The organism is Acinetobacter gyllenbergii CIP 110306 = MTCC 11365 (genome assembly GCF_000413855.1).
GTDB classification, from domain to species: domain Bacteria; phylum Pseudomonadota; class Gammaproteobacteria; order Pseudomonadales; family Moraxellaceae; genus Acinetobacter; species Acinetobacter gyllenbergii.
This window is the reverse complement of record NZ_ATGG01000025.1, coordinates 57,672-115,342: the sequence shown is the minus strand read 5'-3', so window position 1 is coordinate 115,342 and position 57,671 is coordinate 57,672. Positions and strand designations below refer to the sequence as shown.

Here is a 57,671-nt window from a genome sequence, read left to right as displayed (position 1 = left end):
AAACATGCAACGTCAGGCTGTTCCTACCTTACGTGCTGACAAGCCGCTTGTTGGTACGGGTATGGAAGCAAACGTAGCACGTGACTCAGGTGTATGTGTGATCGCTGACCGTGGTGGTGCGATTGAATATGTAGATGCATCTCGTATCGTGATTCGTGTCAACGAAGATGAAATGATTGCGGGTGAAGCAGGTGTAGATATCTATAACCTGATCAAATATACACGTTCAAACCAAAATACATGTATTAACCAAAATGTCATCGTGAACTTGGGCGACAAAGTTGCTCGTGGTGATATCTTGGCTGATGGTCCATCGACTGACATGGGTGAACTTGCGCTAGGTCAAAACATGCGCGTCGCGTTCATGACATGGAACGGTTATAACTACGAAGACTCGATCTTACTTTCTGAGCGTGTTCTTCAAGAAGACCGTTTAACGTCGATTCACATTCAAGAATTGTCATGTGTAGCGCGTGATACCAAGTTAGGTGCAGAAGAAATTACTGCCGATATTCCTAACGTAGGTGAAGCTGCACTGTCTAAATTGGATGAGTCAGGTATTGTTTATATCGGTGCTGAAGTGACTGCAGGTGACATCCTTGTTGGTAAGGTAACGCCTAAAGGTGAAACTCAGTTAACGCCTGAAGAAAAATTACTTCGCGCAATCTTTGGTGAAAAAGCGGCTGACGTAAAAGACTCGTCTTTACGTGTTCCGTCTGGTACTAAAGGTACGGTGATTGACGTTCAAGTCTTCACTCGTGATGGTTTGGAAAAAGATGAACGTGCTCAAGCAATTGAGAAAGCTCAGCTGGATGCATACCGTAAAGACTTGAAAGAAGAATACAAAATCTTCGAAGAAGCAGCACGTGAACGTATTGTTCGTTTGTTGAAAGGTCAAGAGTCTAACGGTGGTGGTTCAACCAAACGTGGTGATAAGCTTTCTGAAGACGTATTGTCCGGTTTAGAGCTGGTTGATTTACTAGAAATCCAACCGACTGATGAAGCAATCGCAGAGCGTTTAACTCAAATTCAAGTATTCTTGAAAGAGAAGAGCTACGAGATTGACGAGAAGTTTGCTGAGAAGAAACGCAAACTTTCTACAGGTGATGAATTAACAACGGGCGTATTGAAAGTTGTTAAGGTTTACCTTGCTGTTAAACGTCGTATCCAGCCTGGTGATAAGATGGCGGGTCGTCACGGTAACAAGGGTGTTGTATCTAACATCTTACCAGTTGAAGACATGCCGCATGATGCCAATGGTGTACCAGTCGACATCGTATTGAACCCATTGGGTGTACCGTCACGTATGAACGTGGGTCAGATTCTTGAGACTCACTTGGGTATGGCGGCCAAAGGTCTGGGTGACAAACTCGAAAAAATGTTGAAAGAACAGCGTACAGTGTTAGAACTACGTGACTTCTTAGACAAGATTTATAACAAGGTTGGTGGTGAGCAGGAAGAGCTTGATAGCTTGACTGACGCAGAAATCTTGGCACTTTCAGGCAACTTACGTGCTGGTGTTCCATTGGCAACACCTGTATTTGATGGCGCTGAAGAAAGCCAGATCAAAGACTTGCTTGAACTTGCTGACATCTCACGTACGGGTCAAACAGTATTGTTTGACGGACGTACAGGTGAACAGTTTGACCGTCCTGTAACTGTAGGTTACATGTACATGCTCAAATTGAACCACTTGGTTGATGACAAGATGCATGCGCGTTCAACGGGTTCTTACTCACTTGTGACTCAACAGCCGCTTGGTGGTAAAGCACAATTCGGTGGTCAGCGTTTCGGTGAGATGGAAGTATGGGCACTTGAAGCATACGGTGCAGCATATACTCTCCAAGAAATGCTTACTGTGAAGTCGGATGACGTCGAAGGCCGTACACGCATCTATAAGAACATTGTAGATGGTAACCATTATATGGATCCGGGTATGCCTGAATCGTTCAACGTATTGACCAAAGAGATCCGTTCTTTAGGTATCAACATTGAACTGAAAAATGGTGACTAAAAAATCTCCTCCAACCCCTCTTTGAGAAAGAGGGGGGAGGTCCCCCTTGAAAGGGGGATTCGAGATTCCCAAATTTCAGTAAAAACAATATTTGTGACCCAGTCGGGTGAGCTTAGCTCCTCGACACACGGAGAAAAAAATTGAAAGACTTGCTCGATATCATGCGTAAGAAAACGGATTCAGAAGGTCATGCACCTATTGAATTTGACCGTATCCGTATTGGTCTTGCGTCACCAGAGATGATTAAGTCATGGTCTCACGGTGAAGTTAAAAAGCCTGAAACCATTAACTACCGTACTTTTAAACCTGAACGTGACGGTTTGTTCTGTGCCAAAATCTTTGGTCCAGTAAAAGATTACGAATGCTTGTGTGGTAAATACAAGCGTATGAAATACAAAGGCGTCATTTGTGAAAAATGTGGCGTTGAAGTAACAACTGCGAAAGTTCGTCGTGAACGTATGGGTCACATCGAGCTTGCGTCTCCAGTTGCACACATCTGGTTCTTGAAATCATTACCGAGCCGTATCGGTTTACTTCTTGATATGACATTACGTGATATCGAGCGCGTATTGTATTTCGAATCTTATGTTGTTACTGATCCTGGTATGACTCCGTTTGAAAAGTATCAGCTTTTAACAGACGAAGAATACTACAATGCACTTGAAGAACACGGTGATGAATTCACTGCGAAAATGGGTGCAGAAGCTGTTCAGGATTTATTAAAAGATATCGATCTTGAAGCCGAGATTGCACGTTTACGTGAAGAAATTCCACAAACAACCTCTGAGACGAAACTTAAAAAAGCGTCTAAGCGTTTGAAATTGATGGAAGCTTTCAAAGATTCGAACAACAAGCCTGAATGGATGGTGATGAATGTACTGCCAGTACTTCCACCAGACTTACGTCCGCTTGTACCACTTGAAGGTGGTCGTTTCGCGACTTCAGACTTGAACGATTTATATCGTCGTGTGATCAACCGTAACAACCGTTTGAAGCGTCTTCTTGACCTTGCTGCGCCAGACATCATCGTACGTAACGAAAAACGTATGTTACAAGAGTCTGTTGATGCGTTGCTTGATAACGGTCGTCGTGGTCGTGCGATTACAGGTTCGAACAAACGTCCATTGAAATCTTTGGCAGATATGATCAAAGGTAAACAAGGTCGTTTCCGTCAAAACTTGCTCGGTAAGCGTGTTGACTATTCTGGTCGTTCGGTTATTACCGTTGGTCCTACTTTACGTCTTCACCAATGTGGTCTTCCGAAGAAAATGGCACTTGAATTGTTCAAGCCATTCATTTTCGCGAAACTACAAGCCTCTGGCCAAGCAACAACCATTAAAGCTGCGAAGAAAATGGTTGAGCGCGAGACGCCGGAAGTTTGGGACGTTCTTGCTTCTGTGATTCGTCAACATCCAGTGATGTTGAACCGTGCGCCAACACTTCACCGTCTAGGTCTTCAAGCATTTGAACCTATTCTGATCGAAGGTAAGGCGATCCGTCTTCACCCACTCGTCTGTGCTGCGTTTAACGCCGACTTCGATGGTGACCAAATGGCGGTACACGTTCCATTGACATTGGAAGCACAGCTTGAAGCGCGTGCGTTGATGATGTCGACCAACAACATCTTGTCACCTGCAAACGGTGAGCCAATCATCGTTCCTTCTCAGGACGTGGTCTTGGGTCTTTACTACATCACGCGTGATGCGGTAAATGCCAAAGGTGAAGGCATGGTGTTTGCAGATACTCACGAAGTTAACCGTGCTTTAGCAACGGGTAAAGTTGCAATTCATGCACGCGTGAAAGTACGTGTACACCAAACAGTGATTGATGAAAATGGTCAACGCGAAAAGCAAACCATTATTGTTGATACAACACCAGGTCGCTGCTTGTTGTGGGAAGTTGTTCCACAAGGTTTAAGCTTTGAATCGATCAACCTTGAGATGACCAAGAAAAACATTTCGAAGTTAATCAACTCTTGCTACCGTAAACTTGGTTTGAAAGATACGGTTATCTTCGCTGACCAATTGATGTATTTGGGCTTCCGTCAAGCGACGCGTTCAGGTGTATCTGTTGGTATGGAAGACATGTTGATTCCACCAACCAAGCATACGATTATCGATAAAGCTGAAACCGAAGTTCGTGAAATCGAACAACAGTTTGAGCAAGGTTTCGTAACTGCGGGCGAACGTTATAACAAAGTTGTCGATATTTGGGCGCGTACCAACGACCAAGTTGCGAAAGCGATGATGGACAACTTGTCTTATACCCTTGTGAAAAACAAACAAGGTGAAGACGAGAAGCAGAAATCATTCAACTCGATTTACATGATGTCTGACTCGGGTGCCCGTGGTAGTGCGGCGCAGATTCGTCAGCTTGCGGGTATGCGTGGTTTGATGGCGAAGCCGGATGGCTCGATCATTGAGACCCCAATTAAAGCGAACTTCCGTGAAGGTTTGACGGTACTTCAGTACTTCATCTCGACACACGGTGCGCGTAAAGGTTTGGCCGATACCGCATTGAAAACTGCGAACTCGGGTTACTTAACACGTCGTCTTGTAGACGTAGCACAAGATTTAGTGATTACTGAGTCTGACTGTGGTACAGCTGGCGGCTTGGTGATGACTCCATTCATTCAAGGTGGTGACGTAATCGAACCATTACGCGATCGCGTATTGGGTCGTGTAACTGCTGAAGACGTACGTCGTGCATCTGATGATGAAGTGGTTCTTCCACGTGGTACCTTAATTGACGAGAAAATTGCTGCTCAGCTTGAAGAAGCGGGTGTCGATGAAGTTAAAGTCCGTTCAGTTATCGCATGTGAATCTGCATTCGGCGTTTGTGCGAAATGTTACGGTCGTGACCTTGCACGTGGTCACTTGGTGAACCCAGGTGAATCTGTTGGTGTAATGGCTGCACAGTCAATTGGTGAACCGGGTACACAGTTAACAATGCGTACCTTCCACGTCGGTGGTGCTGCGAGCCGAACGTCTGCTGCAAACAGTGTTCAAGTCCGTAACAAAGGTACTGTACGTTTCCACAACGTGAAAACTGTACAACATGCTAAAGGTCACTTGGTTTCTGTTTCACGTTCAGGTGAAATTGGTATTGCGGATGACTTAGGTCGTGAGCGTGAGCGTTATAAACTTCCTTATGGTGCAAGCATCTTGTTGAAAGATGGTGAAGCTGTAGAAGCTGGCGGTATCGTAGCGACTTGGGATCCACATACACATCCATTGGTTACAGAAGTTGCTGGTAAAGCGCGTTTCAGTCAGATCGCTGATGGCGTAACTGCAACATCAAAAACTGATGATGCAACAGGTATGACCACTGTTGAAATCTTGCCTGTAACAGCGCGTCCTGCTTCTGGTAAAGATTTACGTCCTGCAATCGTGTTGGATACAACCGATGGCGGCGAACAGTTCTACTTCTTGCCACAAAACACAATTGTGACTGTCCGTGATGGCGAAACGATTGGTGTGGGTGACGTCATTGGTCGTGTACCACAAGAAACTTCACGTACTCGTGATATTACCGGTGGTCTTCCGCGTGTAGCTGACTTGTTCGAAGCACGTAAGCCGAAAGAACATGCGATTCTTGCAGAAGTATCAGGTGTTGTTAGCTTTGGTAAAGAGACCAAAGGTAAGAACCGTTTAGTAATCAGTCCAGATGACGGTTCTGAGATTTACGAAGAATTGATTCCAAAATGGCGTCAAATCAACGTGTTCGAAGGTGAGCATGTGAACCGTGGCGAGACGATTTCTGATGGTCCACAAAACCCACATGACATCTTGCGTTTGAAAGGTGAAGTTGCGTTAACTAACTATATCGTGAACGAAGTTCAAGACGTTTACCGTCTCCAAGGTGTAAAAATCAACGATAAGCACATTGAAGTTGTTGTACGTCAAATGTTGCGTAAAGTTGATATCACCGATGGCGGTGACACAAGCTTCATCAAAGGTGAGCAAGTGGATTACATCCGCGTTGTTCAAGAGAACCAAGCTGTCTTGGCTCAGAACAAGTTCCCTGCGAAGTTTGAACGTCAATTGATGGGTATTACCAAAGCATCGCTTTCTACTGACTCGTTCATCTCTGCGGCATCGTTCCAGGAAACCACACGTGTGTTAACTGAAGCGGCTGTAACAGGTAAAGAAGATGATTTACGTGGCTTGAAAGAAAACGTTGTTGTGGGTCGCTTGATCCCAGCCGGTACAGGTCTTGCTTACCACTTGGAGCGTCGTCGCCAAGAAGCAGAAGCTGCTGAATTTGAACTTCATAACGATTTCAGTGAAGTTGACCAAGCATTTAGTCAAGCGTTGAACTCAGACCAGTTCTAAGTTCTAGCGAATAGAAAAGGCACCTTCGGGTGCCTTTTTTTGTGGAAAAATGAAGCAGTTGTTACAAAAACACATTAGAGCTTCAGTATTTGATTACTTAATCAAAGTAAACAGTTCATTAAACAATACTATCCTATGCACATCTGAGGAGAGGAAGAGTTCTAATGAAAAAAATGATGATGGTTGCAGGTGTTGCTTTAATGTCTAGCACGCTATTTGTTGGTTGCCAAAATGCGAGTCCTGAAAGTAAGCGTATTGGTGCTGCTGCGATTGGTGGTGGTGCAGGTGGTGCTGTCGGTAAGCATGTCGGCGGTAATTTAGGCGCAGGTCTAGGTGCTGCACTTGGTGCTGGTGTTGCTGCGAATGCCAAAGGCTCGAATAGTAAAAATACCAGAAACAGTGCCATCGGTGCTGGTTTAGGTGCCGTGATTGGTGGTGCCGTATTGGGTGGAGACTCAGGTGCTGCAGTGGGTGGTGCGCTGGGTGGTAGTGCTGGTTCTGCTTATGGCGAGAAAAAAGGCAAGTACTAAGCTGTTTATGAGTTTGATTCAAAACTAAAGTCAGGGACGCTATCTGATGATTAGTATCTGTATCATCTCATTATATAAATGGGCTTTTCTCAGTAAAAAATACCGCTGAGAAAAGCTTTATTGCTAAACTTATAAATGACGATTTTTATTCAGCTAAAGTTGGTTCTGGTATCGCCGTAGTCGCAGGGAGTAGCTTAGGATTTTTTGGATAACGTTTACATCCACCCGATAATCCCCATTTACTTACGATATTCCGCTCTATTAAAAACTTTTGTACACAATAATTGGTATAGAAGCTGTAAGTGCCGCCTTTCCTATACGTATCCCATGAGGATTCATAGACGATAAGATGAGACCCATTCGATAATTTGGATTGATTAGAGGGTGGTCCCCATGAGGTAATCAGCTCATCAGATGATGCACCTACCCATGATTGCATGCGATCTCGCATTGTTTCATTACGTTGATTTGTTATAAGGTTTCCAACTGGAGAACCGGCACAGCCCGACAGAAATGAGATAAATACAAAAAGAAAAACTATCTTTTTCATAAATTATCCTTGGTTTATCGTGACTAAAAATATTAACAGACTGCTTATGAGAAAAATAAACAAAGAAATCATGAAGATTTATCTAAATGGGAAATTCTAGAATTCCTTATTATTTTTTTTATGTTGTTACCCCAAAAAAATACCCTTTACAAAATATCAATCGATTAGGACATTGTGATAACACAATGTGATCAAATTCCGCATAAAAGAAGACTATGCTTTTGTTAGAACATAAGAGTAGTGAGTATAGTCATGAAAAAAACAATCGGTTTAGTTTCCACTTTGCTGTTATCGGCGGTGATGTTTACGGGCTGTCAAAATATGAGTGCATCTGATCAACGTATCGGTGCCGCAGCACTGGGTGGTGCTGTGGGCGGTGGCGTTGGTAACCATGTCGGTGGTGGCCTCGGTGCTGGTGTTGGTGCAGCAGCAGGTGCTGGTGTCGGTGCGAATGCTAAAGGTGGAAATAGTAGTTCAACCACAAGCAGCGCAGTGGGTGCAGGTATTGGCTCAGTTGTCGGGAAAGCCATCTTTGGTGGTGACTCAGGCGCTGCAATCGGTGGTGCAATTGGCGGCGGTGCTGGTGCAGCCATTCAAGAGAAGAAACGATAATTTCTTCAGATCTGATTCAAGAATGCCTGTAATTGATTGCAGGCATTTTTATTGAAATAAGTTTTTAAGAACTGGCTTTAGGTTTTTTGCGACGGATATACAGTACCTTTTCAACTTCGGCGATGCGCGTTCCTGCATCATCCACAATATTCAAGCTGTAATGCCTTAAAACTGGTTCATGATTTTCTGCTAGTTTTTTAATTTCAGTGATTTCATCCGCATTCAGCCTGATCTCGGCATAAACGGTGTTACGACCAGGGGAAAGAAAGTTAATCGTGGCACTTTTGTCCCAAACAATATATTTATGCCCCAAATGATGGATCAAAATCAGCATATAAAAGGGATCAACCATTGAATATAGGCTACCGCCAAAATGCGTTCCCACCAAATTACGATTACGTCGAGTCAGGGGCATTTTGACACGAATGTAATAATCATCCAGATCGATGGTTTCAATTGCGATTCCTGCACCACGATAAGGGGAATAGTGATTCAGCATAAATTTGGAAATCGCAGGAATGGTGCGAATTTTTTTGAAAAAGTCTTTCATGGTCAATTTTTTTTCTTGCAACTCTATTCATACTTCATAAGTATCATTTTTATTGCATCGCTGGCAATGGCTGTTTTATGAACAGCCGATAGAAAACAAAATGGGAAAAAATTATGCAAGCACAAATCAAAACAGTCACAACATCGGATCAGCAAACACTGTGTGTCAAAACATGGGGAGATGAGCAAAAAACGCCTTTGGTTTTAGTCCATGGCTATCCAGATAATCAGGAAGTCTGGGAGCCGATCATTGAAAAACTGGTCAATGATTATTACGTGGTGACTTATGATGTGCGCGGAGCAGGACTTTCTTCGATTCCTAAGCGTATTAAGGATTACCGCTTGCCGCGTTTATCATTAGACTTGCAAGAAGTGGTGGATCAAGTTTTACCTAACCGTAATTTCCATATGGCAGCCCATGATTGGGGGTCTTTGCAGTCGTGGGAATCTGCAACTGAGCCTAAGTTAAAAGGCCGTTTATTGTCTTATACCACTATTTCAGGACCATGCTTAGACCATGCATCTTTGTATTTACGTGAAAAATTTAAATCGGCTCCAAGCAATGTATTGAAGATGCTGACCAAATCTTGGTATATCGGTGCATTTCATTTACCGCTTGTTGCACCAACGGTATGGACGTTCTTTAGTCCTGAAAAATGGGGCAAGATTTTAAGTGGTTTAGAGAAGAAGAAAGATTTGCCATTGAATGCCAATATTGTGGCAGATGGTAAATATGGGATTAACCTGTATCGTGCCAATTTTATTCCGTCATTGACTCAACCACGTCAACGTTATGCACAATGCCCTGTACAGGCAATTGTGTTAAAACGCGATGCTTTTGTCAGTCCAGAGTACATTACTGAATCGATGCCAAAATGGGTAGAAAAATTTGAATATGTTGAACTCGATGCCAACCATTGGGCGGTATTGAGTCAGCCAGAAAAAATTGCTGAACTGATCCGTCAGTTCGTACAACGTCAGGCTGCTTAAGGCTTTAGTGGATTTATTAAGCTAAAAATCACTTGAGATGCGGCACAATTCGGCGATATTTTCAGCTAGGTTTTAATGAATCTGCTAGAATGTCGCCTTTTTATTGCTCCTGAATTTATTCATGAATGCTGTCGTAATTGCGATTGCCGTGATGTTTATCCTATCACTGGCACGTGTTTCTGTTGTTCTCACTTTGGTGATTTCCGCCATTATTGGGGGCTTGGTCGCTGGTTTAAGTCTTTCTCAAACAGTAGAGGCATTTAATGCTGGCTTGGGGGATGGTGCTGAAGTGGCACTGGCCTATGCGGTATTAGGTGCTTTTGCATTAGCCTTGTCTAAGTCTGGTTTACCTGATTTGCTTGCACATAAACTGATTGGTTTGTTGGGGATGGAAGCCGGTAAAAATCAGCAAAAAAAGGTGAAATATCTGTTATTAACCATTTTACTGATTGCTGCCATTTTCTCTCAAAACCTGATTCCCGTGCATATTGCCTTTATTCCTGTTCTGGTTCCACCTTTATTGAAAGTCATGAACCATTTAAAGCTAGATCGACGTGCGGCAGCCTGTGTCATGACCCTCGGCTTGGTGGGAACCTATATTTTCCTGCCAGTTGGCTTTGGTGCGATCTTCCTTGAACAGATTTTGATGGGTAATATCAACAAAATTGGTGCAGCCTATGGTTTGCATGTGGAACGTGGCATGATGCCACTGGGCATGGCGATTCCTGTCTTGGGGATGGTGATTGGTACGTTGGTGGCCGTATTTATTAGCTATCGTAAGCCACGTATTTATGTAGATCGTTCGATTACGCCAGTCAAAACGATTGATCTGGACAAGCCACTGAAAGTCACTTCACAAGCAGAATATGACTTGAAAAGCGATGCTGAAGAACTGAAACAAGAAGCAGAGAATGTTCCGTATATCTCGAAGAAAACCATGTTTATGGCAGTACTTGCGATTGCATTAACCTTGGTAGCGCAGTTGTACTCGGGTTCAATGATTCTCGGTGGTTTGGTCGGTTTTGCGGTGTTATCTGCATCAGGGATCTTTAAATGGCAAGATGCCGATGATGTATTTGTACAAGGGATGCGCATGATGGCTCTGGTGGGCTTTATCATGATCTCTGCCGCAGGTTTTGCCTCAGTGATGACGCATACCGGTGATATTACCCATCTGGTCAATGGCGTGGTGCATATCATTGGCGATAACCATGCGCTTGCTGCATTTCTAATGTTATTTATCGGCTTATTTGTCACGATTGGGATTGGTTCATCATTCTCAAGTGTGCCTGTACTGGCGGTAATTTACGTCCCTTTATGCGTACAATTTGGTTTCTCTCCTTTAGCTACGATTGCACTCATCGGAACTGCGGCGGCGCTAGGGGATGCTGGTTCACCGGCTTCGGATTCTACCTTGGGACCTACGGCTGGTTTGGGGGTGGATGGTCAACATGATCACATTTGGGATACCGTTGTGCCGACCTTTATACATTTTAATATCCCGCTACTTATTTTTGGCTGGATTGCAGCGATGATTTTATAATAAAAATGGCTCATTAAGAGCCATTTTTTTTTGCTTATTTTTTTGGAGTTAAAATATAAAAAATATCATTAAATGACATTTTTTGTCTCTTTTTTAATCTAATTTTATAATATGGTTTTAATATTAAGTTTTATGTGATGATATTTTTAAATTCAGCTTAATTTAATTTTTTTAAAAACTTTAAGTGAATTTTAAATACATGTAATCCGATAAAAATACTAGGTTTTATAGTAATTTAAGTAGACTAAAATAGTCTGAATTTATAAATATTACATATTTTAACAATTATATATTATTAATATTCAAGGTATTACAAAATAGATTTAAAAGGTCGGAATTAATAAGTATTGCATAATGTAAAAACCCGTGTTTATTATGTTGAACAAGAACATAAATTGTTAAAGAGGTTGATTTAATGTTAAAGAAAGTATTGGTTGTTGCATTATTGGGGTTGTCTTCAACTGCATTTGCAGGGGGCTTTCAAGTTAAAGTGGGTGCGAGTGTCATTAATCCAACTGCAGATACAACGTTGGCTCCAGGAGCAACGGTCAAAGGCGATGATGAGTTTGCATTTACACCTTCTGTTGAATATTTCTTTGGTGAAACACCATTCTCAGCTGAAATTTTATTGGCGACACCAGTGAAACATGATGTGCTATTAAATGGTGAGTCAGTTGCGAGTGTTCGTCATTTGCCACCGACCATTACCGCGAAATATAACTTTAAAAATTCAACACGTTTTACCCCTTATATCGGTATCGGTGGTACTGCCTTCATTCCTTGGCATGAAAAAGGTGTAGCGAAAGATGTGAAAGAAGACTTTGGTTTTGCAGGTCAGTTGGGCTTTAACTTCCAGCCTGCGGATGCTAAAAACTGGGGTGTTTATGTTGATGTCCGTTATGCAGACATTAGCCCAGAAGTGACATTGGTGGATGGGACTAAATTCGATTTAGATCTCAATCCAGTGGTCTATACTTTAGGTTATAGCTACAAGTTCTAAGCCGAAGCTCTACTGAAAAAGCCTCACCCTGTGGGGCTTTTTTATTTTTGCAATTCCCATATAAAACAGATACAGCGGCTACACAGAGAGTTTTGTATGCTGAGACATCATCACGAATAAAAGTGAGCCATTGATAATGAAAAAATTAGTCGCCTTGATCCTCATAGCTGTGCCCGTGCTGTTTCTATCTCAAGTGCATGCAGCGAGTTACTCTTGTAAGGCAGCAAAATTAAAAGCGGAGCAACAGATTTGTAATGATCGTGGCTTAAATGATGCCGATGTTAAACTCGCGACCACCTATCAAATTATTTTGCGTGCTCTGCCGATGGGTGGCCGTGATGCAGAAAAGGACCAGCAGTTCCAGTGGTTGAAACAGCGTAATTCTTGTGGCGCCAATACCCCATGTCTTCGTCGTGCTTATGCACAGAGACAGCAACAGCTTGATCAACTTCTACAAACACGCGTCTTGAGTCAAGGACCGTTCTAATTGTGATTTTTGTGCGATTTTTAACTGAAAAATAAATCCCAAGGATTGAAAAATTCAAGATATGCACCATTCATAAATCATTCCAAAGAGATAAGCACAGATAAGGAGTGATTTATGAGTGAACAAGTGACCCAGAATTATAGTTTCCAAGCAGAAGTTGCTCAGTTATTACATTTAGTGACGCACTCGCTATATTCAAATCCTGAAATTTTCTTACGTGAATTGATTTCAAATGCATCGGACGCTTGCGATAAGCTACGTTTTGAAGGGATTAATCACCCTGAATATTATGAAAATGATCCAGATTTACGGGTTCGCGTCAGTTTAGATAAAGACCATAAAACCTTAACTATTTCAGACAACGGGATTGGTCTAAGCCAACAAGAAGCGATTGATAACTTAGGGACCATTGCAAAATCAGGTACCAAAGACTTTATGTCTAAACTGACAGGTGACCAAAAATCAGATGCCCAGTTGATTGGTCAGTTTGGTGTGGGTTTCTATTCAGGTTTTATTGTTGCTGACAAAATTACGGTGGAATCACGCCGTGCAGGTTTGGACGCAGCAGAGGGTGTACGCTGGATTAGTGGTGGAACAGGCGAGTTCGAAGTGCAAAGCATTGATAAAGCCACCCGTGGTACAGATATCATTTTGCATTTACGTGATGATGCACTGGATTATTTAGAGTCGTGGAAAGTTAAACAAATCATCAATAAGTATTCTGACCACATCAGCTTGCCAATCGAAATGCAAAAAGAAGTATGGCAAGAGGAGGAGGTCGCTGAAGGTGAAGAACCTAAAGGCGGTCAAATGGTCAAGACCGATGAGTGGGAAGCGATTAACTCTGCGAGTGCATTATGGACACGCAGCAAGAACGAAATCACCGATGAGCAATACATCGAATTCTATAAAAATCTGAGTCATGACTTTGCTGAGCCTTTGGCTTGGGCGCATAACCGCGTAGAAGGCAGCACAGAATATACGCAGTTACTGTATATCCCAAGTCAGGCCAAACAGGATCTGTTTACCCGTGAAGCGAAGGCGGGCATTAAGCTGTATGTAAAACGTGTATTTATCTTGGATGAAGCAGATAACCTAATTCCAAACTATTTACGTTTTGTTCAAGGCGTAGTAGACAGTGCTGATTTGCCGTTGAATGTTAGTCGTGAGTTACTCCAAGAAAGCCGTGATGTAAAAACTATTCGTGAAGGTAATGCACGCCGTGTATTGACTTTAATTGATGGCTTGGCCAAATCGGACGATGAGAAGGACCAAGAAAAATTCAAAACCTTCTATACTGAATTTGGTTCAGTCCTTAAAGAAGGATTAGGTGAAGACACAGGTAACCGTGAACGTATTCTCAAATTATTACGCTATGCGACTTCAAATAATGATGAGATCAGTACTTCTTTTGCGGACTATAAAGCACGCATGAAAGAAGGCCAGAAAGCCATTTATTATGTGACTGCAGATAGTTTAAGTGCTGCGAAAAACTCGCCACAACTTGAAGTATTCAAGAAAAAAGGCATTGAAGTCCTGCTCATGGCAGACCGTGTGGATGAGTGGGCCATGAACTTTGTATTTGAGTTCGATGGAACGCCGCTGCAGAATGTGTCTAAAGGTGCAGTTGACCTAGGTGATCTGCAAGATGCGGAAGAGAAAAAAGCTTTAGAACAGGCCGCAGAACAGTTTAAACCAGTGGTTGATCGTTTAAGCACATCGTTAAAAGATAAAACCAAAGAAGTGCGTGTGACGACACGCTTGGTGGATTCTCCTGCATGTTTAGTGACTAGTGAAGGGGAGCTTTCGCCACAACTGATTCGTATGTTGAAACAGGCAGGTCAGGCAGTACCTGAAATTAAGCCCACTTTGGAAATTAACCCAGAGCATCCTTTGGTGAAAAAATTAGAGAACTCAGCGCAGTTCGATGATTTGGCCAATGTGATCTTTGATCAAGCAGTGATTGCAGAAGGTGGCTTACCTGAAGATCCTGCGGCCTATGTAAAACGAATTAATAGTTTGTTATTGAAATAAGTGCTTTGATCAAAAACCTCTGCTTCGGCAGAGGTTTTTTTATGGATAACTTAAAACTTATCCACAGTTGTGTGGTTATTTTCATCAGAAGTGAGCTTCAAAGCTCATTTGATAGCTGAAATGATTGTCCTGTTTATCTGCTGGAATATTTAAATAATTCAGATCGTTTTGCATATATAACCAATTACGCCAAATCGGACGTTTCCAGGAGAAATAGGGCCCCCATTGATTCACCCGAAGTTCTTTATTTTCATAATCACCCTCACTGATGATGCCATAGCTGAGATTGTCTTTGGAGAGTAAATGCAATTTCTGGAAGGTACGATTACGCCAAGTGTAGTCTTCATCTTGGGTCTTAGACAGGTTGAATTGGGTCGAGAACAGCGCTTGTTGTTGAAACTTCTGGGTTAAATTGAAATTGGTTTCTGCATAATTCTTACTGGTGGAACCATAACGAAAGATTTGTGCCGTATCGAGATCCAGTCCTGAATGTAGGTTCCATTGCTTCTTGGCAAGGAACTGCACATAGATGTCGGTATTGGAGTTAGAACCTAAGTCCAGATCATTGTTAAAGGGTAACCAACTTGAGATGGTGCTCCAACTGGCGCTAACAGGGTTGGGCATGCTGAGGTGTTTATGTGAGTGTTGCTTCGTGATTTTGCCTAGTTTTTGGCTTGTTTGTGTGAGTTGGGCACGTTGCCACAGGGAATCATCACCAAAAACAGCCATTAACTCCTGACTCAGTTCTATATCACTGCGTGGATCAATAGATGTTTCTAATGGAAGATTACAAGCCCTTATTTTTGCCCCCTGTCGTTGTAGAGGATGCGGATTGGAGAATTGCACTGGCGTACGTACCAAATGCCTGTTTAAAGGCAAGAACATAGGGAAAAAAGGACTGAGTAGCTCACCTAGACAGAGATGACCTACAATCAATAAATACACAAGTGCAGCGTATCGTTGATCCATGTTAAAGCGAAGAAAAATAAAAGAAAATTAGTTTAACAGTTTTAGCTTAAGCATTTATTTACTGGACTTCATTTTTAAAATAAAAATGCCCAATCTAGATTTTGATTGGGCATTTTGTGCATCCATTTAGCACTAGAATAAGGTTTCTAACCGAACAAAAGTACTGATGAAATGATCACGGTTTTCGCGATGATCATTAAGATAGCTAAGATCACCTTGTACATAGAACCATTCACGCCACAGAGGTTGCCGCCACGACACGAAAGGCCCCCAGTTATTTAAGCGCAGTTGGTTATTGTTATAGTAGCCACCCGTATAAATACCATAGTTGAAGTTGTTATGGGCAAAGAACTGATGTTGGCGGAAAAGACGGTTATCCCACCATAGATCATCATCCTGCTTATCGGCATAGGTCAGGCTGAATTGGTTCGATAAAAAAGGTTGATTTGGACGTGCATGAATCAATTCTAAATTGGTTCTTAAATAATTTTCACTTTTGCTGCCATAGCGATAGATTTGTTCTGCATTAAAGCGGAAGTCATTACGCAAGTCCCAATGTTTTTCTGCTCTTAAGCGGGCATAAATATCACTGCCTGAACGAATACCTAAGTCAGCATCAGTCTCGAAAGGGAGTTTTTTAGAAAAGTCTGACCAACGTAAGGCCAAAGAGCCGTTACTGTCGCGGGTTTGTTTGGAGTCGAATTTTTTATCGGGGTCTTGATTGGGTTGATTATTGGTATTGGCGACGTTGTTCTTAAACTCATCATCAAGGGAGTCGTCACCAAACACCACACTGACTTTTCTTTCTAACGTGGGTAGTTTAATTTTACCGCGAATACGAGGTTTAACCTCGAAGTTATCATATTCATTCCAGGAATTATCCAGCATGACCCGAATGGTGGCAGAGGCTGGTTTGTCTGGATCAACATCACCAAACCAGTCATCAATTTTGATTGAAGTTCGGTCAGCCCACTCACGAATACTGCGCTGCTTTTTATCAGCCCAAGTTTTGTTTTCAGTTTCGGTGGTGGGTGGCACATTAGATTGGTCAGATTGCCCAGGAAAGATCGTGGGTGCAGCATCGACCCAACGTGGAATATAGTCTAAGGCATTTTCAGTGTTATTTGCTGCTGTTGAGTTTGGTACATTTTTTGTTTGCTGATTTTGGGCATTGGTTTCTGCATTTGCAACACTTAAAGAGCCAATTGACAACGTTAGCAAAGCAAAAAAGATACGCGATGGCACCATTTGCTGTAAATTATTCATAATAAAGACTTATATATTGTTCTTATATTAACTTTTGATGATTAGGGGAATAAAATCAAGCATCAGAAACAAAAAGCAGCAATTTAACTGTGTAAAAAAAATAGAGTGATCATAAGGGTTTAGCGTTATCTGTTATGCAGCAGATTGATCGGGAGCAAATCACTCGTCCTTGAGTTAAAGTGTCCAGAAAATTTACTTTTTCGGGTTGTTATATGGACTCAGGCGCGGCGCTGTTTTCTAAAGCCTGATATAGATCGTGCACAGAAATTGGTTGTGGTAAACGGCTGATCACTTGTCGAATTAGTTGCCAAGTATATCCATCGGTGCGATCGAGTAATAGATAGGGATAGGCTTGATCTTCACTGGATAGCTTGACCCGTTCTAGGCCATGAATGACACGGATTTTCTGACGTTCTCTGAGTAAAATGACAGGCGTAAAAAAGGTCGCAGAGGTTTCATCAAAGGCAATAAATTTTTGCGTGTTGATAAATGATGCTGGGATGTAGGGATAGACGCGTTGATCCCGTTGCCAGACTAAGGTGCCATTCATAATACATTCATTAAACAAGTGCTCATGTAGGTGATAGTGTTGTTTAAAGTTATTCCAGCTGGTTTGATGAATGGAACTGGTTCGGGTGTGACGTTGATCGGTATAGGCTTGTAAAATGGTGGTCGCATATTCAACGCTATGTGTTCCAACCAGCACCACATAATGGGAAAATTGACCTTGGGCATAGAGTTGCTCAGCAATAAAAATCTGTGCTGATCCCCACAGGGGTTGTGCTTCGTTCTCGGCTTTGAGATAGAGCCAATCAATTTTAATATTTTGATCAATCTCGTCGTGTAGATCGACTCGATATAGGGATGGAAAGGTTCGTGCATCGATCCGTTCCAAGCGACAGAGCAGACCATCTAAACTAAAATCATTCAAAGCCAAGGGTTTGGCCTTGTTGAGATTTGCAGCAGGACTCAGGTTTTGTCTAAAACCAGGTTTTACACGCGGAGTGGCCTGAGATGCAGTTGTTACTGTCGCGGGCTGAATTTTTTCTTGAATAATGGCATCTAGCTGCGACTGAAAGTTAGCAGTCTGTTGCTGTATGATTGATCGACTGTCTAAGCTCGAATTTTTCTCAGTATCTTCTGCCTGAATAGGCTCTAAAACTGGAATCAGGTTGTGTAGCACATCATCAGTTTTCACATAATCCTGAGCATGCTTTTGTAACCAGCGCAATGCATCTTGTGATGAACTGAACCAAGGGCTTTTCAGGAAGGAGAGCGCAGGGCGAATCACCCAGACCTGCCAATGCTGGCCCTGACGTAATGCAGCCCAGCCCATATCGGCTGAAGCAAACAAGGCATTTTCGACACGGCCCATAAAATTATAGGTGCCGCGGTAGGTCATGGCATAACCATAGTCGGCTAAGTCTGCGGCAGAAAACTCTTCATTCAAAATAAATTCTTTAAATGGCGTCAATTGATCTTGAAAGGTCGGATCGTCGCAAGATGCGCAAATATCTTTGATACGTTGTTTTGATTTGGCAATTTCAAAAAGTGATGTTTTGTCATCATTCAGCCCGTCAACAAGCGTTTTAAGCTCATCAACCAAGAGTGCTTTCTCTAATACGTCCATCAATTGTTTCCTTAGAGATAGGCGAGAGCCTGTTTTAAATCATGAATCCGAAAAAGTGGCAGCAGTTCTCACACGTTGTAATCAGTTATAGTCGATAAAGTATGCTGTTTTATCCATGTGACAGTTACTGTTTTGCGCTGCATACACTGCATTTATACGAGGTATTTTGATCACAAAAGATTGTCACTTTATGACGATTATAGAAGAAAAAGAGGCAAAATCTATAGTGGTCAAGTTAGTAAAAAATCTCATTTAAGTATTCTAAATCGAGATATATATCTCGGTTTGTCTTTGAAAATAAAAACATTTTAAAAGAATGAATCGGATTAATAGATCATTAGATAAAAAATCATCTATAAATTTTTGAATGAATTGTGATCACTTTCACATATCTGCTGGTGAAAAGCTCAGCAAATAAAAAACCAATACGATTGAAGTCATCATTAACAGCGATAAACGGTATTTTTTTAAAGATAAAAGACTGAAACCAAAGGGGAATATACAAATTTAAAGATTTAAAAAAACCGCTTCCATATACAGATGAAAGCAGTCTTAGGATTAACCTGGCTTAAGGTTTAATTTCGCATTGATCATCATTACATTGAGCGGCCTCGGTTTGCTCAATTTCGGCATTTGATGAGCTTTGTGCTTGCTGTAAGGCTTGCAAGAAAACTTCACGTGGTTGCGCACCTGAAAGCGCCAGCTTTTGCTCAAAGACAAAGAACGGAACACCCGTTACTTTCAGTTGTTCATGTGCGATCTGCTCATCATGGCGTACAAAATCAGCCAATTCGTCCGAGTCCAGTACATATTCAACTTCGGCATTGTCTAAGCCAATACGAGAGGCAATTTCTTCAACCACTTCACGTTCACCAATGGCAAGACCTTCGGTCATATAAGCATGGAAGAAAGCTTCTTCTGCTTCATTGCCCAAACCTTTGCTCTGGGCAAGATGAATAATACGATGTGCATTAAAACTATTGCCTGAGTTGGCTTTTTGCCATTGGAAATCGATGCCTTCCGTTGCCGCCATGGCTGCTACATTGCGCTCCATGTCTTCCATCTCGGCATAGCTACGACCATATTTCTTTGCGAGTCGTTCGGTGTTTGAAGTCTCATGTTTGGCTGGCGCATCTGGGTCTAGTTCGAAACTATGCCAGTGAATTTCCAGTTCAATACCTGCTTCTTCAGCCACATGTTCAAGACGTTTTTTACCGATATAACAAAACGGACAGACCACATCTGACCAAATATCTACACGCATGGTGGATCTCTTCAATTCTCGTTAAACAGATAATAGGGGCGAACACGATCAATTTAAAGCGATGAAAATGTAATGCTCCGTTACGAGAAGTGAAATAAAAAGGGCTATAACTGCATGTGTTTTATCGATTAAACTGAGTTCAGAACATAAAAAAATATAATGAAATTTGGAGGCTCTATGCGCCGTTTTTTAATCTTTGTGACAGTTGTGGTGCTTTGTATTGGTTCTTTTTTCTTTTATCAGCATACTTTGAAACAGCGTGCCATCAATAATCAGCAGATGTTTGAGGTGGTCATGTCTGAAAAAATGCGTGAACTCTATGATCAAGCACAAGACTGGTCGACTCCAGTGCAACTGGATATCCATGATGATCGTTTGGCTGGTGATTATAAGTTGATGTCCGAGTTTTTATTGAGCTATTGGATGCAAAATGTAGAAGCGCGTAATCGTTATTTACGTGAACTCAAAGCTGCCAATTGGGATACTTTTTTAGATGTTGTGCGTTTGGATCAGGACCGCAAGCAGAACTATAAGGATACTGAGCAGATGTTTGTAGAGGTGCGTAAAGCATCAGCCGAATATGAGCAAGCACGGCAACACATTCAGGCCAATGCTATGCAGCAGGCAAAAAGTTTGGCGATTCATAATGAAATGAGAAGCTCGCTACAAGCAAAATTAGAACATAATCTAAAAGCGGATAAGGCTCATGATATTTTTCCGATTGAGCAGCAAATCATTGAAAAGGCACAAGCCATGTTCGATATGCTGAAGAAATATCAGTGGCAAAGAAAAGACAAAATGATTTTGTTCCGCGAAACGGCTCAAGTGAAGAAATTCAACGCCCTTTATCAAGATGTATTAAAGCTGAATACCAAAATGGAGAAGATTAAACAAAATAATGCTGAGGCTTTAGAAGAGGAACTGTAATCAAGAGCGATCCTTCAACATGCATGAAATACAAGAACAGGTAGATATCGAAGCATATGAATTTATGGCAGCTGTTTCATAAAGTAAAACCATTTGTGCTCCCCTACAAGTGGCTGGTTGCAGTGACTTTGGTGCTGACCTTGATTGGTGCCTTAACCGCACAAGTCAATGCGCTGACCTTGCAATATGCAGTCGATCAAATCAATGCCGTGGTTGAATCAGGGCAGGGCTTAAATGCCGGCTGGCATATTCTGCTCACCATCAGCGTGATTTTATTGAGTAAAGAAGTACTGAATATTTTTCTTCAGTTTGGACAAAAGTTTTTTGGCGAAAAATTGCGGATTTTGATTTCACAGGATGTGGCGCAGTCGATCATTGTGAAGTTTCTACAATACCGTCTGGCCTTCTTTACCCAAGATGATAACCAAGCAGGAAAGTTACAGACTCGGATTGATCGAGGCATTGGTTCGATTACCCGACTGGTGCAAATCTTCTTTATTGATATTTTCCCTTTGTTTAGCAGCGCCATCATTGCCCTGTGTCTGATGTTCTATGCCAATTTCTGGATTGGCTTGGTGGCGCTGAGTATTGTACCGATTTATTTCTGGATTACCTTTAAACAAGCACAAAAACTCAGTGGCACACGACGTAATTTACGTGATGGTCGAGAGCGTAAAAGTCAGGGCACCTTAAGTATTATTCAGTCGATCACGGTGATTAAGTCATTTAACCGTGAGCAAATAGAGGCAGAAAAACAACTGACCTTACAAAAACAACTGACCGATGACCAGATGCGAACCCGCCAACTCAGTTTTCTGTTTGATGGCTTAAAAACCTTTATTGAACAGATCGGCGTCGTATTTATTATCATTTTAACAGCTTATTTTGTTCTGGTCGGTGATATGAGCATTGGCATGATCATGTTTCATATTCTGTTATTTAATAATGTCTCAGCACCGATTCGCTCCTTACATCGTATCTATGATGAAGTGAATGATGCGATGATTTATGCAGAAAGCTTTTTCAAAATTTTAGAGGCTGATGATGAAATAGAAACCTCAGGCCAACTGAAACCACAACCTCTGACCGGTAAGTTTGAATTAAAACAGGTGAACTTTTTCTATCCCAATGGTTTTCATGCGCTGAAAGATATCAATCTCACCATACAACCTAATAAAATCACGGCGTTGGTGGGCTTGTCAGGTGCGGGTAAATCGACTTTGATCAGTCTGCTGGACAAATTCTATTTACCACAGACCGGTGAGATTCTGCTGAATGGGTCTTCGTTAACGGAAATTGATACCCAATATCTACGTGATCATATTGGTTTAGTTCTGCAAAAGAATCATATTTTTCAGGGTACGATTGAGGAAAATATCCGTTATGGCAAGATGGATGCGACACAGGATGAAATCATCCTGGCTGCAAAGAAAGCCTCGATTCATGAGCAGATTCTCAAATTACCATTGGCCTATCAATCCGATGCGCTACTATTGTCAGGCGGACAGCAACAGCGTATTGCGATTGCTCGCATGTTCCTGAAAAATCCACCAATTATTTTTCTGGATGAGCCAACGGCAAGTCTGGATGCGATTGCAACTGAGCAGATCAAGCACAGTCTGGATGAGATTAAGCAGGGGCGGACGGTGATTATCATTTCACATAGCTTGTCACAGATTATTGATGCCGATTATACCTATGTGATGCAGGATGGCAGGATCGTAGAACATGGTGAGCACCATCAGCTTTATCAGCAACAAGGTGTATATAAAAATATTTTTGATGCGATGGCCAAGAGTCTCAATATCGAAAAAATTTCCAAGACTTTTGAGGGGGATGATGAAGAGGAAACTCATAGTTAGCTACTCTTCATCATGCGATTTGAAATGGTTTTAACTCAGGATTAATCAAATATCTTATCTGCGGCTTGGAAGGGGAGGCTCACCACATCAATCGCGACTGCAAACGGTAGCAGCACCAGTTTTTCGAGAGGATTTAAGCCTGATTTGGATTTATAGCTTTCCTCTTTCTGAGTATAAATGGTGACTTGATAGGGTTTACTTAACGCCTTTAACGAGCAGAGATTATTCGCCACAGGATAGACCACACCTGCCAGCTTGATATCAAAACAGAAGCGTTGTGCCTGCATACGCTCATCACTTGATGTAGAACATTCTTTGGCACCATTTTCAATAAAGAATTCTAGGTCTTTCTTGCTTAGATCTTCTTTGAGTTTCACATAGGAAAGTGGCAAAGTACCTAAAAAATGACCATCATTTTTTTCTGAATAGAAATTAAGATCACGGGTGATTTGAATGTTTTTAGGATCAAGCTTACTGATCAGCGTAACAAACTGAGTCCCGCCCTGAGTGAGGATATAACTTTTTTGTTGGCCTGCAATCACGATGCTATCTTTAGGCAAGTTGGTAGCAGTTTGCGCAGGTCGGCCAAAAGCCACCACGTTGTCTTCAACCAAGGTGACTTTTGTGGTTCGCGTATAACTACGATTGTCTTTCTTGATCAGGGTTGAGGTGGCACAACCTGTTGCGAGTACCGTGATTGCGCATAGGCTGATGAGGGTTTTAATCGGTGGTGTTAACATCCGTGTACTCCTGTCATTTTAAAGCTCAGATCTGTGTCTTTGGTTTGATTTGTCGTGTCATTATTCTAGGCTGAGGATTGATCCTGTTAAGGCTGATAAATAATACCCAGAACTTTAGAAGGCAAGACAATTGCATCTAGCGTTAAAGTAAAGGGAAGCAGCGGTAAATGAGCCAGTTTTTCTTTAGTCGATAACTGAACTTTAGCACTTTTATAGTCAAGATATTGAATTTTAACTCGGTAAGGCTTGGAGAGTGGCTGTAGTGATCTAAGGTTACTCACTGCAGGATACACAGTGCCTTCAAGGCCGAGTTCAAAGCTATGCGGTTTTTGCGTGTCAATACAGTTACAGGGAGCAATCCCATATTGCTTAAATAGTGCTTGCTCTTTTTCACTGAGATTTCCATTTGGTGGCGCATACGTAAATCTAAATTGGCCTCTAAAACGATTGCTATCGGGCGCGGGTGCAATAAAATCTAAATCACGACTGATCTGAATATACTGAGGATTAAGCTGGTTAAGCAATTGCACAAATTCGGCTCCCCCTTTGTGAATCACATAGCTATATTGTTTCCCTGCAATGATAATGCTATCCGTCGGCTCATTGGGCAAGGCAATAGCGGGTTTACCAAAGGCAATCACATCATCTTCGATTAATGTTGTCCATTGATGACCAGATTCATATTTAGTGAATAAATCCCGTGTGGTTTCACCAATGACTCGATTACTTGAACAGCCTGTAAGAACTAATCCAGATAATAAACAGCAAACAAAAATTTTATGATTCAATATTTTAAAATTCATTCTTTCTTTTAGGAACTGGTTGGACAAGAAAAACGACTATAAACAAAAATCTAGGGAATATGAACTACATGCTTAAATTTGTCTGACTGGTAAAATATTCGACGGGCTCAATCCAGATTTGGATGATCTTGACCGTTTATCTGACCTCTACTGAATCAAATCACACTTTGTTGTAGCCTATTAGATAACTGCTTTTATTTAACTCATTATCTTCTTATGGATGAGGGATGTTTGGAGCAAACGATGAATTTTCTAAAACGATCCGCCCTGATCACTGTATTGGCTTTTATGGGCATCCCTGTGGTTCAGGCAAATGATGAAGTGACCTCTTTGCCGACTATTCGTGTCATGGCAGAATCTGAACTTCGTGAAGAAGTGGGATTTGTGCCCTTTCAAGAAGACAAGCAGGTTCGTCAGTCATTGCAACATTATGTTTATAAAGTTCATAATGATATGCAGAATGCGGGTATTCCTGAGATGAGAACGGTTGTTGACTATCAGCCAATGGCAGCACCGCCCGATTTATCTCAATTTTCACCGATATTACAGCAATATATTCTCGCCGTTGCTTCGGGTTTTCAATCTTCTGATCCGACCAATGGTCTATTTAAAATGTTAGAACCACTGAATCTTAATCGTAATAGTGCTGAAGGGATTCGAAATGGCACGATTAAAATCAATGTGGATGATATTTTGAGATTGCGTCAACAATTTCAAGACGGCTTAAGAGGTTTTTGATAGCCGATAAATTGCTGATCCTGAATGAAATTAAAAATCCCCGCAATGTGCGGGGATTTTTTATTATTGCTTCAGATAGCGTTCAAAAATAGCCGAAAAATCATAGTCTTCAATTTGTTTACGTCGCTCGGTAAATTTGTTCTCAACCTGAAGAGTAGTCTGCGAAATAATATCTGGTAAATTCAATAATACCTGCTCTGGCAGTTCACGCAGCGAGAACATACCATTTACGGCTTGCTGGGTTTGAACCAATGTGGTGTATTGGCGCTCGATTTCTTTACATGCTTCGCCAATACTAAACAAGGCTTTATATAAGTCGCGTACTTTTTCGATTTGTGCTTTCTCAATATCAATTGAATAAGCCGCACCACCCAATTGGAATTTGATTTCGACATCGCGATCAATGGTTCCGGCGGTTTCAAGCAGTACGCGGCTAATTTGGTAGTGTTTATAAGGATAACGATTTAGGGTTCTTTTCTTACTCACTGCACTGGTACCATCAAGGTGGATAAATGCCGTGTTGGTAAAGCAGTATTCATCTGTTTTTGCTTTGATTAAGAAGAAGATTTTTTCATTGTCTTCATGGAAAATATAGTCATCAATATCAGTTTTATCATAATCTTGAGGTTCAATAATCTTACCGATATCACTGGTTCCCATTAGATCGGCTGCCATATTTTTAAACATTGTTAGAACCTTATTATTTGTTGGAACTGCGATCATAATTTGCCGTGTATTGTTCTGTCTACAGTGGGCATTTGTATTTTAAGAATTTGATACAACGATGAAACGAATTTCTATCACATAAAAAAATCCCCGCTTAGCACGGGGATTTTCTTTTTATCTCAGTGTCGATTAAACACGTTCGATAATGGTCGCGATACCTTGACCAAGACCGATACACATGGTCGCAAGACCGATTTGTGTATCTTGTTGTTCCATCACGTTCAACAAAGTTGTTGTGATACGCGCACCAGAACAGCCCAATGGGTGACCCAATGCAATCGCGCCACCATTCAAGTTGATGATGTCTTGCTTGTCATAAACGCCTAGGCCTTTCATCACTGATAAGCCTTGAGCAGCAAATGCTTCGTTTAATTCGATAGTCTGGATATCCGCCATCGTTAAACCCGCACGTTTAAGCGCTTTTTGAGTTGCAGGTACTGGACCATAACCCATGATTGCAGCATCACAACCCGCAATCGCCATTGAACGAATCACGGCACGTGGTTTTAAACCCAATGCTTGAGCACGTTCAGCAGACATAAGCAACATTGCAGATGCGCCGTCAGAAAGCGCAGAAGAAGTCGCTGCTGTGACTGAACCACCTTTTGGATCGAAAACTGGTTTCAATGCTTTGAATGCTTCAAGGTTAGCATCAGCACGAATGACTTCGTCGATGTCGCAAAGGATTTTGAAGCCATTAGCATCATGACCTTCAACACCCACGATTTCATTTTTGAAACGACCTTCTTGAGTTGCAGCCCAAGCACGACGGTGAGATTCAACACCAAACGCATCTTGTTCTTCACGAGAGATGCCATTCATACGACCTAACATTTCAGCGGTTAAGCCCATCATGTTTGATGCTTTGGCATAGTGTTTAGATGCTTCTGGGTTAAGGTCGATGCCGTGCATCATACCTACATGGCCCATATGCTCTACACCACCGATGATGAACACATCACCTTGGTTGGTTGCAATCTGTGCAGCAGCCGTGTGGATTGCTTGCATAGAAGAACCACAAAGACGGTTGACTGTTTGGCCACCAGCAGTTTTTGGAATGTCAGCCAATAAACCAATGTTACGAGCAATGTTCATCCCTTGCTCTAAAGTTTGGTTGACACAACCCCAGATTACATCTTCAACTTCGTTGGTATCAAACTGGTTACGAGCAACAAGTGCACGTACTAATTCAGCAGATAAACTGTCGGCACGTACATTGCGGAACATACCGTTACGTGATTTGCCCATGGCAGAACGAACGCCATCAACAATCACAACGTCACGTGGATTTAAAGTAGCCATTCACGTCGCTCCTTAACCGTAGAATTTTGTGTTGTTAGCAGCCATGTCACGCAACATTTGTGGCGCTTCATAAGCCTTACCTAAGTGTGCATATTTGTCGCAAAGTGCAACGTATTCAGCAACACCTGTTTGGTCGATGTAACGGCATGGACCACCACGGAATGGAGGGAAACCTACACCCATGATCATCGCCATATCTGCTTCAGAAGCAGTTGCTACGATCTTGTCTTCTAAGCAACGAACAGTTTCGTTACAGAAAGCAAGCATCATACGGTCAATGATTTCTTGGCTATCAAACTCGCGTTTTTCGCCAGTTACGAATGGTGCAATGATTTCGTATGCTGTTGGATCAACAGTTTTCGCTTTCTTACCTTTCTTGTCTAACACGTATTTGTAGAAACCAACGTCATTCTTTTGACCAAGACGTTTTGCTTCATACATCGCTTCGATCGAACCTTTGTAATCTGGCTTCATGCGGTCAGGGAAACCTTCTGCCATCACTTCTGCGCCATGAACACCTGTATCGATACCAACAACATCGATCAGGTATGCAGGGCCCATCGGCCAGCCGAATTTCGCCATCACATTGTCCACTTGTTGGAAATCCGCACCATCTTTTACAAGCAGGTCAAATGCACCAAAGTAAGGGAACAATACACGGTTAACCAAGAAACCTGGGCAGTCGTTAACAACGATTGGTGTTTTACCCATTTTTTGAGCAAGCACTACAGTTGTTGCGATTGCTTCTTCAGAAGTCTTCTCACCACGAATCACCTCAACCAATGGCATCATGTGTACTGGGTTAAAGAAGTGCATACCAACGAAGTTTTCAGGACGTTGTAATGCTTTCGCTAAACGAGTGATTGAAATCGTAGAGGTGTTAGATGCAATGATCGTGTTTTCACGAACATGCTTTTCAGTATCAGCGAGTACGATTTCTTTAACTTTTGGATTTTCAGTCACCGCTTCGATCACGATATCCACTTCTTTAAACTCGTCATAGCTTAAAGTTGGACGGATGCGAGCCAGTGTTTCACCCATTTGTGCAGGTTTCATTTTCTTGCGTTCAACTTGCTTGGTCAGTAAGCCATTCGCTTCTGCCATACCCAATGCAAGTTGTGGGTTACCAATGTCTTTCATGATGATTGGTGTGCCTTTGCTTGCCGCTTGGTAAGCAATACCACCACCCATGATACCCGCGCCTAGAACAGCGGCTTGGTTCACTGGATGAGCACCTTTCTCATATTTCTTCGCAGTTTTCTTCACCACTTGGTCATTGATGAATAAACCAATCAATGCACCTGCTTGTGGTGTAATTGCTGCTTTAGCAAAACCTTGTGCTTCAGCTTTTAATGCATCATCACGGGTTAAGCTTGCGCCTGCTTGTAAAGAATCAAGCAATAGCTTTGGAGCAGGGTATTGTGCAGGATTTGCTTTTGCAAGAACCGCACCTTTTGCCGTATTGAACGCCATCATTTGTTCAAGTGGGTTCAATTTGATTGCGTCTAATTTTTCTTGACGTTTTGCTTTCCAGTTTAAACGGCCAGCAATCGCTTGTTTAACGAGATCAACCGCAGCTTCTTGTAATTTGTCAGCAGCAACAACCGCATCTACCGCGCCATCTTTCAATGCAGCAGCAGGTTTTTTCGGGTTCGCCATAGCCATCCATTCAACGGCATTGTCGATACCGATTAAACGGCTTAAACGCACGCTACCACCGAAACCAGGATAGATCCCGAGTTTGATTTCTGGTAAGCCCACTTGTGCTTGCTCTGACATCACACGATAGTCACATACCAAGCACATTTCAAAACCACCACCAAGCGCTGTACCATTGATAGCAGCAACTTTAGGTAGATCTAAATCTTCAAAGCTGTTGAAGACATCATGTACAGGCATAAGCCAATCAACAATCGCTTGCTCACCTGCAGCGAAGTTATCGCCAAATTCAGTGATATCAGCACCAACGATGAAAGTTGATTTGCCAGAGGTAACAACTAAGCCTTTAATATCGTTATTGGCTTTCACTGCAGCAATCGCTGCTTGGAAGTCTTCGATGGTTGCACGGTTAAACTTATTAACCGACTCACCTTGTAAGTCAAAGCGGAATTCTGCAATTCCGTCCGCAAGCATTTGGACGGTAATGGCATTGCCAGCGTGGATCATGCCTGATCTCCCTTGTTGTGGAGGATTCTGAGTTGATGTCATAAAGCGTGTGTGCGCTTAGGCACACAAAAAATGCTTCGCTAATCTTACGATAACTATATCCAAAAAGGACATAACAAGTTGTATCAAGCCGTGACGCTAGGGTCATCAATTGTTTGTAAATAATTTTTTTAGTCTTATCTATATGAAAAATATCTATTTAATATGGTTTTTTTTGCTTGCTGGAGAATTGTGCAAGATCAAGTTGGAGGAGATATCCGCTCGTTGGGCTGATAGCTAAAGAAACAGCGAAATACTAAGTGAGTGGGAGTAAATCTCATCCATGTTAAATAATAAAGATAGCGGTTAATCCCATTTTTTAAACAAGTCATAAAAAGTAGAATTATTTGTGAAATGTTAGACAGAAAGTATTGTCTATTTTTTATTTTTGGATAAACTTCATGTTATAAAAATGTTTAAGAAAGTAATATTATGTTAAAAAATAAATTTATAGTTTTGGCAATCCTTCCTTTTATGTTGAGTGCATGTGGAGGGGGTGGTGGTAGTTCTGGTGATAATAATCAAAGTAGTACATCACAAGACTCTACAGCAAATGGTACTCGCTATTATTTTATGGATTACAATGCTGACGAAAAAGATGAGCTAAATATTGCTTATTTCGAAATATTCAATAAAAAAACAACAGATGGCTCCGCTAATCAAGCTCTAGGTGAGTATTTGTTAACAGAGAAAAAACTCTATTTCCCAACTGATAAAGCAATTAATGTGATGAATATTAATTCGCTGACAGATTGGAGACTAGACATCATTGGAGATGTCAAAGAGGATTGGAAATTCCAACGAGTTGATCTATCTGGTCGGAATATGTTTGATACAGTTTTACCTGGTTATCGAGCAGTAGGCTTTCCTGTGAGTGATGAGAGTACAACCAATGGGCGTATCTTTCTTAACACTTATGGTCAGAATAAATTCCCTCAAGGAAGTAGTTGTTATCGCTTAGTTTCAAAAAAATCGAATCAAGTGACATTTGCATTTAATGCTGATCCTGATCATGAAATTAATCAAAGTTTTGAGGACTTTGATGCTGAAAATGCACCGTTTCTTGAATATTTAAATCGAACGAATCCATTCGGCTTTACTTATAAAGCAGCTAAGGGATCATGGCAAAATGTTTTGTGGACAACGATTTATAATACGAGTTTGGGCTTTGCTGAAGACGATGCTGTTGCGGTGCAATATCAAGGTAGAACATATACTGCAGATTATTCAAGCAATATTGGTTGGACAGCTGATCAAGAAATTAAGCATTGGGAAATAGCCTTAAAAAATGCAGATACACCTGAGCGCGTCCATTTTGCTCAGTTAAGAATTGCACAATTGAAATCAGGTTGCTATAGCTACAATGAAACCGCTGCAAAAGCGCTTGTTTCATTAACGGGCTTGAATTGGAAACCATACCAAGACTAATTTACAACCTAAGTTTGAGAAATCTCAAGAATGAATATTCTTGAGATTTCTATTTATTAAAATAATCGTTGCTGATCTAGGTCTGAATTTTCTTCGAGAGTTTGTTATTATTCCCTCAATTTCAAATATCTTCGAAGTATCTTTAAAGATCTTAAATGCGAGTAACTATATGATTAAGTGGATCATATTGGCGATTTTTATCATTTCGGCTTTGTATATTCAGCGCCGTGGGAAAGTAAAGCATTCGTTTTATCGTCAGTTTTTTGACCATTCTACGATTCTTGCACCCATTAACTTTTTGATGTACATGTTTTCTAGAGTGCCGAATCAGCCGTATATCGACACCCAGCATTTTCAGGACTTAAAAGTTCTGGATGAAAATTGGGAAATGATTCGTGATGAAGCCAAAGCGCTGTACGAGAAAGGTGGCATTAAAGCATCTAGCAGCTATGATGACTTGGGCTTTAACTCATTCTTTAAAACAGGTTGGAAGCGATTCTATCTGAAATGGTACGACTCAGCACATCCATCAGCAGCTGAACTTTGTCCAAAAACAACCGCATTGTTAAAGACCTTGCCAACGATTAAAGCGGCCATGTTTACTGAACTTGCGCCAGATAGTCGTTTGGTTCGCCACCGTGACCCTTATGCAGGTTCTTTGCGTTATCACTTAGGTTTAATTACACCAAATGATGATCGTTGTTTCATTGATGTCGATGGCGAGCGTTATTCTTGGCGTGATGGTGAAAGTGTCGTATTTGATGAAACCTATATTCACTATGCTGAAAACACGACTGACCAAAACCGTATTATTTTCTTCGCAGATGTAGAGCGCCCATTAAAAACACGTTTTATGGAGAAATTTAATCACTGGTTTGGTAAAAGTGTGATGACGGCTGCGAGTTCACCCAATGAAGCGGGTGACCAAACAGGTGGTTTGAATAAAGCCTTTGGTTATATTTACCAGATTCGGATTAAAGCCAAAGCGTTGAAGAAATCGAACCGTTCACTGTATTACTTCTTGAAATGGTTCATCATGCTTGGGCTATTTTTCCTGATTTTTGTGCGTCCGTATGTTTTTTAAGTTTGAATAAGATCAACGCCCGAAAGGGCGTTTTTTTATAATAAGGAAGAATGATGCAACAATTAAGTGACTTACAGTTTTTACAATATTTTATCAGCGATGCGCTATACCCGCGTTGCAATCAAGATGATCAGCCATTAAAAGATTTTTATAGCCAGCATTGGCAACGTTTTGCGGAACTTTCGGTAAAAGCCGATAAGATTTTGAATCAAGAAGAATTGATCCAGTTATATAGCGTTGTTCTACACCTCAAATGTTCGATAAAATTAAAAGCTCAAAATTATTCGATTTTTATTGAAGCCTATCGGCAATATTTAAGCGATTTCGGGTCGGTATTGAATGTATACGATGTGAGAGAGCCTTTATTTCTTTACGGATTCGATCAATTTAATCCTCTTGCTCAAGGCCACTCGTTTGAGCAATATGAAAAACTCAGAAAACTGTATACCCGTATAGAGAGCTATACCTCTATCCGTGGTCATTTAAAAAAAATGGACTTTTTTAAACAACAACAAGGATTCGCCGAGTACGCCTTGCAATGCTTAGAGCATATGAGCCAGTACGATTTCTATTGTGAAGACAATCAGTTGGTACTGGGTTTAAAAATTCGTGCAATGGCATTATTGGCTTTGTTTAACCCACAGTATCAAGCTATTTTTCTAGAAAAATTTTTACACGGTGATTATGCTGTCTTCGGGCCTGATAACTTTAGAATTCTTTGTTTATACTGCGAAAAAATGCTGCAACAATATGGTGATGATATTTTCACTGCTGATGCCTTTCCATATGTACAGCAACTGATCGAATTGGAAAATGTGAAACGGCGGGCAAGCGAAACTTTTATTTGGAAAACGAAACTTGGGCTGGATTTACCTTTAAAGGATTGGGGTGTCAGTATTTGGATTGACCTTAAACACAATCATGGCTATGTTTTTCTGGAGCTACAAGATGATAGTGCGTTTAACTGGCATGTAAAATTATTTGTAAGCCCATTAAATCAAAGTTATTCGCAACACCATTTTAGTGATTCTTATCAGAATGAATTAGAAATGCCTGCTTTTTCTGAATATGGGGTATTTGGCTTTCCAGAATGGTTGAAAACACTGAAACAAGATTATCAGTTTGATTGGGAAAGTGTAAAAATCAGTGGTCTAAAGAAAAGAGCAGACAAGCAGAAACTAATGCAATGGCTAGTCTCTCCCTTTCAGCATGAAAATTGACGGATGAACACTTGAAAAGCGATGGGTTTGCCAACATCATCCAAATATTACTTATGATTAAAGTCGACTTGTGAACCCAAACGCTCGAGAACACATTGAAAAAATACTGGCGCATATGACTCAGTTACCTGGCGTTTATAAAATGCTGGGTAAAGATGGGGAGTTATTGTATGTCGGTAAAGCCAAAAATCTAAAGAATCGTGTGTCGAGCTATTTTGTAAAAACCATTGAGCATCCGAAGACACAGGCCTTAGTTGCCCGTATTTATGATATTGAAAGCTTGGTGGTGCGTTCCGAAACCGAAGCTTTATTGCTTGAGCAAAACCTGATTAAGCTGCATCGCCCGCCTTATAACATTATGTTGCGGGATGATAAATCCTACGTTTATATTTTTGTCTCATCAGACAAACCCTATCCGCGGATTGCCAGTGGACGGGGCAAAGGCAAGCATCAAATTGGTAAATTTTTTGGGCCTTACCCAAGTGCTTATAGCGCGCGGGATACGTTATTGGTGTTACAGAAACTGTTTAATGTACGCCAATGCGAAAACAGCTATTTTTCACAGCGTAAGCGTCCTTGTTTGCAATACCAAATTAAACGTTGTACAGCACCTTGTGTGGGACTGATTAGCCCAGCCGACTATAAAGAAGATGTCGATAACTCCATTCGTTTTTTGCAAGGCGATACCAAAGAGCTGAATCAAGAGCTGATCGGGAAAATGGAGCAGGCAGCAGAAGCACTGGAATTCGAGAAGGCGGTGTTTTATCGCGATCGGCTTGGCTTATTACGTGAAGTACAGGCTCAGCAAGCGGTGTTTAAAATCAAAGGTGAGGCAGATATTCTGGCAATTGCCTACCAAGCAGGGGTGACCTGCGTCCAGATTATGTATGTGCGTAATGGACGGATGCTGGGAGGAAAAAGCTATTTCCCAGATATGTTGGGCGATGATTTGGGGCAAATGCTTAGTGATTTCATGGCCAATTTTTATTTCCAAGTGGCAGATGAAGTACCGACAGAACTCATTGTCAATGTTGATGTACCAGATCGGCAGCAGTTAGAAGATGGCTTGCAGCAGACCTTTAATAAAAAAGTACAGATTAAACACAAAGTACGAGAGACCCGTGCTGAATGGTTAGAGCTGGCGCAGATGAATGTGCAACACGCAATTAAAGGCAAACTCAGTAATCATCTAGAACTGAATGAACGTTTCCATCAACTTGAACAGGTGGTAGGACGTCCAGTTGATCGGATTGAATGCTTTGATATTAGTCATACCATGGGCGAAGCGCCAATTGCATCCTGTGTCGTGTTTGATCAGGGCGGGGCAAGAAAGCGTGATTATCGCCAATTTGCGATTCAGGATATTACTGGGGGGGATGACTATGCTGCGATGCGTCAAGCACTCATCCGCCGCTATAAAAAGAATATGTTGCCAGATTTATTGCTGATTGATGGTGGCAAAGGACAACTGCATATGGCGATGGAAGTGATGCAGGAACTTGAACTGGATGCCTTTATGATTGGGGTATCTAAAGGGGAAGGACGTAAACCTGGACTAGAGACACTGCATTTTACCGATGGCACCAAGATTCAATTGCCAGAAGATCATAAAGCCTTACATTTGATTCAGCAGGTTCGTGATGAGGCACATCGTTTTGCCATTACCAAACATCGTGCCAAGCGTGATAAACGCCGTAGTAGTTCGGTTCTGGAGGCTATTCCAGGCTTGGGGCCGAAACGCCGTCGTGATTTATTGACCCATTTTGGCGGTATACAAGGGGTATTAAAGGCATCGGAAAATGAGCTGACCTTGGTTCCGGGGCTGGGTGAGGTTCTGGCCAGAACCATTTATAAAATTTTGCATGAATAATTTGACCGATTGACATAATCTTCCCAATATTGCCGTGTAAACGATCATTCACAAATGCTTAAAAACGTTCAAAGATAGTGGGTTTCGATGATGAAGGAAAAATGATGGCCTTGCTTCCGCTCTATCAACAGGTTGAACAACAAGAATGGATTGATATTCCATCCGGTTGGTTACAGGGCCGTACCGTATTTGGTGGTTTGATTGCAGGATTGCTGATTCAGAAAGCACTCAGTGTGGTACAAGATGCAGCAAAGCAACTGTTAAGCTGTAATGTCACTTTTGTTGGCCCAGTACAGCAAGGCCAAGCGCGACTGAGTGCTGAGGTATTAAGGGAAGGAAAATCTGTCACGACGCTGGAAGTCCGACTTTGGCAGGATGATGCTGTTCAAAGTATCTTAATTGCCAGTTTTGGCACGCAGCGAGATTCCCGTATTCATGTGCAAAACTTGCCACAAGTGCCAGATTATCCAAGCCCTGAGCAATTGGATAAGACCTTTTACCTTGAAGGGTTAATGCCTGAATGTTTGCAGCATTTTGAACTATGTTGGGCCGAAGGAAGTTATCCAATGGCGGGCAGTAAAGTGCCAGACTTTGGGGGCTGGGGCCGTTTTGCGCCAAATCTGCATTCAAATCGTGAGATGCAATTGGCTGACCTATTTGCCTTGATGGATGTCTGGCCACCTGGGGTATTGCCGATGTTTAAGACCCCTGCACCAGCCAGCTCATTGACTTGGCAAATTACCTATTTGCAACCGATTACGGGTCAAATTCAGAATTGGTTGAAATATAAAGTGGTGACTGAATATGCAGAACATGGCTATTCAACCGAATATGCCTATGTATGGGATGCTGAAAACCGTTTAATTGCGGTGCTTAGACAGACAGTTGCTGTTTTTGCCTAGTCGACACTGCGATACATTTCGTATAAAGTTGCCTACACGTGGATACAATCTCGGCACATCCTTTGTGCGACATGCATATTTGATGCGAACAACATGGCGGTGTTTATGAGTACAGGGCAAATCCTGAACATTCCAAATATTTTAACTTTGGCACGTATAGCCCTCATTCCAGTATTTTTGGCGATTGCATATTGGCCGCCAGCGATTGGAATTGCTGAGCATCATGGGGGAATGATGCGCCATATGGTGCTGACTGCAATTTTTGTACTTGCAGCAGTGACCGATTGGTTCGATGGCTATTTGGCAAGAACATTGAATCAAACCTCTGCTTTTGGGCGGTTTCTAGATCCAGTGGCAGATAAATTAATGGTTGCAGCTGCATTAATTGTATTGGTGCAATGGCAACCGACCATTTCAATGGCCTTTGCCGCGATTGTGATTATTTCGCGTGAAATTACAGTTTCTGCACTTCGTGAGTGGATGGCCGAATTAGGTGCGCGTACCAGTGTTGCGGTGTCAACCGTTGGTAAATATAAAACCGCTTTTCAAATGATTGCGATCAGCGTGTTCTTATTGAACTGGAAACCGCTAGAAATCTGGGCTTATGCTTTGCTGTATGCAGCCGTGATACTAACGCTTTGGTCGATGTTTATTTATATGAAAGCTGCGTGGCCTTATTTGAAACAGCCTTAGAATTTCAGTCATCATATATTTTATTCAAATTTAAATAAAAAGATTAGAAAATAACAGCACTCACAAGGGCCGATTGAGCAGTGTGAGTGCTTAAAACGATAAGTTGGGAACACACATCAATGTCATCAATATTGTATTTATCAGATCAAGCCTTACATCAATTGCACGACCAAAAAGTTCAAACAGTTGACTGTCATGCAGTGAGCCAGTACAAGAAAAACTTACAAGAGATCAAGCAACGCAAGCAGTGGAAAACCTCGGGTACGGGGGCACAATTCATGGGCGTCGCGAATCATAGTGAGCAAGATGAGTTGGCGCATGTTTATCCTGTTGACGCGGTATTGATGGATGAACAGCATTTGATTTATGCCGCGCAATTGCAGGATGGTTGTGCGATTTATATCAAATCACTCCTAGATCCGCAGCAACCTGAAGCGTTGGTATTAAGAAATAACGAGTTCATTATTCATCATATGGATTATGATGCACAGCATAAAAGGCTGATTTTATCAGCCAGTCAAGGCTATGCTTTTGAGCAACATCTATGTGTATTAGGCTTGGATTCCAATCGGATTCAATATATTACAGAAGGCGATTGTCAGGATCAGCATCCATGTTTTGATCCACAAAACCCAGATCTTATTTATTATGATAGCTGTGGCTTTGCTTATGACCAACAAGGGGGAGTTAGCATTGGCCCGAAAGAAATTTGTCGTTTAAATCTGAAAACCGGCGAACTTGAAACACTATTTTCTGATCCTGCCTATGATTTCTACAAACCACAAATGGATGGTACTGGGCAGTTATATTTTCTTAAACGGCCCTATAAAAATAAGTATGCAAATGGCAACTCACTCAAAGATATCGTATTAGCGCCCTTTAAAATTATTCGCGCCGTGTTTGGTTGGTTGGATTTCTTTACACAACGGTATACAGGCGAATCATTGAAATCAACCTCTGGCAGTAATCCTGCGAAGTCGAGACAAAAGTCTGAAGAAGAACTTTTTGTGGAAGGCAACTTAATTAAGGCGCAAAAGACCTTGCAGCAGAATCAAAGTGCCGGGGAAAAATTTGCAGGTGTCATTCCGCGGAGTTGGGAACTGATTCAATGTTCACAGACGGGAGAGCAACAAGTACTCAAGCGGGGGGTGCTGGGCTATGCGTTGAATACTGAGGGTTCAGTTCTTTATTCGAATGGAAAGCACTTGGTGTCTATCGCTGCTGATCAGACTGAGCAAATGTTAGTAGAAGCCAAGTTAATCCAAAAAATCATGTGTTGATATATTTTTAACTGTAAAAGCCTTCTATTTAGAGGGCTTTTTTATTGTTTGATGAATGACCAGACAAGAAAAAAGCCCATACAACGATGAGCTTAGTTCTCTGAGGAAAGTCATGCTCTTTTGGGAGAGTATGCTGAAGAACATAATCATCATATGAGAATTTATTGATATTTACAACCGTGTAAAATGTAAATGTTTTTTAATATTCTCAAATCGGGTTGCCTTGGCTTTCAGGCAGTGTTGCAAATTTATGTTCAATTTGAGTCGCATTATTTTGCAAGATTTCAATTAATTTTTGAATGTTGATGAAGTCAAAACGATTCTTTGATGCCACTAATGTGAGCGCAATTGGCGCTTCTTTGTTGGAGAAGCGGATCGGTACAGACAAACTGCAAAGTTGAGGGTCGATTTCACCTTGGGATAAGTAGAATCCTTGTTTTTTGATTTTGCGCATCTGTTGGATGAATTCATCCTGCGTTTGTGCAAATCCGACTTGTGCCAATTCTTTTGAAAACTGCTGATAATAGGCTTGAATACGCTGCTTGCTTAAGTGTGCAATGACAATTTTAGGTGAAGCACCGACATAAACAGGTCGTGGGCAACCTCGACCAAAAGAGAGTAATTCAGCATCTTTAAAGGTCTCATGATGTAGGTCGATACAATAATCATGATTTAAATAGGTTAATAAGCAGCACAGTTCAGTGCGTTCCACGATATCGCGCATAAAGGGGATGCTGATTTGAATCAGGGGGTCAGTGCTGTGGGAAATATAATCTAAAACCGCAATTTTAGAGCCAAGCGTATAGTCACCCGATGTGCCACTAATCCGTTTTAAGATGTCCGTCGAAACCAGTTCTTTGAGATAACGATAGGCGGTAGGTTTGGATAGCGCAAGCTCATCACAAATGATATCGACATTGATAATCGGACGTGAAACTGAAAATAAATCCAGCACAGTAAGAATTTTACCAAAACTCGAAATGGCCATGATGGGACGCCTACTCCTTACAAAATAACGTGAAAACCGAACTTTTATTGCTTTATAACAGAAAAGCGAAAGGTCGTGTATGTACTTTTAAATCTGATCATCCAAGATCAATCGTTTAGGGTGAATACTGAGAAAAATGATAAATTTTATAGCGATTATTTTAGATAAAAATGAAAAATTATCAAATGGTGATAATTTATATTGACTAATTTACTCGATTTTGAAAAAATAAGCTACGCAATGTCTTATGTGGATAATTATTTTTAGGAGAAAACACCTAAAAATACGAAGTATTGCAGATCACTCCTTATATCCAGTTTCACTCATCGTATTTGCCCTGATTTGAATGCTTTCAAATCAGTCTGGACAGCTTGTCACTTTTTTAGTGATGGCATGCGTGATTAAACTGATGCTGAACTGAGACCTACTCATGCTATTTAAACAGTTGTTGGCTTTTAGACCGAGTCGACTTGACCTGATCTTTGCGTGCAAAACATTTGTAGCAGGTATGCTGGCACTGTTTATTTCGTTTGAATTGGATTTGATTAATCCGATGTGGTCGATTGGTACCGTATTGATTATTGCCAGCCCTTATTCGGGTATGGTGTCTTCAAAATGTGTCTATCGCTTGGTGGGAACAGTCGCAGGAGCAATCATTGCTTTGTTGCTGACCCCTCATTTTATTAATACACCGTGGTTATTTACCATTATTTTATCTTTATGGGTAGGTTTTGCTTTATATGTCTCATTGCTAGATCGTACGGCAAGGAGTTATGTCTTTATGTTGGCGGGTTATTCCACTGCGATGATCGTTTACAACGCCATTACCTATATCGATACCTATAATATTTTTGATATTGCTTTGGCCCGTGTGCTTGAGATTTCTGTGGGTGTAATTTCAACTGCTGTGGTTTCTGCAACCTTCTTTCCTGTGCATGTTGGGGCAATGATCAAACAACGGGTTAATAAAACCTTGAATGATCTGGAAAGTACCTTTGAAAAGTTGATTACCGTTCAAGATAGTCCTGAAAACTATACTCAGATTTTGTCTGTGATTACCCGTGATACGGCAGATATTCATGCCTTGGCAGTGCATTTGGCTTATGAGAAAGGCGAGCTCAAGGGCATGACCAAAACCTTGCAGGAAATGCTGCATCAGGTGTCATTGGTGGTGGCCAATCTGGTGGCCTTATCGCAACGGGTGAAACAATTGGAACAAATGCAACTAAGTAATCTTCGGCCGCATTTAAATCGCATTCGTCAAGATACCTTGGCTTTTTTAAAGCAAGAGCGCATTGTTCAACCCAGCGATTTGCAAAGCTTGCCTCTAAGATTTGAAGAAGATTTTGCTGAGCTGATTGGGCAAGCCACAGCCGAACAACAAATTGTATTGGGTGCTTTGAAGATGGATGTTCGTCATTTTATTGCCAATATGTTGGCGGTGAAATTGATTTGGCAGCAAATTCAGCAAGGCAATAAAGAGATTCCAACTGAAATTACCGCAATCACCACTAAATATCCGAGTTTGCATCGGGATCATGGTATCGCTGTTCGTGGTGGAATCAGTGCGGTGTTAATTACCTTTATTGTGACCGCGGCTTGGATTCTTTCAGGCTGGAAAGCTGGCTTTATGATGGCGCAAATGGGCGCAATTACCGCCTGTATCTTAACGGCTTTGGATAATCCAGTACCTGTATTACGTATTTTTATCTGGGGCAGTATTGTCTCGGCAGGTCTAGTCTTTATCTATGCTTTCGGGATCTTTCCGCATGTGACGCATTTCTGGCAATTGGCCTTGGTGTTATTTCCTGTCTTTCTGGTTGCAGTCACCATGATGGCCAATCAAATGTTGATGCCAGTGGGGATGGTATTGGGGATTAATACTATGATGGGTTTAAATCTGCATAACAAATATACCATGGATGCAGTTTCTTATCTGGACAGTTCTTTTGCGATGGTCTTGGGCGTATTGGTGTCATTGATTGTGATTGATTTGGTACGTGCAGTTTCACCTGATACCAGTGCAACCCGAATCCTCGCTTTGCATTATCAGGCGATGCGCCAAGCCTTACATTTGTCTTATGGCAGTGATTTTAAAATTCATTTACGTAGTATGTTGGACCGTGTCGGGGTGTTAAATACCAAGATGGTGCAGAACCCTGAAGTGAAAACAGCGATTCAAAATGCATTGGTTGAAAGTAGTTCAATTGTTGATTTGGTTCGTTTACAGGAAATTAGTCAGAAATTACCGCAATTACAGCAACTACAACATGAATTGGGACAGTTACAGCAACAGCTTGCAGCCTATTTTCAGGCGCAGGAAAAGCAACTGTCCATTCATCATTTTCCAACACAAATTGTGCAACAAATTAAAGCTTTGCAAGACATCTCCCAACAGATTGAAGATGTGCAGTTACGGCAGCGGTTGTGCATTTCACTGAATAATATTTGTGAAAGCATTGGGCATGTCTCTATACAAGAGATAGATGCAAATAGATCTGGTTTAGGGGTATCTCATGGGTGAAATGAATCTGTATGGGATTTATATCCCAATCCTTTTGGTACAAGCCATTATTGCCTATGTGCTGTTTAAGTTGCTCAGTCCCTTGATTGATCGCTTAGTCATCAAAGGCTGGATTGCGCTACCCAGCATTTTTAACCTGTGTTTTTACTTGGGACTGATGTTGCTGGTGCATTGCCTCTTTGTTTGGCTATGGGGCTGAGGTCTAGGGCAAGATGCTGATGCTGAAATTTAATAATGTAAAGAAATGTGGTCGAGGTCATAAACATGAATGCATTTGATGTGCGAAAAGTCATACGTCCTATGGTATTGCTGGTTGCGGTTTTGATTGCCGTTTATACCATTGTGCATTTATGGAATTACTACAATGCTGCACCATGGACACGCGATGGACGCATCCGAGGCGATGTGATTCAAGTTGCTTCCGATGTTAATGGTTTGGTGACAGAGGTTTTGGTGCAAGACAACCAAACTGTGAAGAAAGGGCAGGTGTTGTTCAAGATTGATGTCGCGCGTCAAGCCTTGGATGTTGAGCAAGCCAAATCTGATCTTGCTAAAGCCAAAGCTGGTTTGGCACAAGCGCATGCCAATTTGGCAGGTTCAAAAGCGAGTTTGGTGAAAACTGAAGCCAATATGAAGTTGGCTGAGAAAAATGCAGCGCGTTATGCCAGTCTGATGGATGGTGCAATTTCTAAGCAAGAGCAAGATCAAGTCTTTGCGACCCGTGATCAAGCTGTTGCTGAGCGTGAGCAGCTCACCGCCAGTATTGAGCAAGCCAATGCCGCCATTCAACAACAGCAAGCTTTAATTGATGTAGCGACCAGTAATCTGCATTTGGCTGAGTTAAATTTGAATCGTTCTGAAGTGGTTGCACCTGCGGATGGAACTTTATCGAATTTTGATTTGCGGGTTGGTAATTATGTGAAGGTGGGGCAAGCGGTTGCTGCTTTATTAGACCGTCATCAGCTCTATGTGGTGGGTTATTTTGAAGAAACTAAACTGAACCGTATTCATGTCGGTGATGCAGCAACTGTCCAGTTGATGGGAGATAAACAGCGCATTCGAGGCCATGTACAAGGTATCGCAACGGGGATTGAAGATCGTGAGCGTTCTGGGAGCTCGAATCTATTGGCCAATGTGAATCCAACCTTTAGTTGGGTGCGTTTGGCGCAACGTGTGCCTGTGAAAATTGTACTGGATGAGCAACCGCAAAATCCATTGGCCTTTGTTTCTGGACGTACGGCTACCGTAAGAATTATTGAAAAATGATGCTACTAGGCGGCACGGATGCCGCAATACTGAAAAATTGTCATGAGATTGAGTTAAGGTGTAATCCCTGCAGGATCACGATACCAACTCTGAATTAATAATCCTGCTGCAAAGCTATCTGCCGATAAGCGTTTTGCCTGTCCTTTGCTTTGATAAGACTCGAGTTCTTCTCTGGCTTCACGTGTAGTCAAACGTTCATCCACCATCCAGGTTTCAATATTGGTTTGATGACGTAAACGACGGGCGAATTTTCTTGCCCGAGCAGAGAGCTCAGATTCACTATCATCCATATTCAGCGGTAAACCTACAATAAATAGATTCGGTTGCCATTCTTTGACAATCTTTAATAATTTATCCCAGTCTGGAATACCTTCTTTCATCGGGAATAATGGCAGGGGCGTACTACTTTCAATACTGGATTGGCCGATAGCCATCCCCATTTTTTGGGTGCCAAAATCAAAAGCCATAATCGATTGAGCGTTTTGCATATCAGGCATGGCCAATCTCAGAAGCAAACCAAGTCCGGTCAACCCCAATCTTTTTGTAAGCAGCATCCCAACGATCGTGATAAGGCAGATTAAAAATCAAATCCATATCTGATTCACAGATCAGCCAATCACCACGTGCAATCTCTTCTTCGAGTTGGTTCTTGCTCCAACTGGCATAGCCCAAGGCGATTTGATAACGTCCGACACCTTCGTTATGCGCAATTGCATCCAAGATATCTTTACTGGTGGTGATACAGACATTTTCACCGACTGCAATGGATGAATGCCAAGTCGGTTGACCTGTATGCAATACAAAGCCTGCTTCTGGACGTAATGGACCACCTTGCAACACTGCATGGGGGTGGACATTGTCGGCATCAATTTCTAAATCATTGAGTAATTCTTTGATTTGTAAATCTGAAGGTCGGTTGATAATAATGCCTTGAGCACCATCTTCGTCATGGCGAGCAATATAGATGACTGTATTGGCAAAAAAGTCATCTGCCATGTCTGGTGGAGCGATGAGACAACGGTGAGTTAAGTATTGTTTCGTCACCTAGGCGATTCTCCATCAATATATTGTGCTGATCTAGTTAGATAGGTTCTTTTTATCAACATACAAGAGTTAATCGGATTTCGCCAATCTTTTTCTGAAATTTTATCGCTTTAATTAGGCCGTTTGGAACTTAAGCTGACGCAGTTGCCGAGCATGCTGCAAAGTCGTTTCACTAATTTCGACCCCACCAGACATACGTGCTAATTCTAAAATGCGTTGTTCTTCATCCAGTTCGATGATGGTACTGCTGGCAGGATCGGTCTGCTGTTTTTTGACCAATAAATGTTGGTCTGATTGTCCTGCAACTTGGGCTTGGTGGGTAATACAGAGCAGTTGCACATGTTGAGCCAGATCGGCCAGTAATCGGCCTACCACTTCAGCAGTGCCACCACTGATGCCGACATCAATTTCATCGAACACCAAAACTTCAGATTCAGTTTTCTCGGCATTCATCACTTGCATTACCAGCGCAATACGGGATAACTCACCACCCGAGGCAACGCGTGCCAGGGGTTGCGGTGGAATGCCTTTATTGGCGGTAAATAATAGCTGAATAAAGCTCAGTCCTTCGGCATTGGGTTCCTGTGGCTCAAATTTAAACTCAAAATGTGCTTCAGGGAGGGCCAGTGGTTTGACTTGCTCGGTTAGTTGTTTTGCCAAAGGTATTGCGGCGGCACGACGGATGTCATCCAAGTGTTGTGCTGCTTGTAAAAAGGACTGATAGGAAACTTCAACTTGCTCAGCTAAGGTTTCGGGATCCTCCAACTGATGCAGTTGTTCTAATTCCTGCTGCCAAGTTTCATAGTCTTGCTTGAGTAATTCAGGTTGGGTGCGATGTTTACGTGCCAGACGATGGAACACTTCGAGGGTGGCATTCAGTTGTTCCATCCGTTCAGGATCAAAGCTTTGACGATCAATAAACTGACGTAAACTTGCAGTTGCATCATCAATCTCACTTTGCGCATTTAACAGTGAATTATAAATGTTGGCGAGTTGTTCGCTACGACCTGCATGAGATTCTAAGCGACGAATGATTGAGGCAACTTCTTGAGTGATATTTTGCTCGGCTTCATCCAAGACATTTAGACTATAACTACAGTCTTGCATGATATGTTCATGATGACTGAGACGATCAAATTCTTGTTCTGTTTCGCGATAATCAGTTTGAACAACCTCTTCAAGCTCTTCTATTTGAGACTCTAAGCGTTGTATTTTTTGAATGCGTGTCGCCTGTGCATCCAGGGCGGCTTGATGTTGGCGAATATTTCGTTGCCATGTGCTATAAGCATCGCGTACTGCTTGCGAAGGTTCGGCAAAATTATGATAACGATCCAGCCAATGCTTAGGGTAAGGCGGTTCGAGTAATTGTTGCTGACTGTGTTGGCTATACAGTTGAACCAGTAAGCGGCCAATTTCTTTGAGTTCGGCCAAGCTGCTTGGGCGGCCATTGATCCATGCCTTACTGCGACCTGTTGCAAAAATCACACGTCTTAAATGGATTTCACCTGAATCATCATCCAGTTCATGTTCAGTCAGCCAGTGCGCTTCAGCACTTTCGGTTTGATAACTAAACACGGCGGTGACATCGGCTTTATCTGCACCATAACGCACATAATTGGTATCGGTTCGTTCACCTAAGCAGGCAGAAAGCGCATCTAACAATAATGATTTGCCCGCGCCAGTTTCACCAGTCAGTACATTGAAGCCTTGTTCAATATCTAAAGCCAAATGGTCAGCGAGTGCAAAATTAATTAAAGTTAAATGGGTGAGCATAAACGCATCCAATGCACGGAATCTTTTGCTTAAAGATAGAGAAGTTTTAAAGTGACGACAAGAGCGGAATACAGGATTTTCCTGATTTACTGAGGAATTGCTGATAGTTTGTAAGCTTCAGAGAACATTTCGCTTTGTATTTCTTGATCGTGAATAGAAAACGGTTGGTGTAGTACTTAGGTAAGGTCTTGCGCCCGAACCTTACGAAGCGATGCTTCTTATGCTTTGTTAATCCTCGTAACTCGCAGCATATGAGCCATATATGGCGCAAGGTCTTGCGCTCAGGCAAAGTTTCACTTTGCTTTTCCTCGCCACTCACAGCATAGCTGCTCGACTTGCGCCCAGACAAAGCGTTGGGTTGCTCCTTTACTCACAGCAAAGCTGTTCGTCTTGCGCCCAGACAAAGCGTTGCTTTGTTAATCTGGGCTCAGGTATGAAAATTGCTATGTTTAGCCTAGAAAATGGATTGATTAGTTGTCACGGCACAATTAAACTACGTCCAGCATAACCTAATATAAATGCGGCATTATTTGGAGAGTACGCATGAGTTCAGTGCAATTTGATCATGTAACGGTCATTAAGAAATCGAATGTGTATTTTGGTGGGGCATGTATTAGCCATACAGTACAATTTGAAGATGGTACAAAAAAGACTTTAGGGGTTATTTTACCTACTGAACAGCCTTTAACTTTCGAAACACATGTTCCAGAGCGTATGGAAATTATTTCTGGTGAATGTCGCGTCAAAATTGCAGATAGCACTGAAAGTGAATTATTCCGTGCGGGTCAATCTTTCTATGTGCCTGGAAATAGTACCTTTCATATTGAAGCAGATGAAGTCCTAGATTATGTCTGCCATTTAGAAGGCTAACTTATTCTGGTCCAAATCGAGTACACTAGATTTAATGGAAATCCTGTAAAAGTCATTTTGCAGGATTTTTTATTAAATTCCCTTGCGGAGCTATAACAGCTCCTCACCTGTAAAGTTCCTTTGCAGGATTTTTATTTTTTAAAATCCCCCTAATTCTCCTTCTTTATATCTGAGGGAATACAGCAAGAGGTCGTTCATGGCAAAACCTGAATATTATTATGGCGTTCATTCAGTGGAGTCATTGTTGGAGTTAGAGCCTGAACGCGTTTTGACTTTATTTACCTTGAAAGGACGCGATGATCAGCGTTTGCAGAAAATTTTGCAGCTTGCTGAACCGTTTGGGATTAGTGTTCAAAAAGCCAGCCGTGACAGCTTGGAAAAGCTTGCAGGATTACCCTTCCATCAAGGAGTCGTGGCTGCCGTACGCCCACATCCGACTCTCAATGAAAAAGATTTAGATGAATTGATGCAGCAATCGCCAGATGCATTGTTGTTGGCACTTGATCAGGTCACAGACCCGCATAATCTGGGTGCATGTATTCGTACTGCGGCTGCGATGGGCGTTCAAGCTGTGATTGTACCGCGTGATCGTTCTGCGAGTTTAACTCCGACCGCACGCAAGGTGGCTGCTGGTGGCGCTGAAAAAGTCAAATTTATTCAGGTGACCAATCTTGCTCGAACACTTGCACATTTAAAAGACACCACCCATACACGTGTTATTGGAACCATGTTGGATGAGAAGGCTTTGCCGATTCATCAATGTGATTTCAATGGGCCTGTGGTGATTGTGATGGGTGCAGAAGATACGGGTTTAAGACCGATTACCCAGTCACAATGTGATCATACCGTTTATATTCCAATGTCTGGTGATTTACAAAGCTTGAATGTCAGCGTGGCAACAGGCATGGCATTGTATGAAGCTTGTCGTCAGCGTGGTGTATAATCTAATCCTCACGGTTCATGTGATTTAAAATGACGGCGCGTACGCAAGGCTATTTTTTTGTCTTTATAACCATGTGTATTTGGGGTGGATTTACCATTTTTTCCCGTCTCAATGCACATTGGCATGTCAGTGTCTGGGATCTGGTGGCAATGCGCTTTGCGATCGCTTCTTTGATTTTATTACCTGTCTTGATTTATAAAAAAGATTTTGCCTTCTTATGGCATCCACGGCCTGTGATTTTGGCGCTGATCGGTGGTCTGGTTTACTGTTTGACGGTCTATACTGCCTTTTTACATGCACCTGCGGCACACGCTGCTATTTTTCTCAATGGCTGTATACCTTTGTGTACTGCTGTAGCGGCCTATTTATTATTTAGGCAGCCTTTTGATAAACACACTTGGTTCAGTCTATTGATCATGATGGCTGCTTTGATGCTGATGAGCTATTTGATGCTGCATCAGCAAGCTTCGGCATTGGGTGTTGGAGATCTACTGCTTTTTATCAGTGCGATATGGTGGGGGATTTTCACGGTACTGTTAAAGCAGTGGAAGCTATCTGCGTGGCATGCAACCGCTGGCGTGGTGATTTGGTCTGCAATCATTTATTTACCGATTTATCTTTTATTTATTCCCAAGCATTTTCAAGATGCTGCACCGATCCATCTGCTGATTCAAGGGCTTTTTCATGGCATCTTGGTGGTGATCGTGGCTACTTTAAGCTATGTGGCAGCGATTGAGCGTTTGGGGGCATTTAAGACGGGGAGTATTGTGACCTTGGCACCGTTTATTGCCGCAGTGGTAGCAGTCCCTTTATTAAATGAGCCGCTCAATGCTGCAATAGTTTGTGGTTTGATTGGGATGGGAGTTGGTGCTTTGCAGCCATGGCGATGGCTACGTAAAGACAGCTTGAGCGTACAATTAGAAAAACAGAAACAAGGTTAAGCGCTGTGTTCTGCACGTTGTAAGTAGCTGAAATGCAGCGGTTTGAGCTGCTGGTGCAAATGTTCTAACAGACCATCATTCAGTACAATATCATTGGCTAATTGCTGTTTTTGAGCGCGAGACATTTGTGCTGCAATAATTTTTCGGATCTGCGCTTCGCTTTGCCCATCACGTTGGCTGGCACGTTCTAGTTGTGTTTGCTCATCAGCATCGACCAGTAAGGTATGTTGAACCAGTTCATGCTGATTAGTTTCAAACAGTAGGGGCGAAACCAAGATCACATATGGGCTTTTAGCGTGTTGTAGTTGCTGAACAATCGACTGACGGATGGCAGGGTGGGTAATTTTTTCTAAACGTTGGCGTGCTTCTGGAAATTGGAAGATATGTTCACGCAGGGCACGGCGATCAAGGTTGCCATCGGCTAATAATACCCAGTCACCAAAAGCCTCTTGGATCGACTTCAACGCGGGTTGGCCAGGTTCAACCACTTCTCGCGCTACCACATCAGCATCGACCACGGTAATACCTTGGGACTCAAACCATTGGGTCGCAGCAGATTTACCACTTCCAATACCACCTGTAATTCCCAAGATAAAACGCATATTAACCACCTAGATACACTTTCATAATTTGATCACCCCATAAAAAGGCAATCCAGCCTGCAATGGCGATATATGGACCAAATGCAAAAGGCTGATTTTCACCGCGCGCTTTTATCAAAATAATACCAATGATTGCACCCACTACAGAAGAGAGTAACACAATTAATGGTAGCATGAGGGGCCCCATCCAAGCGCCTAAGGCCGCAAGGAGTTTGAAGTCACCATAGCCCATCCCTTCTTTGCCTGTGATCAGTTTGAAAATGTAATACACAATCCACAAGCATAGAAAACCGATTAAATAACCCCAAATCGCAGCACTAGCTGTCGTATAGATCGCATAGCTATTTATTCCCAAACCTAAAGCCGCCAAAGGCAGTGTAAAGCGATCAGGCAGCAGTTGGGTATCAAAATCAATAAAGGTTAAGGCAATCAGTGTCCACGTGAGTAACAGGCCAAACAGCATTTGAAGGGTTGGGCCGAATACCGCAACCACAACCAGTGAGCAGAACATGGTGAGTAATTCAATCAGTGGATAACGGATACTGATCGGATTCTGGCAAGTCCCACATTTACCGCGAAGAGCTAACCAACTGAGCACTGGAATATTTTGATACCAGCGAATGCTTGAATTACATTTCGGGCAGGTTGAGGCTGGTTGGCTTAGGCTGAGTTTAGCCTGATCAATAATCGGCTGTTCAGGATGGAGTAGCATTTGGCATTCTTGTTGCCATTCCTGTTCCATCATCCGAGGTGTGCGAAAAATGACAACATTCAGGAAGCTGCCAATACATAAACTAAAAAGCCCAACTGCAAGATAAAGTGCAGTTGGGTTTTCAATAAAATAAGAGAGAAAAGATTGCATCAAAACACCAGATTATCCGACAACTGAGCCCATTTGGAAGATTGGTAAGTACATCGCAATGACCAGACCACCGACCAGTACCCCAAGAATCGCCATAATTAAAGGTTCCATCATCGAGGTTAAGCCATCGACCGCATTATCCACTTCATTTTCATAATGCGTTGCGACTTTATCCAGCATACTATCTAAAGCACCAGATTCCTCGCCAATCGCAACCATCTGAATTGCCATAGAGGGGAAGCGGTTTGAAACCCGCATCGCAAATTGCAGTTGTTGACCAGTTGCGACATCTTCACGAATTTTCATCACAGCTTCTTCATAAATAACGTTATTGGTTGCTCCAGCCGTTGATTCCAGAGCATCAATCAGCGGAACACCAGCTGCAAAGGTTGTGGCTAGGGTACGACTATAACGGGCAATAATCGCTTTGTAGACCAGATCCCCGAAAATAGGTGATTTGAGTACTATCCTGTCTAATAAATCACGGAATTTTTTGCTGCGTTTTTTTGCTTCGAGAAAGGCAGCGATGATCGCACCAATTACAATAATCAGAATAAACCAGTATTCTTGCATCCACTTCGACATATTGACCACCATCTTGGTAAATGCAGGTAGGTCTGCACCAAAAGAGCTAAATAGATCTTGGAAGACAGGAACCACTTTCACCATCAAAATAATCGTCACAATAACTGCGACTACGATCACTGAGATGGGGTATTTCATGGCCTTTTTAATTTTTTGCTTTAATAATTCGCTCTTTTCTTTATAAATTGCAACACGATCAAGCATGGTTTCAAGTGCACCAGACTGTTCACCAGATTCAACTAAAGAGCAAAATAGGTTGTCAAAATATTGTGGATATTTTTTGAGTGCGCCTGCAAAGGTATTACCCCCTTCGACTTCGCCTTTAATGCCCAGTACCACTTCACGCATGGATGGGTTTTCAAGTCCTTCAGCCACAATTTCAAAACCTTGAACCAAAGGTACGCCTGCTTTCATCATGGTCGCTAATTGGCGGGTGAAGATGGTGATATCCAGTGTGGTGACTTTTTTCTTCATCAAACCTTCAAGAATATTTTTACGCTTTTCTCGTATGTTCTTGATGGTTACGCCTTGTTTACGCAGGGTAACTTTAGCCAAAGCCATATTACGTGCTGGTAATTCCCCTTTAATTTTTGCCCCTTTCCGGTCGACCCCTTCATAAGCAAAAGTTGGCATCATTTGCGCTTTTTTAGCTGCCATGATTATTAATCCTTTTTATTGATTTTATTCACTTGTTACTCGGTTGACTTCTTGCAAAGAGGTAATTCCCTGCATGACTTTTTTCAAACCCGAACGACGTAGATTATTAAATCCTGCTTGTTCTGATGCTGCTGCAATTTGTAAGGCATTGCCATCTTCCATAATGAGTTTGGAAATCTCTGGTGTAACCTTCATGACTTCGTAAATCCCCACACGACCTTTATAGCCTTCACGGCATTCTGCACAACCGACAGGTTGAAAAATTTTGAATTCAGGGTCATTTAAATCTTGTTCGGTAAACCCGAGTTCCAGCAAGCTTTGCTTAGGGATCTCAATCTCTTCTTTGCATTGACCGCAGAGGCGACGTGCCAAACGTTGTGCAATCACCAAATTGACGGAGGTTGCGATATTGAAAGAGGGCACGCCCATATTGCGTAAACGAGTCAGTGTCTCAGGTGCACTGTTGGTATGTAGTGTTGACATCACCATATGACCTGTCTGTGCAGCTTTAATGGCAATTTCAGCAGTCTCCAGATCACGAATCTCCCCGACCATAATCACATCAGGATCTTGACGTAAGAACGCTTTCAGTGCGGCAGAGAAGGTGAGTCCTGTTTTGGGATTGACGTTGACCTGATTAATCCCTTCTAAGTTAATTTCGACAGGGTCTTCGGCTGTAGAAATGTTGGTATCTTCAGTGTTGAGGATGTTTAAACCAGTATACAGAGACACGGTTTTACCTGAACCTGTTGGGCCTGTAATCAGTAACATGCCTTGTGGTTTATCCAACGCATCCATGAATAAGGCTTTTTGCTCATCTTCGTAACCGAGTGCTTCAATCCCTAACATGGCACTTGATGGATCGAGAATACGCAGTACTAACTTTTCACCAAATAATGTTGGCAGAGAGTTGACACGGAAATCAATCGCTTTGGTTTTGGAGAGTTTGAGTTTAATCCGTCCATCCTGAGGCATTCGTTTTTCAGAAATGTCCATTTGTGACATGACTTTTAAACGCGAGGCGAGGCGAGTGGCCATTTGTAAAGGCGGATTGGCAATTTGACGGAGTACACCATCAACACGGTAACGCACCCGATACATTTTTTCGTAAGGTTCAAAATGCAAGTCGGATGCCCCCATACGGATCGCATCAATCAATAGTTTGTTAATATATTTGACAATTGGAGACTCATCACCTTGTGGTGCTTCATCCTCTTCGTTACTTGGATCTTGACTCACATCAATGTCGAGATCAAAGTCTTCACTTTCTCCAAAATCAAAACTGCCAGAATCGCCAAACTGTTGTTCAATCAGTTTTTCAAGTTTAGTGTGTTCAACAATAATCGGTTCAATATTCAGTTTAGTATTGAAGCGAATCGCATCCAATGCTTCGATATTAGTGGGATTACTGGTCGCAACATATAGAATTTGTCCACGTTGTAGCAGTGGCGCAACTTTGTGTTTCTGAATGAGTTTGTTATCCGCCAGATCACGAGGCAGTAGAGCAGTATCATATACGGCCAGATCGAAAAGTGGTTCACCGAATTCGATGGCGATGGTTTCCGCAATGGTCAGAGGAGATAAGCGATGCTGTTCAATCAAATGTGCAACGATATCTTGTTGTGACTTTTTAGCTGCATCAATTGCGGTCTGCATGATTGTCGTGGACATGTGTCCATCTTCAACTAACCGTCGAATAAACCCCGAAAACTTTGGAGACGTATGTAATCCTGACATCTGTCCGCCTTATGACAATAAATGTTTATAATATGTATTCTAAAAATTATACTTTTGTTATGCAAAAATACTACTACAGAAAGTGTTGTTTTTGCCTTGGTTCCTAGCTAAAACTTTGAACTGATCGAGTTTTTTGTCAATTAATTTTCTTTGATTGAAATAAATCCTGCAAAGAATCAAATAAATTCAGTTGAAACTACCTTTTAATTTGAATGTGAAGCACCATCATATCATCAAGGCAGCAAAGAGACTTTTACGGATCATGATGATTTTTGGGTCATTTATAGCTCAGTAAAAGAAAAAACTGAATTTTATAAAAATCCGTGTAAAATATGCAGCATTTTTGAGAAATTAACAGTAGGCGGGCGAAGTATGTCGAACTCGAGCATTACTCCTTGGGTTGTTGGCAATTGGAAAATGAATCCAATGCATGCGAATGCTTTCCAATTAGTAGAAGAATTTAAACAGTTATTACAACAGGAAAATATTGCAGCAGAGCAATGTCATATTGGAGTTGCGCCGACTGCAATCGCGTTAAGCGGCATTCAGACACAATTTAAAGATGCAGCGAGAACGATTTACACCGTTGCTCAAGATGTTTCACGTGTCGCAGGTACTGGTGCCTATACGGGTGAGGTGAGCGCTGAATTGTTGAAAGACAGTGGCATTGAGTTTGTTTTAATTGGACATTCTGAGCGCCGTGAGTTATTCGGTGACAATGTCGAAATCTTAAAAGCGAAATTACAAAATGCTTTAAGTGCTGGCCTCAAGATTATTTATTGCGTAGGTGAGAGTTTAGAGCAGCGTGAGCAGGGTGCAGCAGAGCAAGTGGTATTACAACAAATTTGTGATATTGCAGCCGTGGTCAGGGCTGAACAATGGCAAAATATTGTGATCGCCTATGAGCCGATTTGGGCAATTGGAACAGGTAAGACGGCTTCACCAGCTGATGCTCAAGCGATGCATGCAAAAATTCGTGAAGGTTTAAAACAGATTACAGCATTTGGTGCAAATATGGCTATTCTCTATGGGGGTAGCGTAAAAGCTGAAAATGCAGTTGAATTAGCGGCATGTCCAGATATTAATGGCGCTTTGGTCGGTGGAGCATCTTTAAATGCGCAATCGTTTTACCAAATCGCAAAAGCATTTGCACAAAGCAAATAACGAGGAATTGAGATGTATAGTTTTATACTCGTTGTACACATTATTTTGGCAATCTTAATTATTGCTTTGGTTTTGGTACAACAAGGTAAAGGTGCAGAAGCCGGCGCATCATTTGGTGGTGGCGGTGCTGCAACCGTATTTGGTGCTTCGGGTGCGGGTAACTTTTTGACTCGTTTAACTGCGATTTTTACTGCATTGTTTTTTGTCACCAGTTTGACTTTGGCTGTTTTTGCCAAAAAGCAAACGACAGATGCATATAGTTTGAAAACTGTTCAAACAACCACATCTGCACCAGCAACATCGCCTGAAACTTCATCAAACGCACCAAAAACAACTGAATAAGTTGAATTAGTTCTTTCCTTTTTGTACTTTAAGGACTAGAATGCGTCCCACAAACTGCGGTGGTGGTGGAATTGGTAGACACGCTACCTTGAGGTGGTAGTGCTTTCGGGCGTGGGGGTTCAAGTCCCCCCTTCCGCACCAAACTTAATAACCAGTTAAGTTCGGTGTATGCAGTGTTTGTGTTGATGCGGGATGGAGCAGTCTGGTAGCTCGTCGGGCTCATAACCCGAAGGTCGTTGGTTCAAATCCAGCTCCCGCTACCATTTGATTAAGGTGCAACTTAATCAAGCAAATTTGATGAAAGCTTAAATTGACTTTTTTTCATATTTGTATATAATTTTTGCACGTTGATGCGGGATGGAGCAGTCTGGTAGCTCGTCGGGCTCATAACCCGAAGGTCGTTGGTTCAAATCCAGCTCCCGCTACCAAGTTTCTAAAAAGAGGCTCACAATAAGGTGGGCCTTTTTGCACAGTGGGCATTGCTTTTCTGTGTAACATAGGGGCGATTTACGCCCTTTTTTATTGGTTGTTTAGCTATCGTGTAGTTGTTCGACATCAATTGGTCAAATAGTCGTGCTTCACTATACGGTTAAGATTGATTGGCTCGTATAAGAGCGACGAGAGTAAATGAAATTATCAAATAAATCTCAAGCATTGCATGATCTAATCGCCCCAGCAGTAGCTGCGTGTGGTGTAGATCTGTGGGGGATTGAATTCCTGCCACAAGGTAAACGTTCTCTATTACGTATTTATATTGATAAAGCGATAGATGAGAATGCTGAACCTGTCTTAAATGAAGATGGTGAAGTTGAACTCGGGCGTGGTATTGGCGTTCAAGATTGTGTTCTTGTGACACAACAGGTGGGTGCAATGCTTGATGTTCATGATCCAATTTCAGGTGAATATGCTTTGGAAGTGTCTTCGCCGGGTTGGGATCGTCCATTTTTCCAATTGAACCAACTGCCTGCCTACATTGGGCATCAAGTGGCTTTACGATTAATTGCTGCTGTCGAGAACCGTCGTAAATTCCAAGCCAAATTACTGTCTGTAGACTTAGAGAACGAACTGATTCAGGTCGAAGTTGAGGGTAATCATGTGCTTGAAATTGATAGTAATAATATTGATAAAGCAAATTTAATCTATCAAGACTAATATTAACTTAATTTTATAAGAAATCGGTAGGTGACTTATGGGCCGCGAAATTCTTACCGTTGCAGAAACGGTTAGTAATGAAAAAGGTGTTAGTCGTGAAGCGATCTTCCAAGCGTTAGAGCAAGCACTGGTTGCGGCAACGAAGAAAAAGTTTTACGAAGGCACACGTTCAGAAGAAGCTCAACTTCGTGTTGAGATTGATCGTAAAACAGGTGATTACCGTACCTTCCGTCAGTGGACTGTGGTGGCGGATGAAGATCATGAAATGCCAGCATGCCAAGACGCAATTTCTGATGTAGATCCATCACAATGGTCAATTGGTGATGTGCGTGAGTTGGAAGTCGAGTCGATTGAATTCGGTCGTATTGCTGCACAAATCGCAAAACAAGTCATCGTACAAAAGATTCGTGAAGCTGAGCGCGCATTAGTGGCTGATGCTTATGAATCTAAAGTGGGTGAGTTGATTTACGGTGAAGTGAAAAAGCAAACTAAAGATGGCTTTATCATTGATCTCGGCGACAACGCTGAAGCGTATTTAGCACGTGAAGAAACCATTCATAAAGAAATTTTACGCCCTAAACAGCGTATCAATGCAATCTTGTATAACGTCAACCGTGAAGGTCGTGGTGCACAATTATTATTGTCGCGTGCGCGTCCTGAGATGTTAATTGCATTGATGAAAAAAGAAATTCCAGAAATTTCTGAAGAAATCATCGAAATTAAAGCAGCTGCTCGTCAACCAGGTGTTCGTGCTAAAATTGCAGTGAAAACCAATGACCATCGTATTGACCCAGTGGGTGCATGTATTGGTATGCGTGGTACACGTATCCAAGCGGTACAGCAAGAGTTAAACGGTGAGCGTATTGATGTTGTGGTGTGGTCTGATGATCCAGCACAATATATTGCAAGCGCATTAGAGCCAGCTGATGTATCAGGTATTGTTTTAGATGAAGATGCACGCAGTGCCGATATCATCTTCGCAACCAATGATCAGTTAGCACGTGCGATTGGTTCGCAAGGACAAAATGTTCGTTTAGCATCGGAATTGACGGGTTATAAACTCGACATGATGTTAGAAGAAGAGTATCGTGCTCGTCAGCAAAATGAAGCGCAACAGTATTTAGACATGTTTATTACACGTCTTGATATTGAAGAAGACTTGGCAATGGCTTTAGTCGAAATGGGCTTCACTTCGTTAGAAGAGATTGCATATGTACCAGCTGAAACATTTGACGAAATCGAGCTTGAGGCAGATTTAGTTGAATTGCTTCAAAGTCGTGCGAAAGAAGCTGCTTTAACAGATGCATTGAAACAGCAAGAAAATATTCAAGAGCCAAGTGCAGAACTTCTCGGTATGGAAGGTATGACGACTGAGATTGCGTATGCATTGGCGGCGCGTGGTGTGGTTACTGTTGATGATTTGGCAGACCAAGCAACTGATGATATTTCTGATATCGACGGTTTAGGTCATGACAAAGCGGGTCAGTTAATCATGAAAGCACGTGAATCATGGTTTAACTAGGAGATAATAGATGACGGACAAGTCGATTCAAGAGTTAGCGCTCAGCGTAGAACGTCCTGTAGAGAAACTCCTAGAGCAGGTTCGCGAAGCAGGTCTACCACAGCGTAAAGCAGATGACATTATTACCACTGAACAGCAAGATACTTTGGTCAATCACTTGAAAAAAGTACATGGTCAGGAAAGTGGTAACACAGGAAAGATTGCGTTGAAACGTAAAACAACGAGTACTGCTAAAGTAACAAGTACTTCAGGTAAAGCGAAAAGCATTAATGTTGAAGTTCGCAAGAAACAAGTTTTTGCTAAGCCAAATCCAGAGTTACTTGCTGCAGAAGCAAAAGCGCGTGTAGAAGCTGATGCAAAAGTCCGTGCTGAACAAAAAGTACGTGATGAAGCAGATCAAAAAGCTCGTCACAGCGCTGAACAAAAAGCCAATGCAACTTTAGAAGCGATGCGTGCTGCGCATACTTCTGATAGTTCAGGTCAAGCACCTGCAAAAGCAGCAGTTGTGGTGAAAAAGCGTAATAGCGATAAGGTGATTAAAGCCCCAGTTATTCGTCCAACAGAAACACCAGAACAAAAACGCGCACGTGAAGAGCAAACTGCTCAGTTGAAAGCGACTGAAGAAGCAGTACGTCGTAAGGCGGCTGAAGAAGCACAGCAACGTACACTTGAACAAATGCGTAAAATGGCATCAAAATATTCAAGTGATGATGCGACGACAACCATTCGTGTGATTGATGATTCACCTTTAGCCGCAGGTCTTGTTGGCCAAGCGTATGAAGATTCCTTTAATAAGGAAGACCGTGAAATCAAACGTGGTGGTGCAACAGCAAACCCACGCGCTGGTAAGAAAGGCGGTCGTGGTGGTGATGCGCAAGCAGAACAAAGCTTCAGCAAAAGCCACCATAAGCGCGGTTTAAAAACCAGCCAAGCAAATAAACATGGTTTTGAAAAACCAGTTAAAAAGCAAATTTATGATGTTGAGATCGGTGAGAAAATCATCGTTGCTGATCTTGCACAAAAAATGGCAGTTAAAGTTCGTGAAGTAATCAAGACCCTGATGAAAATGGGTGAGCTTGTAACTCAGAACCAAGCCATTGATCAAGATACTGCAGTCCTTGTGGTTGAAGAACTTGGTCATAACCCT

At 42.0% G+C, this 57,671-nt stretch carries 49 protein-coding genes and 3 tRNA genes (2 of these 52 cut by a window edge); 33 read left to right on the top strand and 19 right to left on the bottom strand.

The window, feature by feature from the left end:
- The 3 genes from rpoB to F957_RS05270 all read left to right on the top strand — a co-directional run.
- Positions 1-2,014: the 3' end of a DNA-directed RNA polymerase subunit beta gene (gene rpoB / locus F957_RS05260; RefSeq protein ID WP_016660496.1), read on the top strand. It extends 2,075 nt beyond the left edge of the window; the window shows 2,014 of its 4,089 coding nt (coding positions 2,076-4,089); its start codon lies off the left edge, out of view; the stop codon is at positions 2,012-2,014.
- Positions 2,015-2,154: 140 nt separating this feature from the next.
- Entirely contained in the window at positions 2,155-6,348 is a 4,194-nt protein-coding gene (gene rpoC, locus F957_RS05265) for a DNA-directed RNA polymerase subunit beta' (protein WP_016542294.1), read from the top strand.
- Between the two features lie 164 nt (positions 6,349-6,512).
- Entirely contained in the window at positions 6,513-6,878 is a 366-nt protein-coding gene (locus F957_RS05270) for a hypothetical protein (protein WP_016542295.1), read from the top strand.
- 145 nt (positions 6,879-7,023) lie between these two features.
- Here F957_RS05270 and F957_RS05275 read toward each other — a convergent pair whose 3' ends face one another.
- Positions 7,024-7,317 carry a hypothetical protein gene (locus tag F957_RS05275; protein ID WP_228129651.1) on the bottom strand — a complete coding sequence of 98 codons (294 nt, stop codon included), beginning with the start codon at positions 7,315-7,317 and terminating at the stop codon, positions 7,024-7,026.
- Positions 7,318-7,680: 363 nt separating this feature from the next.
- Here F957_RS05275 and F957_RS05280 point away from each other — a divergent pair, with 363 nt between their 5' ends.
- Positions 7,681-8,040, top strand: coding sequence for a hypothetical protein (locus F957_RS05280; RefSeq protein ID WP_016542296.1), 360 nt, complete (start codon positions 7,681-7,683; stop codon positions 8,038-8,040).
- Between the two features lie 64 nt (positions 8,041-8,104).
- Here the strand turns inward: F957_RS05280 and F957_RS05285 are convergent, their stop codons facing one another.
- Positions 8,105-8,590, bottom strand: coding sequence for a DUF4442 domain-containing protein (locus tag F957_RS05285; RefSeq protein WP_016660494.1), 486 nt, complete (start codon positions 8,588-8,590; stop codon positions 8,105-8,107).
- 113 nt (positions 8,591-8,703) lie between these two features.
- On the opposite strand from F957_RS05285, the gene F957_RS05290 reads away from it, so the two are divergent.
- The 5 genes from F957_RS05290 to htpG all read left to right on the top strand — a co-directional run bounded on the left by F957_RS05290 (position 8,704) and on the right by htpG (position 14,643).
- The gene (locus F957_RS05290; RefSeq protein WP_016542298.1) at positions 8,704-9,579 is read left to right on the top strand and encodes an alpha/beta fold hydrolase; all 876 of its coding nucleotides are present in this window, start codon (positions 8,704-8,706) and stop codon (positions 9,577-9,579) included.
- 121 nt (positions 9,580-9,700) lie between these two features.
- On the top strand, positions 9,701-11,122 hold the full coding sequence (locus F957_RS05295) for a Na+/H+ antiporter family protein (protein WP_016542299.1): 1,422 nt from the start codon (positions 9,701-9,703) through the stop codon (positions 11,120-11,122).
- Between the two features lie 415 nt (positions 11,123-11,537).
- Complete coding sequence (locus F957_RS05300) at positions 11,538-12,122, top strand: OmpW/AlkL family protein (protein ID WP_016542300.1); 585 nt, start codon at positions 11,538-11,540, stop codon at positions 12,120-12,122.
- Between the two features lie 136 nt (positions 12,123-12,258).
- Positions 12,259-12,609 (top strand): lysozyme inhibitor LprI family protein, encoded by a 351-nt coding sequence (locus tag F957_RS05305; RefSeq protein WP_016542301.1) that lies wholly within the window; start codon positions 12,259-12,261, stop codon positions 12,607-12,609.
- 114 nt (positions 12,610-12,723) lie between these two features.
- Complete coding sequence (gene htpG, locus F957_RS05310) at positions 12,724-14,643, top strand: molecular chaperone HtpG (RefSeq protein WP_016542302.1); 1,920 nt, start codon at positions 12,724-12,726, stop codon at positions 14,641-14,643.
- An 84-nt stretch (positions 14,644-14,727) separates the two neighbouring features.
- Here htpG and F957_RS05315 read toward each other — a convergent pair whose 3' ends face one another.
- From F957_RS05315 to F957_RS05330, 4 genes are all read right to left on the bottom strand, one after another.
- The gene (locus F957_RS05315) at positions 14,728-15,612 is read right to left on the bottom strand and encodes a hypothetical protein (protein ID WP_016542303.1); all 885 of its coding nucleotides are present in this window, start codon (positions 15,610-15,612) and stop codon (positions 14,728-14,730) included.
- A 132-nt stretch (positions 15,613-15,744) separates the two neighbouring features.
- Positions 15,745-16,878: a hypothetical protein gene (locus tag F957_RS05320; RefSeq protein WP_016542304.1), complete on the bottom strand. Its 1,134-nt coding sequence runs from the start codon at positions 16,876-16,878 to the stop codon at positions 15,745-15,747.
- A 208-nt stretch (positions 16,879-17,086) separates the two neighbouring features.
- Positions 17,087-18,508, bottom strand: a complete 1,422-nt coding sequence (locus F957_RS05325; protein WP_016542305.1) for a hypothetical protein — start codon at positions 18,506-18,508, stop codon at positions 17,087-17,089.
- Positions 18,509-19,076: 568 nt separating this feature from the next.
- Positions 19,077-19,772 carry a DsbA family oxidoreductase gene (locus F957_RS05330; protein WP_016542306.1) on the bottom strand — a complete coding sequence of 232 codons (696 nt, stop codon included), beginning with the start codon at positions 19,770-19,772 and terminating at the stop codon, positions 19,077-19,079.
- 177 nt (positions 19,773-19,949) lie between these two features.
- On the opposite strand from F957_RS05330, the gene F957_RS05335 reads away from it, so the two are divergent.
- Positions 19,950-20,699, top strand: coding sequence for a hypothetical protein (locus F957_RS05335; protein ID WP_016542307.1), 750 nt, complete (start codon positions 19,950-19,952; stop codon positions 20,697-20,699).
- Positions 20,700-20,755: 56 nt separating this feature from the next.
- Entirely contained in the window at positions 20,756-22,561 is a 1,806-nt protein-coding gene (locus F957_RS05340) for an ABC transporter ATP-binding protein (protein ID WP_016542308.1), read from the top strand.
- Positions 22,562-22,602: 41 nt separating this feature from the next.
- On the opposite strand, the gene F957_RS05345 is transcribed toward F957_RS05340, so the two are convergent.
- Together F957_RS05345 and F957_RS05350 are read right to left on the bottom strand one after the other, a co-directional pair.
- The gene (locus F957_RS05345; protein WP_016542309.1) at positions 22,603-23,301 is read right to left on the bottom strand and encodes a YidX family protein; all 699 of its coding nucleotides are present in this window, start codon (positions 23,299-23,301) and stop codon (positions 22,603-22,605) included.
- Positions 23,302-23,387: 86 nt separating this feature from the next.
- A complete protein-coding gene (locus F957_RS05350; RefSeq protein ID WP_016542310.1) occupies positions 23,388-24,104 on the bottom strand; it encodes a YidX family protein in 717 nt (238 codons plus the stop codon).
- A gap of 243 nt (positions 24,105-24,347) precedes the next feature.
- On the opposite strand from F957_RS05350, the gene F957_RS05355 reads away from it, so the two are divergent.
- Positions 24,348-24,842: a hypothetical protein gene (locus tag F957_RS05355; protein WP_016542311.1), complete on the top strand. Its 495-nt coding sequence runs from the start codon at positions 24,348-24,350 to the stop codon at positions 24,840-24,842.
- Positions 24,843-24,905: 63 nt separating this feature from the next.
- Here F957_RS05355 and F957_RS05360 read toward each other — a convergent pair whose 3' ends face one another.
- From F957_RS05360 to fadB, 3 genes are all read right to left on the bottom strand, one after another.
- Complete coding sequence (locus tag F957_RS05360; protein WP_004656254.1) at positions 24,906-25,529, bottom strand: PH domain-containing protein; 624 nt, start codon at positions 25,527-25,529, stop codon at positions 24,906-24,908.
- Between the two features lie 168 nt (positions 25,530-25,697).
- Entirely contained in the window at positions 25,698-26,870 is a 1,173-nt protein-coding gene (gene fadA / locus F957_RS05365; protein WP_004802276.1) for an acetyl-CoA C-acyltransferase FadA, read from the bottom strand.
- Between the two features lie 12 nt (positions 26,871-26,882).
- The gene (gene fadB / locus F957_RS05370; RefSeq protein ID WP_016542312.1) at positions 26,883-29,036 is read right to left on the bottom strand and encodes a fatty acid oxidation complex subunit alpha FadB; all 2,154 of its coding nucleotides are present in this window, start codon (positions 29,034-29,036) and stop codon (positions 26,883-26,885) included.
- A gap of 471 nt (positions 29,037-29,507) precedes the next feature.
- On the opposite strand from fadB, the gene F957_RS05375 reads away from it, so the two are divergent.
- From F957_RS05375 to F957_RS05405, 7 genes are all read left to right on the top strand, one after another.
- Complete coding sequence (locus F957_RS05375) at positions 29,508-30,503, top strand: hypothetical protein (RefSeq protein ID WP_016542313.1); 996 nt, start codon at positions 29,508-29,510, stop codon at positions 30,501-30,503.
- Positions 30,504-30,672: 169 nt separating this feature from the next.
- A complete protein-coding gene (gene lpxO / locus F957_RS05380; protein WP_016542314.1) occupies positions 30,673-31,587 on the top strand; it encodes a lipid A hydroxylase LpxO in 915 nt (304 codons plus the stop codon).
- A gap of 50 nt (positions 31,588-31,637) precedes the next feature.
- Positions 31,638-32,807 (top strand): hypothetical protein, encoded by a 1,170-nt coding sequence (locus tag F957_RS05385; RefSeq protein ID WP_228129652.1) that lies wholly within the window; start codon positions 31,638-31,640, stop codon positions 32,805-32,807.
- Between the two features lie 70 nt (positions 32,808-32,877).
- Positions 32,878-34,677, top strand: a complete 1,800-nt coding sequence (uvrC, locus tag F957_RS05390; RefSeq protein WP_032861027.1) for an excinuclease ABC subunit UvrC — start codon at positions 32,878-32,880, stop codon at positions 34,675-34,677.
- Positions 34,678-34,781: 104 nt separating this feature from the next.
- On the top strand, positions 34,782-35,579 hold the full coding sequence (locus tag F957_RS05395; protein WP_016542317.1) for a thioesterase family protein: 798 nt from the start codon (positions 34,782-34,784) through the stop codon (positions 35,577-35,579).
- 105 nt (positions 35,580-35,684) lie between these two features.
- Complete coding sequence (gene pgsA / locus F957_RS05400) at positions 35,685-36,272, top strand: CDP-diacylglycerol--glycerol-3-phosphate 3-phosphatidyltransferase (protein ID WP_010590272.1); 588 nt, start codon at positions 35,685-35,687, stop codon at positions 36,270-36,272.
- A gap of 119 nt (positions 36,273-36,391) precedes the next feature.
- A complete protein-coding gene (locus tag F957_RS05405; protein WP_016542318.1) occupies positions 36,392-37,552 on the top strand; it encodes a hypothetical protein in 1,161 nt (386 codons plus the stop codon).
- Between the two features lie 208 nt (positions 37,553-37,760).
- Here the strand turns inward: F957_RS05405 and F957_RS05410 are convergent, their stop codons facing one another.
- Positions 37,761-38,540, bottom strand: coding sequence for an IclR family transcriptional regulator (locus tag F957_RS05410; RefSeq protein ID WP_016542319.1), 780 nt, complete (start codon positions 38,538-38,540; stop codon positions 37,761-37,763).
- A 430-nt stretch (positions 38,541-38,970) separates the two neighbouring features.
- On the opposite strand from F957_RS05410, the gene F957_RS05415 reads away from it, so the two are divergent.
- From F957_RS05415 to F957_RS05425, 3 genes are all read left to right on the top strand, one after another.
- Complete coding sequence (locus F957_RS05415) at positions 38,971-41,064, top strand: FUSC family protein (protein WP_016542320.1); 2,094 nt, start codon at positions 38,971-38,973, stop codon at positions 41,062-41,064.
- Positions 41,057-41,263, top strand: a complete 207-nt coding sequence (locus F957_RS05420) for a DUF1656 domain-containing protein (RefSeq protein ID WP_016542321.1) — start codon at positions 41,057-41,059, stop codon at positions 41,261-41,263. Before F957_RS05415 ends, F957_RS05420 begins: the two co-directional genes overlap by 8 nt.
- 65 nt (positions 41,264-41,328) lie before the next feature.
- Positions 41,329-42,330, top strand: a complete 1,002-nt coding sequence (locus F957_RS05425; RefSeq protein ID WP_016542322.1) for an HlyD family secretion protein — start codon at positions 41,329-41,331, stop codon at positions 42,328-42,330.
- Between the two features lie 53 nt (positions 42,331-42,383).
- On the opposite strand, the gene ruvX is transcribed toward F957_RS05425, so the two are convergent.
- The 3 genes from ruvX to recN form a co-directional block, all read right to left on the bottom strand.
- A complete protein-coding gene (ruvX, locus tag F957_RS05430) occupies positions 42,384-42,827 on the bottom strand; it encodes a Holliday junction resolvase RuvX (RefSeq protein ID WP_016542323.1) in 444 nt (147 codons plus the stop codon).
- Positions 42,820-43,374, bottom strand: a complete 555-nt coding sequence (locus F957_RS05435; protein WP_004656229.1) for a YqgE/AlgH family protein — start codon at positions 43,372-43,374, stop codon at positions 42,820-42,822. Before F957_RS05435 ends, ruvX begins: the two co-directional genes overlap by 8 nt.
- A 114-nt stretch (positions 43,375-43,488) precedes the next feature.
- The gene (recN, locus tag F957_RS05440; protein WP_016542324.1) at positions 43,489-45,147 is read right to left on the bottom strand and encodes a DNA repair protein RecN; all 1,659 of its coding nucleotides are present in this window, start codon (positions 45,145-45,147) and stop codon (positions 43,489-43,491) included.
- A 543-nt stretch (positions 45,148-45,690) separates the two neighbouring features.
- On the opposite strand from recN, the gene ppnP reads away from it, so the two are divergent.
- The 3 genes from ppnP to F957_RS05455 all read left to right on the top strand — a co-directional run bounded on the left by ppnP (position 45,691) and on the right by F957_RS05455 (position 47,901).
- Positions 45,691-46,017: a pyrimidine/purine nucleoside phosphorylase gene (gene ppnP / locus F957_RS05445; protein ID WP_004656225.1), complete on the top strand. Its 327-nt coding sequence runs from the start codon at positions 45,691-45,693 to the stop codon at positions 46,015-46,017.
- Positions 46,018-46,213: 196 nt separating this feature from the next.
- Entirely contained in the window at positions 46,214-46,960 is a 747-nt protein-coding gene (rlmB, locus tag F957_RS05450; RefSeq protein WP_004656224.1) for a 23S rRNA (guanosine(2251)-2'-O)-methyltransferase RlmB, read from the top strand.
- 29 nt (positions 46,961-46,989) lie between these two features.
- Positions 46,990-47,901 (top strand): DMT family transporter, encoded by a 912-nt coding sequence (locus tag F957_RS05455; RefSeq protein ID WP_016542325.1) that lies wholly within the window; start codon positions 46,990-46,992, stop codon positions 47,899-47,901.
- Here the strand turns inward: F957_RS05455 and coaE are convergent.
- From coaE to pilB, 4 genes are read right to left on the bottom strand one after another with little or no spacing between them, the layout of a single operon-like run.
- The gene (coaE, locus tag F957_RS05460) at positions 47,898-48,503 is read right to left on the bottom strand and encodes a dephospho-CoA kinase (protein WP_016542326.1); all 606 of its coding nucleotides are present in this window, start codon (positions 48,501-48,503) and stop codon (positions 47,898-47,900) included. The genes F957_RS05455 and coaE overlap by 4 nt on opposite strands.
- Position 48,504: 1 nt before the next feature.
- Positions 48,505-49,365, bottom strand: coding sequence for a prepilin peptidase (locus F957_RS05465; RefSeq protein WP_016542327.1), 861 nt, complete (start codon positions 49,363-49,365; stop codon positions 48,505-48,507).
- A gap of 12 nt (positions 49,366-49,377) precedes the next feature.
- Positions 49,378-50,607 (bottom strand): type II secretion system F family protein, encoded by a 1,230-nt coding sequence (locus tag F957_RS05470; protein WP_016542328.1) that lies wholly within the window; start codon positions 50,605-50,607, stop codon positions 49,378-49,380.
- A gap of 24 nt (positions 50,608-50,631) precedes the next feature.
- The gene (gene pilB / locus F957_RS05475) at positions 50,632-52,344 is read right to left on the bottom strand and encodes a type IV-A pilus assembly ATPase PilB (RefSeq protein WP_016660492.1); all 1,713 of its coding nucleotides are present in this window, start codon (positions 52,342-52,344) and stop codon (positions 50,632-50,634) included.
- Between the two features lie 372 nt (positions 52,345-52,716).
- Here pilB and tpiA point away from each other — a divergent pair, with 372 nt between their 5' ends.
- From tpiA to infB, 8 genes are all read left to right on the top strand, one after another.
- The gene (gene tpiA, locus F957_RS05480; RefSeq protein ID WP_016660491.1) at positions 52,717-53,508 is read left to right on the top strand and encodes a triose-phosphate isomerase; all 792 of its coding nucleotides are present in this window, start codon (positions 52,717-52,719) and stop codon (positions 53,506-53,508) included.
- Between the two features lie 12 nt (positions 53,509-53,520).
- Positions 53,521-53,850 (top strand): preprotein translocase subunit SecG, encoded by a 330-nt coding sequence (gene secG, locus F957_RS05485; protein ID WP_004656213.1) that lies wholly within the window; start codon positions 53,521-53,523, stop codon positions 53,848-53,850.
- Positions 53,851-53,906: 56 nt separating this feature from the next.
- Positions 53,907-53,991 (top strand) — tRNA-Leu (locus tag F957_RS05490).
- 45 nt (positions 53,992-54,036) lie between these two features.
- Positions 54,037-54,113: transfer RNA gene (locus F957_RS05495), tRNA-Met, on the top strand.
- Between the two features lie 88 nt (positions 54,114-54,201).
- Positions 54,202-54,278: transfer RNA gene (locus F957_RS05500), tRNA-Met, on the top strand.
- 199 nt (positions 54,279-54,477) lie between these two features.
- Positions 54,478-55,002, top strand: coding sequence for a ribosome maturation factor RimP (gene rimP / locus F957_RS05505; RefSeq protein ID WP_005278551.1), 525 nt, complete (start codon positions 54,478-54,480; stop codon positions 55,000-55,002).
- Between the two features lie 37 nt (positions 55,003-55,039).
- Positions 55,040-56,524, top strand: a complete 1,485-nt coding sequence (nusA, locus tag F957_RS05510) for a transcription termination factor NusA (protein WP_016542331.1) — start codon at positions 55,040-55,042, stop codon at positions 56,522-56,524.
- Positions 56,525-56,534: 10 nt separating this feature from the next.
- On the top strand, positions 56,535-57,671 hold the start of the coding sequence (gene infB / locus F957_RS05515) for a translation initiation factor IF-2 (RefSeq protein WP_016542332.1). It continues 1,578 nt past the right edge of the window; 1,137 of the gene's 2,715 nt are visible here — the first part of the coding sequence; the start codon lies at positions 56,535-56,537; its stop codon lies off the right edge, out of view.

What these genes read in the sequence shown, in the direction of transcription:
- F957_RS05315 (WP_016542303.1), bottom strand. Translation starts at nt 15,612, where the DNA reads ATGGATCAACGATACGCTGCACTTGTGTATTTATTGATTGTAGGTCAT.
- F957_RS05280 (WP_016542296.1), top strand. Translation starts at nt 7,681, where the DNA reads ATGAAAAAAACAATCGGTTTAGTTTCCACTTTGCTGTTATCGGCGGTG.
- ppnP (WP_004656225.1), top strand. Translation starts at nt 45,691, where the DNA reads ATGAGTTCAGTGCAATTTGATCATGTAACGGTCATTAAGAAATCGAAT.
- F957_RS05345 (WP_016542309.1), bottom strand. Translation starts at nt 23,301, where the DNA reads ATGTTAACACCACCGATTAAAACCCTCATCAGCCTATGCGCAATCACG.
- F957_RS05355 (WP_016542311.1), top strand. Translation starts at nt 24,348, where the DNA reads ATGAATTTTCTAAAACGATCCGCCCTGATCACTGTATTGGCTTTTATG.
- pilB (WP_016660492.1), bottom strand. Translation starts at nt 52,344, where the DNA reads ATGTCAGGATTACATACGTCTCCAAAGTTTTCGGGGTTTATTCGACGG.
- rimP (WP_005278551.1), top strand. Translation starts at nt 54,478, where the DNA reads ATGAAATTATCAAATAAATCTCAAGCATTGCATGATCTAATCGCCCCA.
- fadB (WP_016542312.1), bottom strand. Translation starts at nt 29,036, where the DNA reads ATGATCCACGCTGGCAATGCCATTACCGTCCAAATGCTTGCGGACGGA.
- F957_RS05330 (WP_016542306.1), bottom strand. Translation starts at nt 19,772, where the DNA reads ATGCGTGTAGATATTTGGTCAGATGTGGTCTGTCCGTTTTGTTATATC.
- secG (WP_004656213.1), top strand. Translation starts at nt 53,521, where the DNA reads ATGTATAGTTTTATACTCGTTGTACACATTATTTTGGCAATCTTAATT.
- F957_RS05275 (WP_228129651.1), bottom strand. Translation starts at nt 7,317, where the DNA reads ATGCAATCATGGGTAGGTGCATCATCTGATGAGCTGATTACCTCATGG.
- F957_RS05375 (WP_016542313.1), top strand. Translation starts at nt 29,508, where the DNA reads ATGTTAAAAAATAAATTTATAGTTTTGGCAATCCTTCCTTTTATGTTG.
- coaE (WP_016542326.1), bottom strand. Translation starts at nt 48,503, where the DNA reads ATGCGTTTTATCTTGGGAATTACAGGTGGTATTGGAAGTGGTAAATCT.
- tpiA (WP_016660491.1), top strand. Translation starts at nt 52,717, where the DNA reads ATGTCGAACTCGAGCATTACTCCTTGGGTTGTTGGCAATTGGAAAATG.
- F957_RS05305 (WP_016542301.1), top strand. Translation starts at nt 12,259, where the DNA reads ATGAAAAAATTAGTCGCCTTGATCCTCATAGCTGTGCCCGTGCTGTTT.
- nusA (WP_016542331.1), top strand. Translation starts at nt 55,040, where the DNA reads ATGGGCCGCGAAATTCTTACCGTTGCAGAAACGGTTAGTAATGAAAAA.
- F957_RS05455 (WP_016542325.1), top strand. Translation starts at nt 46,990, where the DNA reads ATGACGGCGCGTACGCAAGGCTATTTTTTTGTCTTTATAACCATGTGT.
- F957_RS05415 (WP_016542320.1), top strand. Translation starts at nt 38,971, where the DNA reads ATGCTATTTAAACAGTTGTTGGCTTTTAGACCGAGTCGACTTGACCTG.
- F957_RS05405 (WP_016542318.1), top strand. Translation starts at nt 36,392, where the DNA reads ATGTCATCAATATTGTATTTATCAGATCAAGCCTTACATCAATTGCAC.
- F957_RS05395 (WP_016542317.1), top strand. Translation starts at nt 34,782, where the DNA reads ATGGCCTTGCTTCCGCTCTATCAACAGGTTGAACAACAAGAATGGATT.
- F957_RS05335 (WP_016542307.1), top strand. Translation starts at nt 19,950, where the DNA reads ATGCGCCGTTTTTTAATCTTTGTGACAGTTGTGGTGCTTTGTATTGGT.
- F957_RS05320 (WP_016542304.1), bottom strand. Translation starts at nt 16,878, where the DNA reads ATGAATAATTTACAGCAAATGGTGCCATCGCGTATCTTTTTTGCTTTG.
- rlmB (WP_004656224.1), top strand. Translation starts at nt 46,214, where the DNA reads ATGGCAAAACCTGAATATTATTATGGCGTTCATTCAGTGGAGTCATTG.
- F957_RS05270 (WP_016542295.1), top strand. Translation starts at nt 6,513, where the DNA reads ATGAAAAAAATGATGATGGTTGCAGGTGTTGCTTTAATGTCTAGCACG.
- F957_RS05325 (WP_016542305.1), bottom strand. Translation starts at nt 18,508, where the DNA reads ATGGACGTATTAGAGAAAGCACTCTTGGTTGATGAGCTTAAAACGCTT.
- F957_RS05360 (WP_004656254.1), bottom strand. Translation starts at nt 25,529, where the DNA reads ATGTTTAAAAATATGGCAGCCGATCTAATGGGAACCAGTGATATCGGT.
- htpG (WP_016542302.1), top strand. Translation starts at nt 12,724, where the DNA reads ATGAGTGAACAAGTGACCCAGAATTATAGTTTCCAAGCAGAAGTTGCT.
- F957_RS05420 (WP_016542321.1), top strand. Translation starts at nt 41,057, where the DNA reads ATGGGTGAAATGAATCTGTATGGGATTTATATCCCAATCCTTTTGGTA.
- F957_RS05295 (WP_016542299.1), top strand. Translation starts at nt 9,701, where the DNA reads ATGAATGCTGTCGTAATTGCGATTGCCGTGATGTTTATCCTATCACTG.
- F957_RS05410 (WP_016542319.1), bottom strand. Translation starts at nt 38,540, where the DNA reads ATGGCCATTTCGAGTTTTGGTAAAATTCTTACTGTGCTGGATTTATTT.
- F957_RS05470 (WP_016542328.1), bottom strand. Translation starts at nt 50,607, where the DNA reads ATGGCAGCTAAAAAAGCGCAAATGATGCCAACTTTTGCTTATGAAGGG.
- recN (WP_016542324.1), bottom strand. Translation starts at nt 45,147, where the DNA reads ATGCTCACCCATTTAACTTTAATTAATTTTGCACTCGCTGACCATTTG.
- F957_RS05340 (WP_016542308.1), top strand. Translation starts at nt 20,756, where the DNA reads ATGAATTTATGGCAGCTGTTTCATAAAGTAAAACCATTTGTGCTCCCC.
- F957_RS05350 (WP_016542310.1), bottom strand. Translation starts at nt 24,104, where the DNA reads ATGAATTTTAAAATATTGAATCATAAAATTTTTGTTTGCTGTTTATTA.
- lpxO (WP_016542314.1), top strand. Translation starts at nt 30,673, where the DNA reads ATGATTAAGTGGATCATATTGGCGATTTTTATCATTTCGGCTTTGTAT.
- ruvX (WP_016542323.1), bottom strand. Translation starts at nt 42,827, where the DNA reads ATGCCTGATATGCAAAACGCTCAATCGATTATGGCTTTTGATTTTGGC.
- F957_RS05290 (WP_016542298.1), top strand. Translation starts at nt 8,704, where the DNA reads ATGCAAGCACAAATCAAAACAGTCACAACATCGGATCAGCAAACACTG.
- pgsA (WP_010590272.1), top strand. Translation starts at nt 35,685, where the DNA reads ATGAGTACAGGGCAAATCCTGAACATTCCAAATATTTTAACTTTGGCA.
- fadA (WP_004802276.1), bottom strand. Translation starts at nt 26,870, where the DNA reads ATGGCTACTTTAAATCCACGTGACGTTGTGATTGTTGATGGCGTTCGT.
- F957_RS05385 (WP_228129652.1), top strand. Translation starts at nt 31,638, where the DNA reads ATGATGCAACAATTAAGTGACTTACAGTTTTTACAATATTTTATCAGC.
- F957_RS05285 (WP_016660494.1), bottom strand. Translation starts at nt 8,590, where the DNA reads ATGAAAGACTTTTTCAAAAAAATTCGCACCATTCCTGCGATTTCCAAA.
- F957_RS05425 (WP_016542322.1), top strand. Translation starts at nt 41,329, where the DNA reads ATGAATGCATTTGATGTGCGAAAAGTCATACGTCCTATGGTATTGCTG.
- F957_RS05300 (WP_016542300.1), top strand. Translation starts at nt 11,538, where the DNA reads ATGTTAAAGAAAGTATTGGTTGTTGCATTATTGGGGTTGTCTTCAACT.
- F957_RS05465 (WP_016542327.1), bottom strand. Translation starts at nt 49,365, where the DNA reads ATGCAATCTTTTCTCTCTTATTTTATTGAAAACCCAACTGCACTTTAT.